Origin of the sequence: Tumebacillus lacus (assembly GCF_026410385.1) — a bacterium.
GTDB classification, from domain to species: domain Bacteria; phylum Bacillota; class Bacilli; order Tumebacillales; family Tumebacillaceae; genus Tumebacillus; species Tumebacillus lacus.
Genome location: NZ_JAPMLT010000013.1, coordinates 1 through 57,671 on the forward strand (window position 1 = coordinate 1; position 57,671 = coordinate 57,671).

Genomic DNA, 57,671 nt, shown 5'->3' on the forward strand with positions numbered 1-57,671 from the left:
GGGAGAGTTGACTTGATTCTCCCGTTTTTCCTTTTCTGAATTCGCTATGAACGCTCGGCCATATTATCCGTCAACCTTTGGACATTAGACGCAGTCAGTTTTCGGACAATATAGGGCGGTAATAACAACAAGTATAGCGAGATACATGAAAGGTATATGATAGGTCAAATCACCAAAGAGGAGTTTTTGGAATGGTATCGAAATCCAAATAACTACAGACCGGAAAGCCCTTCAGCAAACCGAAGTCATAAATATGAATAATATGGAGGTGGCTAATGCCTACAGAAAAGGCGGATATTTTTACACTGGCTAGGTTTGGGAACTTGGAAACATTCAGGAGAACGCTTGATATTAGCGAAATAAATAAAAAGAGTGAGGGTGGTTCTAGCCTACTGCACTATGCTATCTCAGCTAGTAAGTTTGATATTGCGTCATTCCTTATTAATAATGGGATTGACTTAAACCTCACAAATTCTGATGAACAGACAGCACTCCATCTAATTTGTGTTAACCAAAGCATCTATGTTGCAAAAGAACTGTTGCAAAATAAGGTCGATATTAATATAAGGGATAGATTTGGTAATAACGCAATGTGGACGGCTGTATTTAATTGCAAGGGCATGAACTATGAAATGGTAGAATTATTGATGACCTTTAATCCCGATGTTATGACCAAGAATAATGCGGGTAGGTCACCCTTGGACTTTGCTATGCAAGTCGGCAATGAGAAATTGATAGATATTTTGCTAAAAAAATAACGTTATTACCAGCAACCTTGATTGGCTTCGCGCCTTTCAAGGTTTCTTCTTTTCGTGGGGACTATCCAGTACCGAACGAACTCATCATTCAGCCATGAATACGTACAACGTCGCAAATCCACCGCAGACAGGGTGACTTTGAACGGGTGACGGACGTACTGGAAAAGATGCGGGCAGCAGTGTTTCAGGCTCTGGCAAAGCGGGGATCGAACGGTGAGTTCATCGTCGCGGCAAATGACTGTAAAGGGCCTTTTAATTGTGCTTAATCTGGAGGTTCGTTGTTGCAGGAGAATCTCGCGGGGCGGTCGAAATGGAACATGATGGATATCAAGCGGTAACAATGGGGGTACGGGGATGTTTGAGTCGTGGGGGAATGTGTCGTTGGCTGCCAGTTTGGGGTCAATGACGGTGGCGTTGTTGTTTTTGGTGTTGTCGTTGAAGTGGGGGAAGATGATCAAGGGCGGGCTTTGGATGTTGGCTTTGGCTCTGGTGTTTCTCGGTGGGGCGGTGTTGGATAAGGACAATCTGTTGACTGGGAAGCGGCCGGTGCAGGCGGCGGTGCAGACGCAACCGGTGGCGGTAGAAGAGCCGCCGAAGGAGGAGGCTCCGGCGGACCCCGCACCTCCGGCTCCGGCCCCGGCTGCGCCGGCAGCAGCCGAGCCGGTGACCACTCCGGCACCTGCTCCTGTTGCGCAACAGCCTGCGCCGCAACCGGCTCCACAACAGCAGGAAGCGCCGCAACAAGCGATCGCGTCTGACAACATTACAGGGGATGAACCTCTCCAAAAAAATGAGAACGGCGTGTTCCGCGTCCGCAGAGGGCAGATGGGTGTGCTGGGCGAGTTTACAATTTACAATGGATATGGTGATCGGGTCGTGTATTATCCGGAGCGCGGGATCGGCTATTCGTTCAGCAAGGTGGTCGTAAACGGCCTCACCAAGGAAACGCGGGATCTCGCCAACCCGACCTACTCGGGCCCGATCAAGGAGCTCCGGGATGCGGAGGTGTCCGTGCCGCTGCTGGATCAGGTGCTGACCTTTTTGCCCGGCGAAGAGCATACGTTCCCGGTGCATCTGCAGGTCGCGCCGGAAGCACGCCTTGGCAAATATATGGCCTACGTGACGGTGAAACGGAAGCGGTCGGGTGATTTGGCGTTCGTTGAGAAGGAGATGCAGTTTGAGTTTGAGATCGTGGAATAACAGATAGAAGAAGAGACCTCGGAGAAGTTTCCGAGGTCTTTTTTTTCCTCTTTAGTTCAGCACCGGGAGCATTTCGACCATGTCGTCGTGGGCGTTGGTGATCAGTTTGAGGCCGAATTGCGCTTGGAGGACTTCCATGACGCCGGCGGAGACGAACTCCGGCGGTTTCGGGCCGATGCGGACGTCTTTGATGCCGAGGGAGAAGAGGCCGAGCAGGATGGCGACCGCTTTTTGTTCGAACCAGGACAGGACGATCGAGACCGGGAGATCGGCGACTTCGCAGCCGAGCGCGTCGGCGAGGCCCATCGCGATCTTGACGGTGGAGACGGAGTTGTTGCATTGACCGAGGTCGATGTAACGCGGGATGGTGCCGTCGATGGTGCCGAAGTCGATGTCGTTAAAGCGAAATTTGCCGCAGGAGGTGGTCAGGATGACGGTGTCTTGCGGCAGGGACGATGCCAACTCGCGGTAGTAGTTGCCGCCCGGACCCGGTGCGTCGCAGCCTGCGATGACGAAGAAGCGGCGGATCTTGCCGTCTTTTACCGCTTGCAGGATCTCGGGAGCGAGGCCGAGCACGGTCTCGTGGTGAAAGCCGGTGGTCAGGGTCAGTTCGGACGGGATGTCGACCGGAGCCAAGGACAGCGCTTTTTCGATCACCGGCGAGAAGTCGAGGTCGGTGATTTTCGCGACGCCTTCCAAACCGGCAGTCTCGTAGGTGAACATGCGGTCCGCATACGTGCCGCGAATCGGCATGACGCAGTTGGTGGTCGCGAGGATCGCACCCGGGAATTCTTCGAACAGGCGGCGTTGGTCAAACCAGGCTTTGCCGACGTTGCCTTTGAGGTGCGCGTATTTTTTCAACTGCGGATAGCCGTGAGCCGGGAGCATCTCGGAGTGGGTGTAGATGTTGATGCCTTTGCCTTCGGTCTGCTCCAGCAACGCTTCCAGTGCGTACAGGTTGTGACCGGTGACAAGGATGGAGCGGCCTTCGATTTTATTTTGCGAGACGGTGATCGGTTGCGGGATGCCAAGGTGCGTGGTGTGCGCTTTGTCGAGCAGTTCCATCACACGGATTGCAGCCGAGCCGACTTTCATCGCCATGTCGAGGTGTTCTTGCAGGTTGAAGTTGGAGTTGGTCAAGGTCAGGTAGAGCGCTTCGTGAGTGATCGCGTCGACTTCCGGGTCGATGTAGCCCAGTTGGCGAGCGTGCGTTGCGTAGGCTGCGATGCCTTTGAGCGCGAAGATGATGGTGTCTTGCAGGCTGGCGATCTCCTCATTTTTGCCGCAGACCCCGATGGTCTTGCAGCCGCCGTGCGGCGTTTGTTCGCATTGATGACAGAACATGTGTGATGCCTCCCTTTTTTCGTGCGATTTGATGTCTTCAGTATAGGAGGCAGGGAGGCACTTTCGATATCGGGAGATTCCCTGAATCGGGGAGGGGGTTTCCCTGAATGTGAAAAAAGCCCCTAGAAGGGGCTTTCCAACTCGCGCAACAACAAGGGCAACCGCCGTTCCAATGCGGCACGGTCGCCGATGCGCAGGACGGTCTCTTCGCTGATCTCGCCTTGGAGGAGTTTATAGTGTCCTTTGGCGAGAGACAGCAGGTGCAGATATGACTCGCCGAGAATCGCGCGACGCAGCTGCGCATCGCCGCCCGCATACCCGGCCAGATAGCCTTCCGCTGCGGCGGCGAGCACCGGGCGGTGCAGGTGAAAGTTGTGCTTCTGATAGCGCGGCGCGTCGTGGAGGAGCGGGAAGTAGACGCGGTAGAGATTGACCAGATGGCCCGCGAAGACAAGACCGCTGTAGAGATACGGGAAGGGGTCGATCACACCGACCCGGCCGTCGTGGAAGATCAGGTTTTCCGGTGAGACGTCGCGATTGGTCAGCGTGATCGGGTGCTGGTCGATGTTGCGCCGGGAGAGGACAGCGTGCAGGGTGGCAGAAACGCGCTCCCGGTCAAAGACGAGCGGAGAGCGCAGGAGGACTTCGAGTTCTTCGAGATGTTCCGCGTGCTCTTCGCGCAGGTTGTCGCGAGCGTCGCCTGTCAGCTTTCCTTGCAGGTAGGTGCCATTCCAAGTGATCGGGCCGAAGCCGGTCAGGTCGGTCGGGATCTCGTGCAGAGCGCGGAAAAAGTCACCGAGTTGCCGTCCGATCTCAAACGCCGACGCTTCCGTCCATTCGGAGAGGGGCAGGTGACGCCCGAGATAGGACTCGACGGTGTACGTCAGCTCCGGCGAGACGCGGAAGTGGTAGTCTGCCGGGCAGATGCCAGGGCGGGCTTGATTGGCCGTTTGATAGAAGAGACCGACAGTTGCATAGTCACCAGTCAGTGTCTGCTCGTCATAGACAAAGGGCTTGCCGTATGAAACTTTCTTTGGAAATCGCACGACCAGCTGTCGGTTGTCTTGCAGGGTCGCCAAATACGCTTCGTGCCACGCGCCTTCACCTAAAAAGCGCACGGCATCAGGCCCTGCAAGCGCGGGAAATCCGCACTCTCGCAAGGCCGATTGGACATGATCATAGCGTGACAATCAATGAAACCTCCTGAGGGACAGATCGAGTAACTGATCGGTGCATGCGGGGCGGGGAAAGCGGGCGGAACGCCAGCGGCAGCGATGAGTGCAGACAGGATGATCTTCTGGGTGCTGCTCATATGCTGCGCCTCCTGTAAGTAATTGGTTTTCTTATATCGAAAATCCTCCCATTGTATCTTGCCACTCTTTGGATGCATAATAAAAGCAGAGAGTCGAACGGTCAATTGATTGACTAGGAGAGGAGGAGTCCGAATTTGCGCATCGAACCTTGGAAGCGAAATCTGTGGGTGCTGTGGGGTGCGGTGCTGATCGCCTCTTCCAGCTACACGCTCAGCGTGCCTTTTTTGCCGCTGTATCTGATGGAATTGGGCGTGCCGGAAACTCAATTGGAACTCTGGGCGGCGGTGTCGTTTTCGATCACGTTCCTCATCGGGGCTTTGCTCGCGCCGTACTGGGGAGCACGAGCGGATCGGGAGGGTCGTCGCCGGATGATCATCCGAGCCGGGCTGTCGCTTGCGGTGGTGTATTTTCTCGGTGGTCTCGTCCAAAACGAGTGGATGCTGCTCGGCGTGCGCGTCCTGCACGGGATCGCGTCCGGCTTTATCCCAGGGGCGTTTGCGCTCGTCTCGACGAACATGCCGGAGGAAAAGATGGGCTACTCGCTCGGCTTGCTTCAGACGGCAGGAGCGACGGGCGGCATCCTCGGTCCGCTGTTCGGCGGCATGTTGTCGCATGCGTTCGGGATACGGCTGGCGTTTTTCTGCGCCGGATGGATCATCCTCTTGGCGACGTTGCTCGTGTGGAAGTTTGTGACGGAAGAAAAGAAAGGCACGGGCAAGGCAAAAGGAAACATCTGGGCGGACGTGCGAAGGGCTTGGACGCATCGGCAGTTGCTCTATGTGCTGTCGATCACCTTGGTCGTGCAGATGTCGGTGATGGCGATCGAACCGCTGCTCACCTTGTACATCGCCGACCTGCAAGGGGCGGAGGGAGCCGCGCTCGCCGCCGGGTTCGTGTTTTCGGTCGGCGGGGTGGCGACGATCCTCGCGGCGCCGGTCTTTGGCCGGATCGGGCAGAAGATCGGGTACCGCCGCATTTTGTTTCCGGCGTTGTTTCTCGCCGGGGTGCTGACGGCGGCGCAGATGTGGACGGACGGGATCTGGACGCTGACCGTCGTGCGGTTTGTCACCGGGCTGTCCATCGCGGGGGTGATGCTGGCGGTCAACGCATCGATTGTGGAACACACCGACGCACAGTTTCGCGGGCGAGCATTCGGGCTGTCGACCAGCGCCAATCACCTCGGCCTGATGATCGGTCCGCTGTTTGGCGGAGTGCTCGGCGGGGTGTTGCCGATCCAGGGTGTCTTTTTGATCACCGGCGTCGTGCTCTGCGGATGGGCCGTCTTTGCGGCAGTGCGAACGCGGACTAAATATGTGCCTGTCCTCGGACACTCGTCCACACCGAATCCCAACCTTCCTTCATAAGATAGAACAAACAGATGAAGTGAGAGGTGGAAGAACAAGATGAAGAAAAAGCGTGTCACCGCAAAGCGTGCATCGCGCGCTGCGAAACGGGTGCACAAAATCGACGGGCATCAAGTCTTTGCGCCTTTCGGTGGGCTTGGCGGATTTGGCGGCATCGGCGCGGGCGTGGGCGTGGGTGTCGGGGTCGGGGTCGGGGTCGGAGCCGGCATCGGAACAGGTTTCGGATTTGGCGGCCCGTTCGGGTTTGGCGGCCCGTTTGGGTTTGGCGGTGTCGGAGTCGGAGTCGGCGCGGGTATCGGCTATGGAATCGGAACCGGATTTGGATTCGGAGCCCCGCTCGGCTTCGGATACCGCCGTCCGTACGGAAGATTTCTCTTCTAACAGGCACGGACAGAATGCAATGGCAAGCAGATCACTCAGCCTCTGTAAAGAGGTTGGGTGATTTTGTTTTTATTAACTGTTTGTATTTGTAACGTTGTTGACCAGGTGTATTCATCTAACTTATAATTATTTATAAAGTCACTGGTTTGGGAGGGGGTGAAATTTTGTCAGTTCAGTTCTTGGATAATAAGTTATATAAAGAGATAAAGAAAATGCAATTAAATGCCGGCCTGCGATTTTTGGATCAGTATACGGTGCAAGTGATCTGCGATATCTTTTCGCGGCTCGATCTGTTTACAGACGGAGAGCGGCCGCACAGCATCGGCGAGGTGATCGCCTCCAAAGGGTATCAGGCAGAAGCGTCGACCAGACCGCTGGAGTTGATGTGCAAATGGCTGACATCGGCCGGTGTGCTGCGCGAGGAACTGCGAGGCGAGGTGCCTTGCTACGCGCCGGTGACCGAGATGCCAAGGCCCGATCTGGACAAGCTCGAGCAGCACATCATCGCACGCGGGTTCCCGGCGGGGACCAAGCTGTTGCGGATGGCGACGCAGCTTGCGGAGGCGGTATTTCGCGGCCAGAATGTCGGCGATCAGTTGTATGCGCCGGCGACGGTGCCCGACTGGCAGGCGTATTTCAGCCATCCGGGGATGCATATGCCGTCCAAGATCGCTGCACAGTATGTGACCGACCGACTGCGGAGGGGTGGCCGTCCGGTGCGGTTTCTGGAAGTCGGGGCCGGTTCGGCGTCGGGCACGCGGGCGCTGTACGAACTGCTCCGGGAACGGGGGGAACTCGATCTGGTCGAGCAGTTTGTCGTGACCGATGTGACAGACGGATTTGTGGAAGGGTCGCGGACGATCCTGCAGGGTCTCTATGGAGAGCAGAAGCAGTTTGTCTTTCGCAAATTGGATCTCAACGCGCCGATCCTCTCGGAGACTTTTGCGCCGGAGTCTGTCGATGTGATCCTTGGGGTGAACTGTCTGCACTATATCCGCGATGAGGGCGAGCAAGTGCCTCAACTCAAATCCTTGCTGCGCGAGGGCGGTCTGTTGATCTCCGCCGGGTTCCGCCGCAAGACGATGGACAAGCCGTTCCATATCGAGTTGCTCGGCAGTTTCTTCCGCGAGTACTGGGATGTGGTGATAGAGCCGGAGGTGCGCCCGGAGTTTGGCATCATGCCGCCGGGTCATTTTGCAAAGGGGCTCCAACACTTCGGATTCGCCGAGGTGGAGATCTGGCCGCAGCCGGACATGTGGGAACAGGAGTTGCCGCTGGATTTTTATTGCGGAGTTGTTGTTGGAAAAAACTAAAAATACAAAAAATAAAACGGGTAAAGGGGAAATTTAAAATGACGCAAGTAATGGCTCTGGAAGAACAGGTAAAAGCAATGATCATCGAACGTCTCGGGCTTGAGGTCGACGCGAGCACGGTGGATGTCGACGCCCCGATCTTTTCTTCGTTTGACGCAGAGGGCGAGGGCCTTGGTCTCGACTCGATCGACGCGCTGGAATTGGTCGTCGCGCTGAACGAGACGTTCGACATCCAAGTGGGTGACGAGGACATGGCGGTGTTCCGCTCGATTCAGACGATCGCCGACTTTATCCGCGAGAAAAAAGGCGAGTAAGGGCGATGGCGGCGTACAAGCATCGCGTTGTCTTGACGGGGCTTGGTGTTGTCGCTCCGAACGGAAACAACCGGGAGGCGTTTTACGAGGCCTTACGTGAGGGACGGTCAGGGCTTGGCGACGTGTCGCTGCTCGACATGTCTCTCTATCGGACGCAGATCGCCGGGGAAGTGGAATTGCAATTCTCCGAAGAGGTGGCGGCGACCGAACATAACTTTGACCGCACCGTGTCGCTGGCGTTCCAAGCGCTTGATGAAGCGCTGCTGGACGCCGGTCTGACGCGTGACGATATTGAGGGGATGGGCAACCGGGCGGGGCTGGCATTTGCCACTTCGCTCGGGGGCAACTCCCGGATGATGGAGCATATCAAACAGGAGTTGGCAGGCGAGGCTCCAGCGCCGGAGTGGTTGTCTGATCTGAATTTCTTTACGAATTTTGTGGCGCGCAAGGCGGGGATTCAAGGCCCGGTGTCCACGACCGCTTCGGCGTGTGCAGCCGGTTCCGCCTCGGCGGGGGTGGCGCTCGATATGATCCGCTTCGGCCGCGCCGATCTGATGGTGCTGGGCGGGGCTGATCCGTTGACCGACCTCTCCATTGGCGGTTTTCACTCGCTGAAGTCGCTGTCTCCAAACGGCTCGAAGCCGTTTGACCGCAACCGCGACGGGCTGGTGATCGGCGAGGGCTCGGCGATGTTCGTGCTGGAGCGGCTCGATCATGCGTTGGCGCGCGGGGCGCACATCTATGCGGAGATCCTCGGCTACGGCATCTCCAACGACGCCTATCACATCACGTCGCCGGACCCGGAGGGCGGCGGCGCGATCCGGGCGATGCGGATGGCGTTGGAAGATGCGGGCATTGAACCTGGCGATGTCGATTACATCAACGCGCATGGCACGTCGACGCTGGTCAATGACAAGATGGAGCTCGGCGCGATCACGGAGGTGTTCGGCGAGCATGCGTACTCTGTTGCGATCTCGTCGACAAAATCGATGACCGGGCATTGCCTTGGGGCTGCCGGCTCGATTGAACTGGCGACGGCGATGCTGGCGATCGACCGCAATTTCCTGCCGCCGACGGCGACACTGGACGACCCGGAAGAGGCGTTTGAAGGTTACAACCTGATCAAAAAGCAAGGGGAGGACGCACAAGTGCAAGTGGTGATGTCCAACTCGTTTGCTTTTGCCGGGAACGCGGCGTGTCTGATTCTCGCACGTCACGACAGGGGGAGATAGGATGCGGGAGTTGGATGCGGACGTGATCGTAATCGGTTCCGGGATCGGCGGCCTGTCGTTTGGCGGCTCGATTGCCAATAAAGGCTATAAGGTGCTGGTCTTTGAGGCGAGCCATGTGCCGGGCGGCTACTGCCAGTCGTTCGGACGCAAGGGCTACCGATTTATTACGTCGGTGCATAAGATCGGCGGGCACATCCCAAAGGAGATCATCAACCGTTACATGCGGACGGTCGGCGATGAGGAGCCGATTGACTGGTATGACTTTGACGAGTATCTGCGCGTGGGGCCGGAGTTTCGTGTCAACTCCGGCTCGCATGATTTGGAGCAGATCCTCATCGAGGCGTTCCCCCATGAGAAAGCCAACATCGTACGTTTTTTCACCGACATGGATGTGTTTTTGAGCGAATTTTTGTATCTTCAGCGCTATAAGAATAACTTTTCCAATTTCAATCCGCGCCACATCCGCAATTTTATGAAATTTACGCGGATCACAATGGAGCAGATGCTTGACCTGTATTTTGAAGATCCCAATCTGCGCGCCTGCGTGTACGCACTCGCCGATGGACGCCCCGGGCATTTTGCTTTGGAGATGGTCGTGACGCTGAAGTTTGGCGAAGGACCGGTGTCTGTGCCGGTCGGCGGGGTGGAAGTACTGCTGGAGCGCTTCTTGAAGATCATCGAGAAAAACGGAGGTCGCCTGCTCATGCGGTCGCCGGTGGAAAAGATCCTCGTCGAGGAAGGGCGAGCGGTCGGGGTCGAGGTGAACGGGCAAACGTATTACTCCCGCTATGTCGTCTCGAATGCGGACATCCGCACGACCTATGCCGATCTGATCGGGGAAGAGCATCTGCCTGCTCCCTTTCTCAACAAACTGCTCAAAAAGTGGCGTCCGAGTTCGTCCTGCTTTGGCATCTGGCTCGGACTGGATTCCCCCATTGAGACGTTTGGATGGAGCGGGGAGAATGTGAACTATTTCCGTTCGTTTGACCGACTGTTTGAGCTGAAGGCCGATCTGATCAAGAACGGCGGGACGTTGCCAAGCGATACGGGGTGCTTTATCGGAACGTCGGCGTCGAAAGATCCGCTGCTGACTCCGGCCGGGATGTCGCAGGTGACGATCGGGGTGCCGATCGCCAGCGATTATGAGAACGGCTGGGGTGTGGACGAGAACGGCAAGCGAGGGAAGCGGTACCGCGAGACGAAACAGCGCGTGGCCGACCGGTTGCTCGACGTGGCGGAGGACCTGTTGCCAGGTCTGCGCGATCACGTCTCGGTGATGGAGATCGGCACGCCGCTGACGTATGAGCGGTACTCGCGCAATCGAGGCGGGGCGTATCTCGGCTTCAGCGTGGTGCCCGATTTTTCGATGGACAAGGACCGCCCGGAGTCGCTGGGCAAACTGCCCGGTCTGTTTATCTCCAGCAACTGGAGCACGACAGGCGGCGGTGTGATCAACATCATGATGGAAGCGATGAAAGGTGTCGACACGCTGCTTCGGATGGACGGGCGTGACGACTTCTATGAGTTTGATGAACAGCAAGTGTTGCCAAAGCTCGAATCGGCGATGAAAGTCGCGGTTCCGCAGTAAGGCAGGAGGATGCAGCCGATGTATGATGTGATCGTGTTGGGCTCGGGGTTGACCGGGCTTGCGGCAGCGGCGTTGCTGGCTCGGGATGGTCAGCGCGTGCTGCTGATCGGCGATGGGCAGGAAGCGGAGGCGGAGGCGTGCTTTCCGCTGTATCACAATGATGCCGAGCAAGGGGTGCTGGCGATGCTGCTCGACCGATTGGGCGCGGACGTGACGCGCACGCCGTTGCCGGTGATCGACCGCATCCTGTTGCCGGGATCGGGTGTGGAACTGCGGCGTCCGCGTGTGTTTGCCGCGTATCGCGAGGAGTTGGAGCAGCGCTACCCGGAGGCGAGAGACGCGCTGGCGAAATACTTCGATGTCGTCGAAGGGCTCGGACGCGAGTGGCTGGGCGTGCTGGCGGGCGACCTGCGGATGGTGCCGCAGGATGTGCCGTATTGCATGCGCTATTTTTCGCTGACCTATGCCAAGTTTGTGCAGAAGACGTGCGGAGAGTACCCGCAGCTGGCCGCCGTGCTGTCGGCAGGATTGCCAACTGCCGATACGGCGTTGACGGTGATGGCGGGCTATCTGTATGGGCAGGTGTTCGATGCGTGTGTGCTCGATGGCGGATTGCCGGCTGTCAGGCGAGCGCTCGATGAGGTGCTGGAGAGGTACGGCTGCGAGCGGGTCACGACGCGGGAGCCTGTCGAGCTGTTGCCGGCAGCGGAGGGGCTCGGCGTGCGGTTCGCAGACGGGAGCGTCTGCCGGGCTGGCTGCCTGCTCGATACGCGCGGTGACGGGGAGGAGCCGGGTCCGGCCGATGCCAGGCTGTCGTTTTTCTCGGTGTTGATCGTGTTGCAGGAACCGATGACCCGGTTGCCGGGGGCGGAGGTGTGGCACGTGTTGCCTGAGAGGGATGTCAGCGGGATGCTCAGCGCTTTGGAAACGGGCGATCTGCCGGACGAGGTGCCGCTCGTGCTGTGGAACCCGGATGCCAGAGCGGGGCTCGCGGAAAAAAGGCGGTTGCGGATCGATGTGCCGGTCGCCGCGTTGGGGTCGGAGGCTGCGTACGATGAGCTGCTCGGGAAGGTGATGGCACAGGCGGAATCATGCCTGCCCGGGCTCGGTGCACGCATCGCGTCAGTCACAGCGGTGACACCGGAGGAGCACGGACGGCAGACTGGCTGGGACGGCGGCAGCGGCACCCGCTGGGCGTTTTCGGTGAAGCGGGTGATGAAGGACCCGCTGAACATGGAAACGCAGCGGACACAGCTGTATGACACGAAACAATGGGGATTTGCTTGGTTTTCGGCGGCGTATGTCGCGGCCCGGCAGATCCGGCTGCAAGGGAACAGGCCGCTGGCCGAATCTTGAGAGGAAGGGATGTGCCCGCGTGCAATTGCAATTGGCGTTACGCAACCTGACGCGCCGCAAGAGCCGGACGATTCTCACCGCGATCACGATCATGCTCGGGGTGATGATGATGTTGCTGTCGATCGGCTACAACAATGGGATCGACAAGCAGATGACCGATCTGGTCACGCGCAATCTGACGGGCGATCTGCTCGTTCAGCCGCAGGATGCGAAGTTCTACGACGTGTTCAAACCGGCGAAAGCAAACGGTCCGGTGATCCCGTCGCTGGCAGACACCCGCAGCAAACTGGGTGCGGTCGAAGGCGTGGAGCAGGTCGCTCCGCGCAACCGTGTCGGCGGACTGATGCGCACGTCAGAGAGCGATGTCGGGCTGATCATGATCGGGGTGCTCGCAGATGCGGAGGCCGCATTTAACAAGCATCTGCAGGTGATCGAAGGCGAGAGTCTGTCCGCCTCGGCTCCGCAAGGCGTGTTGATCTCCGACACGATCGCAAAGGAGCAAAAATTGAAGGTCGGCGATACGGCCGTCTGGACGTCCAGTGACAAAAACGGCGCGATGCAGGAGAAGCAGCTGACGATTCGCGGCATCTATGAAGGCGATGCATACACGTCAAACCAACTCTTCGCCGGGATCGGTCTGTCGCAGCAAGTGCTGGGGCTGAAAGCGGACGAGGCGCAGGAACTGGCTGTGATCCTCAAAGAGAACAGCGATACAGAAGCGGCCAAGACGGCTGTGGCAGACGCCGCGAAGAGCGGGTCTCTGCCTGTGCAGGTCTTTACGTGGCAAGAAAAAGGCGGCTTTTTCTCCGGCATCGTCTTGGGCAATGGGGTGTCGTTTGGCGTAATGGTCGGAATTTTATTTGTCGCGATCATCTTTGGCCTGATGAACTCGGTGGTGATGACGATCAAGGAGCGCACCGGCGAGATCGGCGCGATGATGGCGATGGGCACGCCGGGAGGGCAGATCCTGCGTCAACTGATGCTGGAGCAAACTTGGCTGACCGGGATCGCTGCTCTCATCGGCATCGGCCTCTCCTACGGCCTGATCTCGTGGCTCGGTCAAGTCGGCATTCCGGCGCCCGCACCGGCCATCGAGTTTGCATTTGGCGGCAAGGCGCTGTATCTGACGATCAGTTGGGTACATCTCGCACTCACGTTTGTGACTGCGCTGGCGGTGGCTTTGCTGGCGACGTTGTTCTCGGGGTATAGCATCGTACGGATGAAGCCGGTCGATGCGCTGCGGGAACTTTCCTGAGGAGGAGTAGGATTTGAGATCGATCATAGGGATGGCCTTTCGCAACATCTTCCGTCAGAAGCGTCGCACGTTCTTGCTGGGGATCTCCATCGTGCTGGGCACGTTTGTGTTGATCCTCGGCCTGTCGTTTGTTGACGGGATACAAAAGCAACTGTTTGAAAATATGCTGGTGCAACAGACGGGGCACTTTGTCGTCCATCACGAGTCGCATCCGGTCGACTCGTCGCCGATGGCGAAACCGGACACCGATCTCGACCACGCGTTGAGCGATGATGCGGCTTTGGAAAAAGAGATCGCCGGGATGCCGGGCATCGAACGGGTGATCAAGCAGACGACGTTCGCCGGCTCGCTGGCGAACGAATCAGGGGTCTCGGCGGTGACGGTGATCGGTCAGTCGGGGATGAACGGTGAGCCGTTGGCCGACATCGTGAACGCGACGGCCGCGTCTTCCGATCCAAAAAGTGAAGGGCTGTATCTGCCGAAGTCGCTGAGCGAGGAACTGGACTTGTCTGTCGGCGATGAGGTGACGCTGTTTGTCCGCAACGACGCGGGCGAGATGCGGCAGGAATTATTTGCTGTCAAAGGGGTTTTCGACTCGGTGGCTCCGTGGCTGAGCAGCAACGCGTACATCTCGCTGGAGCGGGCTCAGCAAATGCTCGGCAGCGAAGGCAAGAGCATGGAGTGGCTGGTCTACGGTGAAAAGAGCGCGGACCTGGCAGCGCTGGAAGCGGCGCTCGACTCCAAAACGGCGGCGAAAAGCGGCTGGCAGGTCGCGACGGCTGAGGAAGCGGGCGGGTTTTACGCGGGGGCGACGCTGGGGTTTAAGGCGTTGCTGATCGTGAATCTCTCGTTGATTTTCATCGTCGTGGCGATGGGGATGACCAACCTGATGCTGATGGCATCGCTGGAGCGCACCAAAGAGATCGGCACTCTGCTGGCTCTGGGCACTCCGCGTGCAAAAGTGGCATGGCTGCTGATCTTGGAAGCGTTGATCATCGCTCTGCTGGCGACGGCTGTCTCGGCGGTGCTCGGGGTGGCGACCGTTTCGTGGCTGGGGTCTGTCGGCATTGATCTGCAGGTGGAAGCGATGAAATACAGCATCGGCGGGACGAAAGTGTACCCGGTGCTGTCGGTGACCAATCTGCTGCTGACGCTCGGTGTCGTGACGGTCGTGATCTTCCTCGCGGCGCTGTATCCGGCGGTGAAAGCGTGCCGCTGGTCGCCGATCCGCGCGTTGCGCGGGCAGTATTAGGAGGGGTGACAGGTGTATCGACCGTTTGTGATCGAGATCGTCCCGCGCTTTAGTGACACCGATGCGTATGGGGTGGTCCACCACAGCAATTATTACAAGTGGATCGAGGAAGCCCGCTTTGCGTTTACCCGCGAGGTGTTGCAGTTTGAGATGCAGGACTTCGAAGAGCGGGGCTTGCGTATTTTCGTGCTGGAGAGCTCCTGCAAGCATAAAGTTCCGGTGCGCTACGGTGACCGCCTGCGGGTCGAGTTGTTGATCACGATCAGCAAGGTGGCGAAGTGGGTGTTCCACTATCGCGTCGTCAACGCGGTGACCGGGCACCTGCATGCAGAAGCGATGACGTCGCACGCCTATGTGACGCCGGACGGCAAGATGCTGCTCAACCACCCGCAGTGGCTCTGGGAGCGGGTCGAGCGGGCGTTGGAGGAAGATCCGGGCAAGTATGTGAAGGACGTGCAGCGGTGAGGGGAGAGACATCAATGGCGAAGGCAGTCTTGAAAGTGGAAGATGTGAGAAAGGAATTTGTGCTCGGCTCTCATCGGCAGACGGTGCTCAAAGGGGTGAACATCGAGGTGCTTTCAGGTGAGTTCGTCGCGCTGGCCGGTCCGTCCGGATCGGGCAAGTCTACGCTGCTCAACCTGATCGGCTGCCTCGACGTGCCGGACGGCGGCTCCATCGAGATCGACGGGGTGGAGGTCGGCCGGCTCAGCGCGAAGGAGCAAGCGCGCATCCGGCGGGAAAAGATCGGCTTTGTGTTCCAAAATTTCAATCTGCTGCCGGTCTTGACGGCTGCTGAAAACGTCGAGTACCCGCTGACTCTGCTCAAAGTGAGCGCAGCGGAACGCAAAGAGCGAGTGCGCAAAGCGCTCGATGTGGTCGGTCTCACGGAGCACATGCACAAGCGCCCGACGGAGATGAGCGGCGGGCAGCAGCAACGCGTCGCGATCGCCAGAGCACTGGTGACGGAACCGACGGTGATCCTCGCCGATGAGCCGACGTCGCATCTTGATCAGGAAAACAGCGAGATTGTCGTGCGCCTGATGCAGCGGCTCTCCCGGGAGGAAGGCGTGACGTTTCTGTTCACGACGCATGATCCGGGCGTGATGGCGGAGGCGAGTCGGGTGATTCGGCTGCGCGACGGGCTGATCGACGCTGGAGCAGCGTCCGAAGCGGCGGCTGCCTCTGCCGTAGACGGGAACTAGGAGGCGGGATCGATGAGCACACCGCGTTATACCTTTCCCCGCCTGATTCAGTTCGGGCAGCCGACGGAACCTGTCTGGCTGAGCGGGGTGCGCAACAAATTGGCGGCGGACGGACTGATGCTCAGTTCGCCGCTGCTGCTGTTGCTCTGTCAAGGGCTGGATTTTTATTATCGCAGCGCGCGTTCCTTGCAGGCGCAGGAGGGACTGCTCGCCATCTCCGGCAAGAGCACGATGCTGTGGGCCAATCTGTCCGCGACGCTCGGGTTTTATTTGGAGGACTACCGGATGCGGAACCTCGATCATTTACGAGAAGAGATCAACCGCAATGTGATGATGCGGGTGTCGCCGCCGATGATCGAAATGGACGGGGTGCTGATGCTGGCAGCCGGGCTGGCCGACGAAAAAGAGTCGGTGATGCTGATTCATCCTGAAAAGAATGAATATTTTAAAGTTTCCTACGAAGAACTGGGGAAGCGGGGGATCGAGACATCCCGTTTGCCAGGCAGCGAAGGGCAGACCGGGGTGCGATGGCTGATGATCAATTCGCCGTCGTTTGCCAAGCCGGTCTTTCCGCCGCTGCATCAGGCGGTGCGGTCGGCGCTGGAAGTGTGGGCGCATCGCACGTTGCACATGCCGGATCTGCCGGAGACGTTCCGTCTGACGGGGCGGCAGGCGTATGCGGTATGGGCAGAGGATCTGCGCGAACTGGCGACGGGCAAGGCGGGCTGGCAGCGGCAGGTGGAGCAGGTGCTGGCGATGTCGAGAGCGGATTTCGGCCCGGCATGGGGGCGCGATCTGTGGGCGGCCGCGTTGCGGGAAGCACAGTCGTTGATCGGGACAAGCCTGGAACCGGTGATTGCGAGCTATGAGCGGTCTGCGGACATGTGGGTGGAGTGGACGGCCCGACTGGCGGCGGTGGAGCAGGACGCACCGGAGCGGTTGGCCGAGGCGGCCGATCTGTTTGACGATCTCGCGTCGCGGGAACTGGAAGCGGCGGGGCTGCTGACCCTGATGCTGACCGGTGAAGAGTTGCGCGAGACGGTGTGAATGGAGGAGAGGGGGCAAGGGTGGATGGTGTTGCTGGAGGATTTTCAACATCGGCTCAGCGTGACGTGCCGAGCGGGAAACATCCGCGATGTGCTGGCTTATAAAGGCCACTCGATGTCGGAGGCGATGGTGTTTGGCGTCGCCAACTCGCTGTCGTTTTATTATGTGTTGCCTGACGAGACTTTGGAGCGGTCGGAGTACGTGCTGATCTCGGGCAATTCACACCTCGGTCTCGAAGATGTGGCGAGCAATCTGTCGCTCAGCTACGAGACGTGGCTGCCGGAAAGCGAAGAGCAGAAGTGGAAGCATGTCCGCGAACTGCTGGAGGCGGGGCATCCGGTGTTTATGGACGCGGTGCTCTCGATGTACATGCACCATCTGCGGGCGACGCCGCTGTTTGGAATGGGCGGCAGTGCGGCGGAGCGAGAGGGGTTTGTCTCGAACTGGGACGACATGTTCTCCCGGCTGCAGATTCCGGCGGGGACGCATCTGGCGGTGGTGATCGGGCTGGATGAGGAGAAGGGCGAAGCGTATATCATCGAAAATAATTTGAGCGGCATCCAGACGGTGCCGATCCGCGTGCTGGCAGAGGCGAGCAATCCGAAGATGGATGTGACGCTGCATCCTCAGGGGCGATATTCCATCTACAACATCCCGCAAGAGCTGCCCGCGCTGGCTCAGACGATCTCGCGAGCGATCCCGATGACGATGCAAAGCTTCCTTGGTGGTGACTTCCCGTGGCGGGGTATCGGCGCGCTGGATCGGCTGGCTCGCGATCTGCGGCATTGGCCGGAGATGTTGCCGATGGAGTTCGTGGAGAACTCCATGCACATGATCTATTACGTGTCGGAAGTGGCGAGCGGCGGCGGACTGTATCGCCGTCTGTACAGCCGCTATTTGAAAGAAGCGGCCGCGATCTGCGGTGATGACCGGCTTGCGGCCGTGTCGAAAGAGTATCAAGTGTTGGCGAAGCAGTGGCGCACGTTTACGAAGGGGCTGTCAGACGGAGCGGGGAGAGCGGCGGAGACTTTGCGCTCGGAGTCGCTCAACGATCTGATCGGCGAGATCGCCGCACAGGAGCGCAAAGCGGCGGAGACGCTCGCGGAGTGGCTGCCGGGCGGGGAGTTGGCACGATGAAGCGGTTGGACGATTTTATCGAAGTGAACCGGCTCGGTTCGCATTGCGGGTCGTCCGCGTTGCGGGTGATCATGCAGGGCAACGGGTATGACTTGTCGGAGGATATGTGCCTCGGGCTCGGGAGCGGCCTCGGTTTTATTTATCAGCGTTATCTGACGGTGGACTATTACTTTTTCACCGGCCGCAACGAGAGCTTGCAGGAAAATCTGGCGGGGGTGCTCGGCGCTCGTCTGGAAGCAGGCCGCACAGATGACCCGGAGGTGGGCTGGTTGCAGGCGAAAGAGCTGGTCGACGCGGGCATTCCGGTGATGCTCGATCTCGACATGATGTACCTGCCCTATCTCGTGGAGCATGCCAAACTGGACAGGCCGTTTCATTTCGGCCTGCACAATGCGATCCTCGTCGGCTATGACCAGAGCAGAGGGACGGCTCTGTTGCTCGACTATCTCTGGCGGGAACCGAAGGAAGTGCCGATGGAGCAACTGACCGCCGCCCGCAACTCGCAGACGGCGCCGATCAAGCCGGAAAACGCGTGGAAGGCGCTGATCATGCCGATGGAAAAGCGCGACCTGCACACGGCCGTTCGCGAGGCGATCGACTTGAACGTCCATCGGATGCGCTATCCGTTTGCGTTTAAGATGGGTCTGCCGGGACTGAAGATGTTTGCCCGGGAAATCAGGAAGTGGCCGGAGCAGATGACGCCGGATGAACTCATGAACAACGCCTACATGGCAGCCGAGTTGTTTGAGCGGATCGGCACGGGCGGGGGGAATTTCCGTCGGATGTATGCGCGGTTTTTGAAAGAGGTGTACTGGCTGACGGGACAGGAGATGTATCAGGATTGTTCTGCGGCGTATATGGAGTTGTTCCGCAGATGGCGTCGCGTCGGCAAGCTGTTCGAGGAGGCGGCTGCTGATCCCCGTCAAGGGATCTTTGCAGACGATCCGGCTGTGGATGAGGAACTGCGTGAATTGGTCGATCTGGAGTATGCGGCGATCGATCGCTTGGAGTTGGCTGTTCGCTCTTACTAGATCAAGGGGGTAATCAGGGAATGTTGGGTATGCAGGAAATCATGCGGGCCTTGCCGCACCGCCATCCGTTTCTGATGGTGGATCGCATTGTGGAAGCGGTACCGAACGAGCGATCCGCCGGGTACAAGCACATTTCGGTCAACGAACCGTGGGCTGCCGGACATTTTCCGGACGAGCCGGTGTTTCCCGGCGTGCTGATCATCGAGACGATGGCGCAGATCGGCGGGTTTGTCTTTTGGACGGAGGAAGGCGGCACGAACCAACTGCGCGGCTATCTGAGCGGCGTGGACAAGGTCAAATTTTTGCGTCCGGTGCTGCCGGGTGACACGCTGCATGTCGAGGCCAAATTTGTCGCGCGCGTCGGGCAACTCGCACAGGTGAAATGCGAGGCAAAGGTCGGCGGTGAACTGGTGGCGTCTGCGGTGGTCTCCTATGCGTTCAAAGGGGCCGGAGCGTGACGATGTGCGGGACGAATTTGATAAAAAAGGGGGATCAGTCATGAAACGAGTGGTCGTGACGGGCATGGGTATACTCTCCAGCGCCGGGGTTGGCGTGGAGCAATTTTGGAACGCGCTGCTGACAGCCGGGCGGGGGATCGCGGAACCTGTGCGAAAGGTGGAGATCCCGCAGGTGTTGAAACCGGGGCTGGCGCGGCGGATGGACCGGTTTTCTTACATGACGCTGGCGGCGGGGAAAATGGCGCTGGAGGACAGCGGCATTTTGGCAGCGGAGCCGGATCTGAACCGGGTCGGCACGGTGTTCACCACCGCATATGGCGCGCTGGCGAGCAATGTGGAATTTGCCCGCAAGCTGCTGACGGCGGGGCCCAATCTGACGTCGCCGACGGTGTTTGCGTCGACGGTGGCGAACGCGTGCATCGGGCATACGTGCATGAACCTCGGCCTGAAAGGGGCAAGCACGATGTTGATGGGCTCGTCGGCGGTCGGATATGGATTTGATGTTCTTCGTGCCGGCCGAGCCGATGCACTGTTGGCGGGCGGGATCGAAGAGTATCACGAGAGCGTGGAAACGTCGTTCCGGCAGAAGGGGTTCCTCGAAGCTGGTCTAGAGCCGGGCGTGGTCGTGTGCCGCCCGCTGGATAAAAACCGCCAAGGCGTCGCGTTGCGCGAAGGGGCGGCTGTGCTGGTGATGGAGACGCTGGAGCACGCAGAGGCGCGCGGGGCGAACATCCTCGGCGAAGTGCGCGGCTATGGCGGCGGATTTTCGGCGATCTCGCCGGAGCGGGCTGTCGAGCCGATCGACAGCAAATCGTTTGCGGATGCAATGCTGACGGCGTTGGCCGATGCACAGATTACGCCGGAGCAGATCGACGCGGTGGTGATGGCGGCAGGCGGCTCTCGCGGCGGTGACTATGCGGAGGCGATGGCGCTGCATGATGTGTTTGGCGAGCGGGGCCGCACGATCCCGGTGACGACCAGCAAAGGTCTGACCGGCGAAGCGATGGGAGCGACTGCGTCGATGGGCATCGCGACGGCGATCCTTGCGGTGGCGCATCAGACGTTGCCGCCGACGGCGGGCTATGCCGAGGCGGATGAGCGGCTGCAATTGAATGTGGTCGCTGGCACGCAGCTGTCCGGCGAGTACCGCTATGTGCTGGTCAACGGCTTTGACATCGGCGGGAACATCGCGTCGTTGGTCTTGGCAGCAAAGGAGGGGCAGGTATGAAGCTGACAGGGAAAGTTGCGTTGGTCACCGGCGGGTCTCGAGGCATCGGCCGTGCCATCGCCGAGCGATTTGCCAAGGAAGGCGCGACGGTCGCGTTGACCTACGTGCATGGCGAAGCGGCTGCGGCAGATGCGGTGGCGGCGATCACGGCAGCGGGAGGCACTGCCCGCGCCTATCAGGTGGACATCGCTGACGAGGAGCAGGTGCGGATGCTGATGAAGGCGGTCGCTGATGATTTTGGCCGCATCGACATCCTCGTGAACAACGCTGGGGTGACGGCAGACTCCTATCTGATGATGATGAGCAAGACCAACTGGGACAAGGTACTCGACACCAATCTTGGCGGCATTTTCAACGCCTGCAAGCAAGTTCTGCCGCTGATGCTCCGTCAAAAGGGCGGCAGTATCGTCAATGTCACCTCCGTATCCGGTCTCGTCGGCACGCCAGGGCAGACCAACTACTCGGCAGCGAAACACGGGATCATCGGCCTGACCAAATCTCTGGCGCGGGAGATCTCCGGCAAAAACATCCGGGTCAATGCGATTGCCCCCGGATACATCGAGACCGACATGCTGAGCAAAGTGCCGGAGAAGATGCGAGACGAGTATGTGACGCGCGTCCCGGCCAAACGGTTCGGCCAGCCGGATGAGGTGGCAAAAGCGGCAGCGTTCCTCGCGTCGGATGAAGCGAGCTATATCATCGGACAGACCCTCGTCGTGGACGGCGGGCTGCTCAGCTAAGGAGGGCTCGTGATGCAACAGGCAGGAAAGACGACGTTGATCACCGGTGCTGCGGGCGGTCTTGGCGCGGCCTGCGCCCGGTTGTTTGCGGCGCAAGGGGGCAATGTGGTTCTGTTCGACCGCTCGTTGGATGTGAGGCAGGTCGCGGAGGAACTGGGTGATTGTGCCGTCGCGTTCGTTGGCGATGTGATGAAGGTGGAAGATCTGGAGAGCTGCGTCCAAGCGGGCATCGAGCGATTCGGCCGCATCGACAACCTGATCGCGTGCTCCGGTATCGTCCGTTCCGGCACGGTGACGGAGACGGCGTTGGAGGACTGGCAGCATGTGATCGATGTGAATCTCACCGGCGTCTTTCTCAGTTGTCAGGCGGTGTTGCCTGTGATGGTGGAGCAAAAATACGGCCGCATCGTCACTGTATCCTCGCATTTCGGACTGGTCGGCGCGACGAAACTGGCCGCGTACTGCGCAGCGAAGGGCGGCGTGATCCAACTGACCAAGTCGATCGCGCTCGACTACGGGCGGGTCGGCATCCGCGCCAACTGTCTCGCGCCCGGCATGATGCAGACGAACATGCTCAACGAGATCATGAGTCAAGTCGGGATGTCGACCGACTGGGTGGCGATGATGCGCGGACTGCCGACCGGCATCCCGAAGCCGGAGCAGGTGGCGCAGTCGGCGCTTTATCTCGTCTCGGATGCGACCGAGTCGATGACCGGCTCCGTGTTGACGGTCGACGGCGGCTACACGGCGCGCTAAGGGGGAGAGCTTGTGCCAGAACAAGGGCAAGGGAAAGGGAAAGGGAAAGGAAAGGTCACGCGTCAGGATGCAGCGGCGGTCTGGCATTGTTGGAATCAGATGGAAGTCTATCTCCAGCAGATGTTTACGGTGATCGACGATGCGGAAGGTGTGGAGATGACCGATCAGGACGGAAAAGTTTATCTCGACGCGAACTCCTCGCTGTGGAATGTGAACATCGGGCATCGCAATCAAAAGGTGATCCATGCGATCACCGAGCAATTTCAACGGCTCGATCATGCGTCGTTATTTTTGTCCACGAACTCGCCAGCCGTCCATCTCGCAAAGAAGTTGAAAGAGATGACCGGGGATCGGTACGGGCACGTCTTCTATACAAACAGCGGCTCGGAGGCGACCGACACGGCGATCAAGATCGCCCGGCAGTATTTCTACAATCGAGGGGAGACGGAGCGGTACAAAGTGATCTCGCTGCATCGCGGGTATCATGGCAGCACACTCGGGGCGATAAGCGCCTGCGGGATTCCCTATGACAAGCGGGCGTTTGGGCCGTTGATGCCCGGTTTTTTCCAAGCGGTGGTGCCAGATCCTTTCGATGCGCCGGAGGGCATGACGGCCGATGAGTGGGCAGAGGTTTGCCTGGAGGAGTTGCGGCTGTTGATCGAGCAGGAAGGCCCGGAGACGGTCAGCGCGTTCATCGCCGAACCGGTGCAGGGCTCGGAAGGCGTGTGCGTGATCCCGGACTCGTACTGGCGCGGGGTGCGCGAACTGTGCGACCGCACGGGCATCTTGTGGATCAGCGATGAGATCGCGACCGGATTTGGCCGCACGGGGCGGATGTTTGCGGCCGAGCACAGCGGGATCTGGCCCGATCTGATGCTGCTCGCCAAAGGGATCACATCAGGCTATCTGCCGCTTGGGGCGGTGTTGGTGCCGAAGATTGTCTTTGACGAATTTCTCGGCTCGGTTAAATTGGAGCGCGAGTTTGTCCACGGCTTCACGACCAGCGGGCATCCGGTGGCGTGTGCTGCTGCTCTGGCAAACATCGAAGTGATCGAGGAAGAGGGACTTGTCGCCAACTCGGCAGCGGCAGGGTCGTATTTGTTGGAAGGGATGCTCGCATTGAAAGAGAGGTTCCCGAGCATCGTCGATGTGCAGGGGAAAGGGCTGCTGCTCGGCATCCGGCTGGCGAAGTGGACAGGCAAATCGCCGATGACGGCAGAGTGGCCGCCTGCGATGCTGGCGATGAATTTTCTGGCCAAGCGCGGGCTGATCACGCACGCGGCCGGAACCCATGCGGTGGTGCTGGCTCCGTCGCTGACGTTTACCGCCGAACACTGCGACCGCGTGTTGCAGGCGTTCGCACAGGTGTTGACCACGCTGGAGAAGATCTGGGGGCGAGAGAAATATGTCTCAACTTGATGTTATCGTGATCGGCGGCGGCATCGCCGGGCTGGCGAGCGGCGCACGGCTCGCGGATGAAGGGTATCGGGTGCGGGTGTTGGAGCAAAGTGAGAGCGTCGGTGGCTATGCGGGGTGTTTTGAGCGCGGTGGCTACCGGTTCGACACCGGTGCTCATCATATCGGGGGCTTAGCGGAAGGAGATGTGCTCGACCGTCTGCTCACGCGGCTCGGCGTGCGGGAGGAGATCGAAGCGATCCCGTCGCCGCCGTTGCAGGCGACGTTTGGAGGCGAGACGGTGCCTGTGCCGTTCTCGATGGAGGAGTTGCTCCGCGTCTTGACCGAAGCCGCGCCCGGTGATCGGACGGCTCTGCTGGGGATCACAGAGGAGATCCGTGCTTTTTCGCGGGCATTGATCTCGAGCGATGGCAACGCGATCTATGAGTTCTTTAAAAAATGGAGCTCGGTCACGTGGGGCGCGTACCTGGCTGACCGGATCACCTCTTTGCAGGCGCTCGGCATCCTGTCTGCGCTTGGTCCCGGATATGGCGGCATCACAGCAAACGGTTCCGCTTTGGCGATGGCGAGTCTGTTGGCGACGTATCATGAGGGCGCCTTTTATATCAAAGGCGGGACTCATCGCCTTCCCGACCTGTTAGCCGCCGCAATTGAACAGCGCGGCGGCGAGGTTTGGACCGAGGCGTCGGCGGAGCAGATCCTCGTCGAGGACAAGCGCGTCACCGGAGTCGTGTGCCGCCGCGGGGAGGACGTGGTGGAGATGCGAGCACCTGTCGTGCTCGTCGCGTCTTCGCTCCGGTCGGCGTATCAGATGATCGATCCGGCTGCGATCGGCGACCGTTTCAAACAGCGGCTCGGGCAGATGAAAGTCGGGCCATCCGCGTTTCGTTTGTATCTGTCTGCGAAGGAAGGGTACAAGCCTGTGGGCAACGATCTGCTCTATTTCCCGGGGTGGGATGCCCGCCAATGGGATGACGATGTCTTCTACAGCACGTTCCGCCACAGCGACGAGCGGATGCCTGCGACGCTGGTCTGCTTCCCTTCGATGGTCGACCGGTCGCTCGCCCCGCCGGATGCACATGTGATGTTCATGACGATCCTCACGCACGAGACGGAGCAGACGGCAACGCCGGAGTTGCAAGAGCGGATGCTTCAGATCGCCGAGCGGATGGCGCCTGGCATTCGCGGTGCAGCTCTGCATTACGAAATCGCCGTGCCGCAGACGTTCCATCGCCGCACGCGCAACGACCGCGGCTCGGTATTCGGCTGGGAACGCTCACCGGAGCAGAGCCTGCGCACCAACGCGCTGGCACCGAAAGGCGCGCTGTCAGGCCTGTATGTCGCCGGACAATGGGGCCCGAACAACGGCATCTACGGCGGGGCACTGACCGCTGAAGCAGCGGCGGTCGCGATTCTCAGCGAGCGAGCCAAACTCGCTCTGTAAGTCGCTTTGTAACTCGCTCTGTACTGTTCCTGCCACTCTCGACATATATGGTATCCGAAAGACGATACGATTTACGGGAGGGGACGCACATGAGCGAACAACAGAAGCGCGGTCTCGGTTGGTATTCCCGATTTGTCTACCCGTTGCTCGTCTTGATCTTCGCCTTTGTCTTTGCCTATTTTGAACGCCTGCGCCTAGATGTGGGCAACCAGCAGATCCCGCGCGAACAGTATATCGCCGATCATCAAGCGATCGCCCAAGACTTTTACATCTGGGGCGGCGCGATCTTGATCGTCGGCATCATCTGGGCGATCTGTGTGGCGCGGGACAAGAAAAAGTATCCGGAAAAGTACAAACGCTATTTATAAATAGCGGGATTCGAGCAGGGCGTACGCTTTTTGCAACGCTTTGAACCACTGCGGGTCGCCGCCTTTGTCCGGGTGGTGGCGCGCAGCGAGGGAGCGGTAGGCGGCGCGGATGTCGGCCCATCTCGCGCTGGCGGTCATTCCCAGCACTTCGTAGGCCAGATGCTCCGACTCTTTGCGGTCATCCCATGGCGTGGAGGCGCGGCGGACTTCGGTCAATTTCATCGCCGACCGCAGATCGTCCAGCCGCTGTGCTCGGGTGTCCGACGTCATCTGCGCCCAGAGCCGGACGACGTTCGGGTCTTCGATGTCGAGGAGGATCAACAGCGGCGTGTACTGCGGCGCACCCTGCAACACCTGCGGGGTGAGCCGCGCTCCTTTGAGCAGGAGCCGGATCGTCCGCATGTCCTCCGGCGGCATCGCCTTCCACCATTTGGCGGCACGCTCCCACGCGACATCGGCGGTCAGCGCGTCGAACTGCCCCCGGGCGTTTTGCAGTCCGTCGTGGAGTGCCGCCAGCTCCGTTTCGGACAAGGCGGCGAGGTCGAGCGATTGCAGGCGGCGGATGATCTCGTCAAGGCCGGACAGCATGGCTGACACCCCTTTCCAAAATTGGTCTCTTTGCGATGATCTTAGCATTTTCGTCACGCAAACTACAAATTTGCCAATGAAAGAGTCTTGCGTCGGCAAGTCTTTTTTTTTATGTTAAGAAGAGACGTTTTTGCTAGAGAGAAGGTCGAGAGATGAATCGATGGTTAAAAGGGTTGGCGATTGCGGCGACACTGATCATGTTTCTGGTGATGATCGCCGGATCTCTGGTGACAAAGACAGAATCGGGCATGGGTTGCGGCAGTGATTGGCCGCTCTGCAACGGCAAGTTTGTACCGGAATATACGCTTGAATCGATGATCGAATACAGTCACCGCCTCGTGACCGGCGTCGCCGGGATCGTCGTGCTGGTGTTTGCGGTCGCCTCGTGGTGGACGCACCGGGGCAACAAAGAGGTGCTCGCGACCGCGTGGTTTGCCGGGTTTTTTATCATTTTGGAATCGATCCTCGGCGCGTCGGCCGTCATCTGGCCGCAGTCGTCGTCGGTGCTGGCGTTGCACTTTGGTTTCTCGCTGCTGGCCTACTCCGGGGTGTTCCTGCTGACGGCGTTTATCCTCCAGCGGGACCGGACGAAGAAAATGGTCAAGGCGGCCGTTTCGAAGGGGCTGCGCATCTACGTGTGGCTGTTGGCTCTCTACGCATACGGCGTCGTCTATCTCGGCGCGTATGTGCGCCACACTGACTCGTCGCTGGCATGCTACTCCTGGCCGACCTGCCGACCGGGCGAGCTGATCCCGCCGCTCACCGGCGGCATGGAGATCCAGATGGCGCACCGGTTGGCGGCGATGCTGTTCTTCTTCCTCGTGGCCGGGTTGTGGTTTAAAGTGCTGGAGTTGAAAGAGACGCGACGCGATCTCTTCATCGGCACCACGACGGTGTTGGTGCTCGTCGTGCTTCAGATCTTCAGCGGGGCGCTGGTGGTGTGGTCGGAACTGCATCTGTACTACACGATCCTGCATTCGGCGATCATCACGATCCTGTTCGGGGTGTTGTGCTATCTGTGCGTGCAGGTGTTGAAGAAGCCGGAATCGAATAGGAAATAAGAAAACCAGACAGGCTCATACGGGAGCCTGTCTTTTTCATAGCAGGAGAGGCAAAGGGGGACGGAGGCAGTGCCGAGGATCGAGCGGGAGTTTTTGATTCGAGCGCCGATCGAGGTCTGTTTTGATCTGGCTCGGAGTATCGACATACATATGGATTCCACGGCGCAGACCCGGGAGCGTGCTGTCGGCGGCCGCACGTCCGGGCTGATCGAGCTCGGGGAGTCGGTGACGTGGGAAGCGGTGCACTTTGGGATACGCCAGCGGTTGACCGCCCGGATCACGGAGATGGAGCGACCCTTTCGATTTGTGGATGAGATGGTCAGCGGCGCGTTTCATTCGTTCTATCATGTCCATGAGTTTTACGAGGTGGAGGAGGGTACGCGGATGGTCGATATTTTTGAATATCGATCACCGTACGGGTGGCTCGGCGTGCTCGCCGACCGGCTGTTTCTAACCGCGTATATGGACCGCTTTTTAACGCAGCGCAACCTGCATATCAAACGTGTGGCGGAGGCGAAGGAATGAGTCAGATGATGGAGCCGATCCGGACAGAAGAGCGGATCGGCGCGGTCGATATGATGCGCGGGTTTTTCATTTTGTGGATCTTGGTGGTGAACATGCTGTTGTACGGCGCTCCCTATGAACTCTCGGGACAGTGGGAGTGGGCGTGGAGCGGCGATGTGTACGCGGAGATGTTCATCGAGGTCTTTGCGGCGGGGAAGAGCATCACGATGCTGTCGTTCCTGTTTGGCTTTGGGATGATCATCATGAAAGAGCGGGCGGATGCGCGGGGGACGGCTTTTTTCCCGGTCTATGCCCGGCGGATGCTGGCGTTGCTGCTGTTTGGAGCGACGCATGCGTTTTTGATCTGGTACGGGGACATCTTGCTGTTCTACGGGATGCTCGGGATCGTGATGTTGCTGTTCTTTTCCGGTCGCACGGCTCAGACTTTGCTGATCTGGGCGCTGGTGCTCACGGGGCTGACCGTGGTGGTGCTGTTGCTGTTCACGGTGATCTGGTTGGCGATGATGGCGCTGGCGGGCGGTGAGCTGGAGGACAGTCTCAACCAGACGTCCGATCAGGTTCAGCTGTTGATCTCGGCTTACAGCGGCGGGTCGTGGAGTGAGATCTTCGCGGCACGCTACGAGGAATGGGTGACGTCTTTCGGCACGGCGATGATCTATCTGCCGGAACTGCTGGTGATGATGCTGCTCGGCGCATGGACGGCGAAGAAAGGAATTTTGCACAACGCCGCGGAGCATCTCGGCTTTTTCCGCAAGGTGCGGCTGTGGAGCTTGTTGGTCGGCGGGGTGTTGACGCTGTTGCCGGTCCTGTTGTATGTCCTGGCCGATGCGGGGGAACAGGGTGTGTTGCTCGCCCGGTTCTGGTCGACGATGATCGGCTCGCCGCTGATCGGACTGGTCTACGGCACGACGCTGGTGTTGCTGTGGCAGCGCGGTGTGTTCCGGCGGGGACTGCGCGTGCTGGCACGGGTGGGGCGGATGGCGTTCTCCGTGTACATCCTGCAATCGCTGCTGGCGACGACGCTGTTTTACTCGTATGGATTTGGGCTGTACGGCTCGATTGGACCGGCGAAAGGGCTGTTGATCACGCTGGCGTTTTACGCGGTGCTGATCCCGTTTGCCGTCTGGTGGACGGGGCGGTTTCGTTATGGTCCGCTGGAGTGGCTGTGGCGGACGATGACGTACGGGAAGAGACCGTAGAGCATAGACGAGCATGACCTCCTTGATTCTTGGGGAGGTCTTTTTTTATAAAAAGTTGGTCTGATCGAGTTGCTAGACTCATATGAATCCCTGGTAAAGGACGAGAACGTGACTGGACAGGGAGGTTGCCGATATGAGTCAGTGGATGCGATTGGCACAGATGGTGGCTTTGGTTTTGGTATTGGTGCTGTCTTGTTTCTCTTCGGCGTTTGCAGGGGCGAGCGGGCAGTTTGTGAGGGTCGGGCTCAATGACCGGCTGTTGCAGTTCCCGGATGCGAAGGCGGAGATGATCAACGGCAGCACGTATTTGCCGATCCGGTATTTGGCACAGGAGGCCGGGTGGGGGTTGGAGTGGGATGCGTTGACGAATGAAGTGACGGTGAGTGAAAAAAACAGGGGTATTTCCTTGGAAATAAATCGGACGAGTCCCCTGCTGACATATTTGAAAGACGATCGGACGATGGTGCCGTTTCGCTGGGTGAGCGAGAAGTTTGGCTATGAGGTGTCGTATCTGGAAGATGGCCCGGTGGCGAGGGCGAAGGATGCGAGCGCGGAGTTGAGCGATGAGCAATTTTATGAAAAATACAGAGCGGTGATCGAGGAAGAGAAGGCACGGCAGGAGCCTGCACCGCCGCCGTTGCGGGAGGAGCCGGCGAAGGTCGCGTATCTGACGTTCGATGACGGGCCGAACGGGTATACGGAGGAGATCCTCGATATCTTGCAGAGCAGAGGTGTGGAGGGGACGTTCTTTATGCTGTCGGGACAGGTGCAGGCGCATGCGGACATTGTGAAGCGCATTCATGCGGAGGGGCACTCGATGGGACTGCACGGGGTGACGCACGATGCTGACCGAGTCTATGCGTCGCCGCAAGCGGTGGTGAACGAGATGAACGCGGCCCAGGAGGCGGTGGCGGCCGTGACGGGGGTGCGGACGAAGTTGATTCGCGTGCCGTACGGGAGCAAGCCCTATATGAAGCAGGGCTACCGCGATGCGGTGGTGAGCGCGGGATACAAGATGTGGGACTGGAACGTGGACAGCATGGACTCCCGAGCGGCGTCCGTCCCGGCGGATCGCATCATCGCGCAGGTGAAGCAGCAGGTGTCAGGCAAAGACCGCGCCGTCGTGCTGTTCCACGACAAAAAGACGACCGTGCAGGCGTTGCCCGTGCTGGTGGACTGGCTGCTGGCGAGCGGGTACGAACTGATCGGACTGGAAGAGCATTTCACGCCGCATAACTTTTGGGGCGATACGAGGTAAAAAGGGAAAGGACCCCTTGCACAGGCGAGAGGTCCTTTTGTCATTTTGCGAGGGCTTACAGATCCGACGTGATGCCGACGTGCGAGGTGATGCCGCCGTCGATGACGTAGGAGGAGCCGTTGATGTAGCCGCCGTGCGGGCCGACGAGGTGGCGGACGAGGGCGGCGATCTCTTCCGGTTTGGCGATGCGTTTGACCGGGCTTTTGGCGAGGACGCGCTGCATGTAGTCGCTGATCTTGTCGGTCTGCACACCGAGCGCGGTGTCGACGTAGCCAGGGCAGATCGCGTTGCAGGTGATGCCGTGCTCGCCCCATTCAGCGGCGATCGTCTTGGTGTAGCCGATCATGCCGTGCTTGGACGCCACGTAGGTCGAGGAGTGAGCCGAGCCGTACAAGCCTTGGATCGAGGCGATGTTGACGATGCGGCCGAAGCCCTGCTCTTTCATCTTCGGCAGCAGGTTGCGGGTGAAGAGAAAGACGCTTTTTAAATTGGTGTTCATGATCCACTCCCACTCGTCGTCGCTGACTTGGTCGACGCGGTGGAACGGGCCGCCGACACCGGCGTTGTTGACGAGGATGGTGATCGGGCCGAATTCCTTTTCAACGGTGGAGATGGCATTCTCCACGTCTTCGCGCAGACCGACGTCGCATTTCAGGGCGAGGGCTTGGTAGCCGGCATCGCGGATCTGCTGGGCGACCGCTTCCGCTTCGTCGAGCAGTACGTCGAGCACGCCGACGGCGACGCCTTCCGAAGCGAGCATTTTGGCTGTGGCCGCGCCGATGCCGCGACCGGCGCCGGAGATGAGGGCGACATGTTTGTCCATATGTATGAGTCCTCCTACAGAACGCCCTTGGGGGGCAGGATCTTCACTTCGTCGATGCGGACGTGCAGCGGACGGCGGGCGATGTCGAGCACCGTCTCCGCGACGTCCTCGGGCTTGAGCATGTCGGCCGGGTCAAATCCTTCGCGGCCGTCCCAGATCTCCGTCCAGACCGCACCGGGCGAGACGGTGGAGATGCGGATGTTGTGGTGCTTGCCCTCTTCGTTGAGGATGTCGGAAAAGCCGCGCACCGCATATTTGGAAGCGCCGTATGCGCCGTTTTCTTGAATCGGGATGTAGCCGGAGACGGAGGCGATGTTGATGATGCGACCGCCGCCTTGGGTCTGCATGCGCTTAAACGCTTCTTTGGTGCAGAGGAAAAGGCCGGTCAGGTTGGTCTTCATGATCCATTCCCATTCCTCCAGCGTGGTGTCGACGACCGATTTGAACACGCCGACGCCGGCGTTGTTGACCAGCACGTCGACCCGGCCGTACGCTTCATCAGCGGCAAGGAACAGGTCACGGACGGAAGACTCGTCGGTGATCTCCAGACGGACTTCGCGGACTTCACCCGGCTTTGCGGCCTCCTGTGCGGACGGCTGCGGTCCTTTGCGCGAGGTGACCCAGACGGCCGCCCCTTCGCGGGCCATGTACTCTGCCATCGTCTTGCCGAGGCCGCGTGCGCCGCCGGTGATGATGACGATTTTGCCTGTCATAGAGCCTTGCATGGTGTCAGCTCCCTTCTGTGTGTCTGTCTAGTATTGTACCTCAAAGGGGAGGGGAAGGGAAAATCTTGGTTGACGATTGGAAAATAACGGGTTATGATTTCAGTGTGATAAGTGTACTGTTTGATATAGTACACATAGTACGGTTTTATGTGAAAGGGGGAGCGGGATTTGTGGTATGACGTCGACCCGAGGTCGAGCGTGCCGATCTATCAGCAGTTGGTGCAAAACGCAAAGGGTGCGGTGGCCAAGGGCGTGTTGATGCCGGGGGATAAGTTGCCTTCGGTGCGGGAGTTGGCCGCCCTGATCACGATCAATCACAACACGATCGCCAAAGCGTATCAGGAACTCGAGCGCGAAGGCGTGATCGAGACTCTGCGCGGGCGCGGCACATTTGTCGCAGCCCGGCCGGAGTCGGAGGCGATCTGGAAGGGAGAGGAGCGGAGGAAGATGATCCGGGAGATGATGAACCAGATTCTCGTCGAGGCGTTTTATATGAAGATGGAGGAAGATGAGCTGGTCGAGCTGCTGGAAGAGACGGTGCGCGACTGGTATCAGGAGAGGAGGGATGGGAAGTGAGTCGAGGGAGTCAGGATGGAGAGGGACTGGCAGAATCGGTGAAAAGACAAAGCAGTGGGGGTCCGAATCGGCAGTGCGATGAGAGTACGAGCGGGCGGAGCAGGGCCTTGCATGCGGCCGGTTTGGATGGCGTGGCTGATCGTGTTGGGCTCGCGATTGAAACGTTTGGATTGCGCAAGGAGTTCGACGGGGATGTGGCAGTCGACAGCGTGAGCCTTTCGGTGCCGGAGGGGAGTATCTTTGGGCTGATGGGGCCGAATGGGGCGGGGAAAAGCACGTTGATCGGTATGCTGCTCGGGATGTTGCAGCCGACGGCGGGCAGCGGGGCGATCCTGGGGCGGTCGATCACCGATCCGAGCGGTGCCGTGCGAGCGCAGGTCGGGTATGTGACGGACGCGCAGCATCTCTATCCGTATTACCGCATCGCGCAGGTGTTGGAACTCTGCTCACGTGTCTATCCGCATTGGGATGCCAAGCGGTGTGCCGCTCTCATGAAGGCGTTCGGACTGCCGCAGCAAAAATGGGTCTGGTCGCTGTCCAAAGGGATGCGCACGCAGTTGGCGCTGGTGATCGCGCTGTCGGTCAAGCCTCGAGTCCTGATTCTCGATGAACCGACTTCCGGGCTCGACCCGGTGATGAAGCAAGCGTTCAAGCAGTTGATCTTGGAGGAGGCTGCGACCGGCGACACGACCGTCTTTTTCTCGACCCACCATCTGCACGATCTGGAACGGATGGCCGATCACGTCGCGGTGATGATGGAGGGACGCGTTCTCTTTTCCAAAGGGCTCGACGAAGTGAAGGAAAATGCGCGGAAGATCCAAGCCGTATTTCCAGACGGACTGCCGGAGGAGATCAGGACGATGCGGGAGGTCTTGAAGGTAGAAGGGCAAGGGCGCGTGTATGCGATCACCGTCAGCGATCATTTCCACGAGGTGTTTGCGCGGGTGAAAGCGATGCAGCCGATCTATATCGAATCGGTCGACCTCGGCCTCGAAGAACTGTTCATCCACACGGTGGGAAAGGAGGGCTACTCCCTTGAACTCTTTGCAGAATCTGTTTCCGCTCAATAGGGCGTTGCTGTGGAAGGAATGGATGCCGTTTCGCGGCTGGTACGTCGCTGCGTTTGTCTTGTGGTCGCTGTCGGTGATCCTGTACCCGCTGGGGCTGTCGATCTATCATTTGTTCATATGGTGGGGAGATAGGTCGATCGTCTATTACTGGTCACAGGATCTCGCGCAGATGATGGAACATAATGAGGGCTCCTCCGTCGTCCTCGTCGGGATGCTCCTCACCGTCGTGCTCGGAGTGCTTCCGCTGGCTTCGGAGCGGTCGCCGAACACGATGCCGTTCCTCACCGCGATGCCCGTCTCCAGACGCGAGGTGCTGGCGGCGAAGTATCTGGTCAATGCGGCATTTTTGGTCGGATCGATGACGGTGATGTTTCTGATGATGGTGGCGTATTTGCTGGTGTTCCCGGATGTGCAGTATCAGGCATGGAAGATCTTGCCGTTCTTTGTTTTGACGACGAGTGTGTTTCTGCTGATGTACACGATCACGTTTTTCCTCGCCACAGTCGCGGGCAATCTGCTGTCAGCGATTCTATTGGCGGTGACAGCTCTATACGCACCGTGGGTGTGGTTTTACAATTCCGGGATGTCTCATGACATCTTCAATGGCTGGTGGACCGACTATGCGGTGCAGGCAGTGATCTTGCCGTGTTACAACGGGTTTGGCTGTGAATCGTATACGGCGGTTCATGCGCCTTATCTCAGTTCGCTCGGGTTGCTGGCGGTGACGATCGCTCTCTATGTGTGGTCGGTCCGCCTGTTCGAGCAAAATCAGATGGAGCACAACGGCCGTCTGCTGATGTTCACGAGCCTGACTAGGTGGTTGCTGCGCTTCGCTCCGGTGTTGATCGGGCTGGCGGCGGGCGTCGGCATCGCGGGAGACAGCCATTCGTTCCTTTTGGGGGTCCTGTCGTTCGTCGGCATCATGGTGGGGGTCTATGCCGGGATCGGCGGATTGCAACGCTTTTTGCGGCGTGCGGGCATACGAGTGAAATCATGACGGAAAAGGCCGCGATCTGCGGTCTTCTTTTTTTGGAAAGGGATTCCGTCGGCAAGCGCGAATACATGTTCCATCGAATTTGGGGGTGGGAGTATGTCTTCTTTTCGTTTTTTGCATGCGGCCGATCTGCATCTGGACAGCCCGTTCCGGGGGTTGGCCGGGCAGTTGCCGGAGCGGATCGCGCGGGAGGTGCGGCGGTCGACGTTTGCGGCGTATGAGCGGCTGGTCGAACTGGCGATCTCGGAGCGCGTCGACTTTGTGATCGTGGCGGGGGATGTATACGATCTGGCCGACCGGTCGCTGACGGCACAGGTCGCGTTTTTGCGCGGCTTGGAGAAGCTTGCGGAGCACGGCATCCGGGCGTATGTGTCGCACGGCAACCACGACCCGCTGGACGGAGCGCAGGCGCGGTTGAAATGGCCGGAGACGGTGCACATCTTTTCCGGGGAAACGGTGGAGTCGGTTCCTTTTGTGCGGGAGGGTGTGGAACTGGCCCGCGTGTACGGGCGGAGTTATCCGACGGCGAAATTTAAAGAGCGGATCCACCGCGATTATGTGCGGGAGGTGGATGTGCCGTTTGCCATCGGGGTGCTGCACACCAACCTCGACGGCGACAGCGGGCACGAAGCGTATGCGCCGTCCTCGCGGGCGGAGCTGGCAGCGGGCGGAATGGACTACTGGGCGCTCGGTCATATACACAAGCGGGCTGTGATTCAAGAGCGGCCGCACATCGTCTATCCGGGCAACCTGCAAGGGCGCAGTCGTAAGGAGACCGGAGCGAAAGGCTGCTACCTCGTTGAAGTGTCGCAAGGCAAGGTGGACGGGTGTGTCTTTCACGAGTTGGCTCCGATCCGCTGGGAGAAGGTCGAGGTCGATCTGACCGGCGTGACGGAGGAGGCGGACGCGCTGGAGCGGGCGGAGGAACAGATCTTGCTCGCACGGGAAAACGGTGGGCTGCGGCCGCTGCTCGTGGCTGTGGAAGTCACCGGCCACACGGAGTTGCACCGCAGCTTGAAGCGGGTCGAGGGCCGGGACGAATGGACACAAGCTCTGCAAGAGATCGCGGATGACCTGCGCCCGTGGGTGTGGATCGAGTCGGTCGAGGTGCGCACGCGGGAGGAGATCGACCGCGACGCATGGCGGGAGAGCGACCCGTTTCTCGGCGATTTTCTGCGACTCGTCGAGGAGATGCGGGAGAGCCCGGAGTTGCGCAGCGAGTTGGAAGAGCTGCTCGGCACGGTGTACAAGCACCCGAAATGGAAAAAGCATCTCGGGACTCCGGGGGATGAGCGGCTGACGGAACTGCTCGAAGAGGCGGAAGATCTGGTGCTGGCACTGTTTGCAGAGAGGAGGGACGCGCTGTGAGGATCGAGCGGGTGCAGGTGTACGGATTTGGCGAATGGCAGGATGTCGAGTGGCAGTTTGAGCCAGGACTGAACGTGATCTTGGGTCGCAATGAAGCGGGCAAGACGACGGTGATGGCGTTTGTGCGGGCGGTGCTGTTCGGATTTGAGCGGCGGTCTGCGCAGGCGTTGCATCTGCGCTATGAGCCGCGCGGCGGCGGAGGCTACGGCGGAGCGGTGACGCTCGTCGATGCGGCCGGGGCGCGGTATCGCATCGAGCGCACGGGGACGTCGCGGTCGGCGGGCGATGTGCGCGTATATCTGCCGGACGGGACGACGGGCGGCGAAGAGCAGGTGCACCTGTTGCTCGGCAAGATGAACGACAAGGTGTTTAAAAATATCTTCGCTTTCGGCCTGACCGAACTGCAACAACTGGAGACCCTGCAGACGGAAGAGGTGAACGGATTTCTCTACCGGGCCGGGACGGGATCGGGATTGTCCATTTTGCAGGTGCAGAAAAAGCTCGAAGGGCTGGAGGAGTCGTATTTCAAAAAAGGCGGCAAGAGCAAGCAGTTAAAATTGCTCACCACCGGCAAAAGTCTCGAACGCGAGCAAGACACGATCCTTGACTTGCAGCGGGAAAACGAGACGTACAACCGCTGCGTCCGCGACCTGCAGGCGGTGGAGGGTCGAATCGACGAGCAGACCCGGCTCGTCGAAGCGGGCGAGGAGCGGGTGAAGCGGCAGGACGTCCTTCTCCAGCAGGAGGAGACCTACGAGGCATGGAGGGAACAGGAGCGGCGGTTGCAGGCGTTGCCTGTGATCGCGGAGTTTCCGCAGGACGGTGTGGCGCGGCTGGAGCAGTTGCTGGAGCGGCGTCGCGAGGTGGAAGCGGAGATCGAAGGGCTGACGGCGAGGGAGCGGAAGGAGTCGGCGGTGCTCGACGGGCTGGTCGTGCGCGAAGACGTGCTGGCGGCACAGGAGCAGATCCTGCGGCTGCGGGATCAGGTGCCGCTGGTGCGGGACCGGGTGCAGTCGCTGCGGGAACAGAGCGTGCGGATCGAGGCGTTGGACGGAGCGTTGGCCCAATTTCGGCGGGTGACCGGACTGGATTGGGAGGAGGAGCGGATCGCCGCGTTCGATTTCTCCTTTGCGCACAAGCAGGCGCTGCAAGAGCAGGCGGAGCAAGAGCGCTCCTTGCGTGAAGCGGGCAACGGATGGGCGTTGCGCGAACGGGAGCTGCGGGAAAAAGCGGAGGACCTGCAAAAGCGGGAAGGCGAACTGCTGGAGCGGCAGGAGGCGTTGCCCAAAGTCATGTCCGACGAGGAGCGGGTACAGGCGGAGGACGCGCTGAACTGGCTCCGGGAGCAGTTGCCGCGGGCGGAGTCGCTGCGACAAAGTCAGGAGCATCTGGCGGAGCAGATCTCCCGGGATGAGGAACTGCTCGGCGGGACAGGGCGTACGGCGGCGAAATCAACGTTTCGAATGGGGCAGTCCGGGCGGTCGGATGCGAAACCATCGTTTGCGATGGAAAAATGGGTGCTGGCCGCGTTGGCTGTTTTGTTGCCGCTGATCCTGCTGGTGCTGGGGTCTTTGCTGCCGGCTCTGATCGTCTTTCTCGTGCTCGGTGCGCTGGCGGCTTTGAAATGGCGGACCCCTGCGCCTGGAAAAGCGTCGTCAGGGGACAGAGCCAGCATGCTGCGCGAGACGCTCGCGGGCAACCGCGCTCACTTCGAACGCCTGCGCCGTGAACAAGATGACCTGCAAGCGCAGGCCGCACGCCTGCTCGCACCGCACGGGCTCGCGTTCGTCCGAGAGAGTCTGCGCACACTCGAAGAGCGTCTGCGCCGCGATGACGAGCGGCGGCAAGATCGCCAGCGATGGGAAGAGCAATGGCGAGACTTGATCCGCGACCAAGACGTGCAGGACCTCGCCGTCGCACGGCTGAACCGCGACAAGGACGCGCACCGGCGAGAACGGGATGCGTGGCAAGCGAGCTGGACTTCGTGGCTGTCGGAGCGAGGGTTGCCCACCGAGTGGACACCTTCTCTGACTGAGCAGACGTTGCCGGAGATCGAAAAAGCGCGGGATGCGGTGCGCCAAAAGCGGGAAGGAGCCAAATTGGCCGCCGGATGGCGCGATTTTGTGGACAACCTCGAACGGGAAGCGCGCACGCTCGCCGAACGGCTTGGGGATAAAGCGGCGTTCTCCACAGATCTGTCCGCCATTATCCACAAACTCAGCAGTTGTCTACAGGACGAGGAACGGAAAGCGTCGCAAAGGGCTCATCTGACCGACAAGTTATCCACAGTTCGCGACGCGTTGCAGGAAAAACAGAACCTGTTGCGTGCGCACCTCGACGCGCAGGCACAGTTGTTCCGCTCAGCGGATGCAGCCGACGAAGAGACGTTTCGCCGCCGGGCTGCTCAGTTTGCCGAGCGCACACGCCGGCTCGACGAGCGGGACCGGCTCCACGCGATCCTGCTCCGTTCGGCGGGCGGTGAGGCGGCATGGGTGAAATTCTGCGCCGAGATGGAAGCGGCCGACGCCGATCAGCGGCGGGAAGCTTTGACTGCGGAAAAGGTGCGGCTCGCGGAGCTTCGAGCCGTGTTGCAGGGATTGCAAGAGGAGAAAGGCAGCCTCAAGCAAAAATTGAGCTCCCTCGAAACGAGTGAACGACTCTCCGAGGCCCGGCAGAACCACCGTCAATTGACCGCGAGGCTGGAGCGGGAGGCGGACGAATGGTCGGTCTACGCGGTGGCCCGGCACCTGCTCCAGCGGACGATGGGCATCTACGAAAGAGAAAAGCAACCCGCCGTGATCAAGCGGGCGGCCGACTATTTCCGCCGCCTGACGGAAGGCCGCTACACCGGCGTCTACGTCCCGCTCGGCGACAAGCGGATCGAAGTCGAGCGGCAGGACGGGCACCGCTTCGAACCGGCGTATCTCAGCCGGGGCACGGTGGAACAGCTCTACCTCGCGATGCGATTCGCCCTCGTCCACGAGTACCGGCAGAGCGTCGCCCTGCCGCTCGTGCTCGACGACATCTTTGTCAACTTTGACCCGGAGCGCACCAAGGCGGCTCTGCGCACCTTGGTCGAGATCGCCGGGGAGCAGCAGATTCTCTTTTTCACCTGCCATCCGCATATATCCGGCTGCCTGCGGGAGATGCGGGCGGAGCATCATCTTTTGTCGTTCGAGTCTTCCGAGCATGCCAAAACCCCCTACTCTGTATAGAGCAGGGGGTATTTTTTAGCCTTTAAACGCAGCCAGGCCGTCATCGACCATCACGACGCTGCCGTTGATCCCGTCCGCATCGGAAGAGGCGAGGAAGGCGACGACGTTGGCGACCTGCTCCGGCTCCAGCAGGTGGCGGCGCATGTGGTGACGCTTCATGTTCTCCTCCAGACCCATGTCTTTGTACCCTTGGATGATCGGCGTGTTGACGCCGCCCGGTGCCACCGCGACGACGCGGATGCCGTACGGAGCCAGTTCCAGCGCGGCCGACTGAGTCATCATCTTCACCGCGCCCTTGGCGGCGTGGTAGGAAAATACGCCCGGGCTCGCCAGATAGCTGTAGACGGATGCGGTATTGATGATCGTGCCTTTGATCTGCAGGTCCCGCATCTTGCGTCCCGCTGCGAGGATGCCGTAGTAGACGCCGTGCTGGTTGACCTGGACGACGCACTCGTAGTCTTTTGGTTCATGATCGAGCAACGGCGCGAAATGGCCGATCCCCGCGTTGTTAAACATCACGTCCAGCCGCCCGTACGTGTCGACCGCGACGTTGACCGCCGTCTCCACCTGAGCAAAATCGGATACATCGGTGCGGACAAATGTCGCCTCGCCGCCTGCCGCCTCAATCAAATTCACCGTCTCGCGCCCGGTGTCTTCGTTGTACTCGGCGATGACCACCCGCGCCCCTTCACGGGCAAATTTCAAAGCGGTTGCCCGTCCGATACCGCTGCCGCCGCCGGTGATGACCGCGACCGTTCCTTGCAAATTCATCGAGATCCCTCGCTTTCTCAGTCGAATAAACTGTCAATTCCAGTATCTGCTTCATAAGGTGAGTCAGTCAATACTCATTCTTTAAAATGGTATAAGTACAATGTAACAAAATGTCTTCTTTTGTCGTAAAAAAATTTAATGAATATTGCGTTTTTAGGTTTATTTTCCTATTCTTATCCGTTATAATACGGGAAAGGCGTCTCGGGGAGGCCTTTTGGGGTAGGGCAGATTTCCTACTAGGAGGAGACTGCTGATGATGATGAACAACAAAATGTTTGATGCGATTGTGGTGGGCGCTCGTTGCGCCGGGTCGAACACGGCGACCCGTTTGGCTCAGGCCGGTTTTGAAGTGTTGCTGGTCGACCGCTCGTTTTTCCCGAGCGACGTGATCTCCACTCACACGATTTTCAACAATACGGTGCATTGCCTGCGTGAGATCGGCGTGCTGGACAAATTGCTGGAGACCGACACTCCGGCGATGACGCACTGCCGTTTGCAGCATGACGATGTGGTCATCGAGGGCGTCATGCCCTCCTATCAGGGCGAGAGCAACAGCTACTGCTTCCGCCGCACCCATTTTGACAAGATCCTGCTCGACCATGCGATCAGCCATGACAACGTCACGGCGGTCGAAGGATTCCGCGTCACCGAGCTGATCCGCGAAGGCGACAAGATCGTCGGCATCCGCGGACGCGACCGCGAAAACAACGTCAGCGAGTATTACGGCAAGATCGTGATCGGCGCGGACGGCCGCACCTCGACGATTCGTCGCGAGGCGGGCGCGGTGCAGAAGACGGCGACCCCGACCGAGTGGGCGACTTACTACGGCTACTTCGAAGGCGTGCACAACTTCGACCACATCCAGTTTGAGATCTCCACCAACAGCGAGTACCGCGCCTACGTCTTCCCGACATCCGACAAGCAACACGTCATCGTCGCGAACGTGCCGCTGAAAGACACGCGTTGGATGAACGGCTTCAAGACCGAGCCGGAGCAGGCGATCCGCGAACTGTACGCCGAGTATTTCCCGCGTCAGGCGGAGCGCATCGCCGACAGCGTGCTGGTCGAACCGATGAAGGGCATCATCGCCTATGACAACTACTGGTACGAAGGCATGGGAGACGGGTTTGCGTTGGTCGGCGACGCTGTCTGCTTCAAAGACCCGGGCCTTGGCCAAGGCATGCACGACGCCGTCTTCGGCGCGAAGATCCTCGCCGAAGTCCTGATCAAACACCGCGACCGCGGCTGGGACAAGTCCTGGAGCGAGATGGCAGCCGAGTATCAGTCGACCCTCGAGGACGAATTTATGGCGCGCTACGAGGTGGCCTGCAGCCTGACCAAGGTGACCAGCCACACGCCGGAAGAGCTGGAGATGTACCGTCAGATCAAAGGCGATGAGGTGGCCAAGGAAAAGTACCTCGGCTTCTACAACTACACCGCCGATCACAACGACCTGACGCTGGCTTTGACCCGAGAGAACAATCAAGAGCACCAAGCTGTTTCCTAGAACGGTATGAGAATGCTATCCTGACGGCAGAGTCCTCGCGGCTCTGCCGTTTTTTGTGCAGGAAGTGGCAGGAGCTTTGTAGAACAGATACAGGTACGAGGGAGAGGATAGGAGGTTTCCCATGCGTGACTTCCAGCAGAAAGACATGGACATCGCGAAGAACATTCGCATGATCGAATGGTTAAAAGCGGAGTTGCTCGACAGCGTGTCGGGACTCTATCGCGGCTTTTTGAAGGGCAGCGAAACGGTGCTGCTCGACTCGATTTCCAACATCGTCGTCTTTGCGTACGTGCTCGCACGGCGCTGCGGCATCCAATTTCATGAACTCGACCGATCGGTGCTGTCGAAAGTGGAAAAGAGCATCGAACTCGGACATCAGGCGGAAGAGTGGTACGGAGACCTGTCCGGACTGCGCGACCATATCAAGCGCAAGAAGTGAGCAGACTGGTACCTTGTACGGGCAAAACCCTTCGCGGGAGACGCCTGTCAGGGTTTTTTCTGCATAGGACTCACTGATTTGTCAACACTTTCAATGCCGAAATAGACTAAAATCATGGTATAACTGATAGAAACGGAGGGTTTACTCATGAAGGTAGTATTCCTGCAAGACGTCAAAGGGCAAGGCAAAAAAGGTGAAGTCAAGGAAGTGTCCGCGGGCTACGCGCAAAACTTCCTTTTTAAAAAAGGTGTCGCTGTCGAGGCGACCGCTGAAAACGTAAACAAACTCAAGCAAGCGGAAGCGGGCGAAGCGCGCAAAGCGGCTGCCGTGCTGGCCGAAGCAAAAGAGCTGGCAGCGGTGATCAAAGAGACGACCGTCATCGTCAAGACCAAGTCGGGCGAAGGCGGCCGCGTGTTTGGCGCCGTCTCCTCCAAGCAGATCGCCGATGCGTTGAAAGAGCAAAAGAAGCTCAACATCGACAAACGAAAAATTCTCCTGGACGACGCGATCAAATCGCTCGGTACGACCGTGGTGCCGGTAAAACTCCACCCGGAAGTGACCACCGAACTGCGCGTGCAGGTAGTATCGGAGTAATCACACATGCTGAAGAAACTGCTTAAGAAACTGAACAAAATACCTGGCAGTAAGCTGCACGAAAAGTTGGAAAACGAAGAGGCGGTCCGCCGTCAGGTCACCGCATTGTTTGGCGTTCTGAGCAGTCTTTATGGACCAGACAAACTGGTGTTGCGGGCGGGCAAGCTGGAGGCACTCTCCCTGATGCGCTCCTCCTCGGTCGAGGACCGCATCATGGCTTTGCAGCGCATCGTCTTTGAAAACCCGGCGATCGAAGAGCGTCCGACCCCGGACCGCATCCCGGAGATTCTCAACGAGGTGGAAGAGCAGATTGCCAACACGCTTGCCAGAAAGAGCGTCGAGGAAGAGCTGGAACGCCGCGTGAACGACCGCATGCAGGAAAAGCATGAAGACTATATCAAAGAGATCCGCGGGCAACTGGTCAAGGAAAATGCCGGACCGGAAAACGCCCAGACTCTGAAAAAGTACGCCAAACTGGAAAAGCTCGACACGATCAAGCTGTCCAAATCGACCTATGAACTGGTGCGTCCGACCGAGATGGACCAGATCGTCGGGCAAGAGCAGTCCAAACGTGCGCTGCTCTCCAAACTGGCCAGCCCGTACCCGCAGCACATCCTGATCTACGGCCCGCCCGGCGTCGGCAAGACGACGGCAGCCCGGATCGCGCTGCAGGAAGCGGTCAAGCTCGGCTCGTCCCCGTTTGCCAAGGAAGCGCCGTTTGTCGAAGTCGACGGCACGACCCTGCGCTGGGACCCGCGCGACATCACCAACCCGCTGCTCGGGTCGGTGCATGATCCGATCTATCAAGGTGCGCGCCGCGATCTCGCGGACACCGCCGTGCCGGAGCCAAAGCCGGGACTGGTCACCGACGCGCACGGAGGTATTTTATTTATTGACGAGATCGGCGAACTCGATCCGGTGTTGCAGAACAAACTTTTGAAAGTGCTGGAGGACAAGCGCGTCTCCTTCGAATCGCCGTATTACGATCCGGACGATGCGAACGTTCCGAAGTACATTCAAAAGCTGTTCAACGAGGGAGCACCGGCCGACTTCATCCTGATCGGCGCGACCACGCGTGACCCGTCGGAGATCAATCCAGCACTGCGTTCCCGCTGTGCGGAGATCTTCTTTGAGCCGCTGGTGCCCGATCAGGTGGAGACGATCGTCAACGGCGCGGCCGACCGCCTCGGCGTGCAGATCGAAGGGGAAGTGGCGAAGACCATCTCGCAATACACCATCGAAGGCCGCAAAGCGGTCAACCTGCTGGCCGACGCGCACGGCCTCGCCGTGTACAAGACGCAAGGAGAGCTGGAAAACGTCACGATTGGGCAGGACGATATCGAAGAAGTCCTGCGCATGAACCGCCTCGTGCCGTATGTCAAAGAAAAGACGGAAGAGGTCAGCGAGCTGACCGGCAAGATCCACGGTCTTGCGGTCGCCGGATTTATGGGCTCGGTGCTGGAGATCGAAGCGGTGGCGTACCCGGCTGCAGAGGCGGGTAAAGGCCGTCTGCGCTTTAACGACACGGCAGGCTCGATGTGGAAAGACTCGATCTTTAACGCATCGGCCGTGCTGCGCCGGATCACGGGCAAAGACATCGCCGACTACGACATCCACGTCAACGCGGTGGGCGGCGGCAAGATCGACGGCCCGTCCGCAGGCGTGGCGATCACGCTGGCGATCTACAGCGCTCTGACGGAAAAGCCGATTCCGCAAAACCTCGCCATCACCGGCGAGATCTCGATCCAAGGCCGGGTGAAGCCGGTCGGCGGCGTGTTCGAAAAGATCTTCGGCGCGCGTCAAGCCGGCATCACCAAAGTCCTCGTTCCGCACGACAACCGCCGCGACGTCCCGGCCAATTTGGAAGACGTCGAGGTGCATTGCGTGCAGACGATCGATGAAGTGCTGAACATCGTGTTTGAATCGCAACAGGCGTTCGTTGCCAGCTAATAGAGGGGGTCAAGATCTTGATAGAGGAACAGGTAGAGCAACGGGTCCCGCCGCAGAATATTGAGGCGGAGCAAGCCGTCCTCGGCGCGATCTTGATCGAGGCGGATGCACTGACCACGGTCAGCGAACTGTTGCAGACGGAAGACTTTTACCGCAAGACGCATCAGATGATTTTTGAAGCGATCTTGAAAACGGCAAACAACGGCGATCCGGTCGACTTGGTCACGGTGACGGCCGCGTTGCAAAATGAAGGGCAGATCGATGATGTGGGCGGGGTCGCGTACCTCGCTCATCTTGCGAACGCTGTCCCGACGGCTGCCAACGTCGAGTATTACGCGACGCTGGTGCGGGAAAAATCGGTCCTGCGCCGACTGATCAACACGGCGACCAAGATCGCGTCTACCGGCTATGAGACGGGCGTGGACGTCGAGGACATGCTCGGCGACGCGGAGAAGCGGATCTTGGAGATCTCGCAGCAGGGCGCGCTTGGCAAGGGCTTTACCCCGATCAAGGACGTGCTGCTCGGGACGTTTGAGCGGATCGAGTTTTTGTTTAACAACAAAGGCAACGTCACCGGCATTCCGTCCGGCTATCCGGACTTGGATAAAATGACGAACGGATTTAACCGCTCCGACCTGATCATCCTCGCGGCCCGTCCGGCCGTTGGCAAGACGGCGTTTGCGTTGAACATCGCACAGAACATCGCGGTCCGTGCGCGGGAGACCGTCGCGATCTTTTCGCTTGAGATGGGTGCCGAGCAGTTGGTGCAACGGATGCTCTGTGCGGAGGCAAACATCGATGCAGGGAAGATGCGGAGCGGTTTTCTCGACGAGGATGACTGGCCGAAGTTGACGATGGCGGTCGGTACGCTTTCTGAAGCGCCGATCTATATCGATGACACGCCGGGCATCACCGTGCAGGATATCCGTGCGAAGTGCCGCCGTCTGAAGGCGGAGCACGGGATCGGCTTGATCATGATCGACTATCTGCAACTGATTCAAGGACGCGGCAAAGGGGACAACCGACAGCAGGAGGTCTCCGAGATCTCGCGTACGCTGAAGTTGATCGCCCGTGAATTGAACGTGCCGGTCATCGCATTGTCGCAGCTGTCTCGTTCTGTTGAGTCGCGTCAGGACAAGCGACCGATGATGTCCGACCTTCGTGAGTCCGGCTCCATCGAGCAGGACGCCGATATCGTTTCGTTCCTGTACCGTGACGACTACTACAACCCGGAGTCGGAGCGCAAAAACATCGTCGAATTTATCATCGCGAAACAGCGTTCCGGTCCGACGGGCACCGTAGAGCTCGTCTTTCTGAAAAACTTCAACAAATTCGTCTCCTTGGAGAGAGCGCCCGGAGCTTAAGGATCATGAGTGAAGACCTGAAAGACACCGCCTGGGAACTCGGCATGGAACTGCCCAGCCGAAAACTGACCCACGGCAAGAAAAAGAAACAAAAAGATAAACCACAAGCAAAAAAGATCCAAATCGAAGCATCACCGACCACAACCGAACGCGTCCAACAACCGGACGTGACTGCGAGATCAAAAGAACTCGCTCAACAACCTGAAGCGACTGCGAGATCAACCGAACTCGCTCAACAACCGGACGTGACTGCGAGATCAAAAGAACTCGCTCAACAACCGGACGTGACTGCGAGATCAACGGAACTCACTCAGCAAACGGACTTGACTGCGAGATCAATAGAACTCACTCAGCAAACGGACTTGACTGCGAGATCATTTGAACTCGCTAAGCAGCCGGAAGCATCTTTGAGATCAACCGAACGCGTGCAGCAGTCTGATCTGGCCCCTTCTGAGGCATTGGGGTTGCGTGCCGTTCCGGCGGGGGCGGAGGTGCCTGTGGTCTCTTTGCCTGTGTCTGAGGCGAGCACCGAGGAACCGGACACGGTCGTCGAAGAAGACGAAGCCCGCCCTTTTTACAGCCGTTGGCAGTGGGCGTTGCTGATGTTCTTCACCCCGGCGGTGATCCTGCTCACGCTGGCCTACGGACGGCTCGGCTACGTCCATGATGTGCCGGACCACGTGCGCTCGGAGGTGCCTGCCTACCAACAGGGCGAGGCCTTCCTCGTGCTCAAACCGTGGTGGTTCGGCCCGCCGATCTTCACCCTCGATGACTACAAAGTTCCGTCGTCCGACTATCCCTTGTCCCGGGCCGACTATTTTGCCCGCTACAAGATCGAACTGGGCGACTACGCCCGCATCGTCGACGGCCCGCGCGTCCTCTGGACGTTCCGGCAGGATCTGCTCAACTAAACGGATATACAAAAAAGCACCCTCGACAAGGGTGCTTTTTCGATGTCTGCTCTTGCAACCGCTTACTCTTTCGCAGCGGCCGCTTCCTGCTCAAACGAGCCGACCGCGACATGTTTATGCGCATCCGGCGTCAGATCTTCATCCACAAAATCAACCGGACGTTGAGTCGCTTTGTTGACCGTGATGTTGATCAGGTCCGGACGCGAATAGTGACCGGCCGTATCACAGATCATTTTCGCAAACGAGATCAGCTGCAGGTTGATGTCTTGGTAGAAGATACCCGCCTCATGCTCATCCGGCACTTGCATCAACGGAATCCCGTTCGGTGCAAACACCTGCGCATACCCGCCGCCCGTATGGAACAGCTGATGGTCGCGCTCGGTCACGTTGACGATATCGACGACCTCTTGCGTGATGACCGTCGCCGCATTGACGACGAAAGACTGGGTGCGGATCGCGTACGACTGCGCCATCGCAGCGTTCGCTTGCAGACCCAGCGAGAAATCCAACTCCAGGCAGAACGACGGCCATGCCGCAAAGTGAACCTGCTCGCCTTGCGCGCAGAACGCACCGTCCAGACCCGGCATCGTGTGCTCCCAGCAGAGATGTCCGCCGAGGACGCCCACGTTGTCCGTTTTGACGACCGTCAGGCACGCGCCGTCGCCTTGACCCCAGACCATGCGCTCAGCGCCGGTCGGCTTGATCTTGCGTCGTACGAGCGGGATGCGCCCTTTGTCGTCGATAAACAGCAGGGAATTATACAGCGTGCCCCCGTCTTTTTCATTGATGCCCATCACGACGTGAATGTTGTTGTCTCGAGCTGCCCGGCACAATTTCTGCGTTTCCCGGCTCTTGATCGTCAAGCTGTTCTCCACCAGGCGCGCCGTCAGCGGCATCGAGTCCGGCACCGCACGGAGCCAGACCCAGAAGGGGTAACCCGGCAACCAAGACTCGCCGAAATAGACCACTTTCGCACCATTTTTGGCTGCGTCTGCAATCAGTTCGCAGGCCTTTTCCAGAGAGGCTTGAAGATCAAGGTAAACAGGGGGGGCAGTGACGATTGCTATGCGATACGGGGCCGTTGCCATGTGTACTCCTCCTCAAAAAACCATGTTCAAATTAGCAGTATTGAAACGAACCTATAAACAGAATTATCTCATATAAACACTCTTGGGTAAATATGCCCAAATAGTTATTTTGCCAGCATTTCAAGTAACATTCATTCTCTCCGCAAATACGCTTTCCTCCCGGCATTTCAATTTTAGGGGTAAGACCAAAGTCATTTCGCAGATCAAAAAGCGAACATAAAACTCATATTTTAAACCCAATGTTCGGTTTTTTATTGACAGGAAGCGGAAAACTTGCTACACTTCTTTTGCTTGGCTAACCTTGCCTACGGGCGGGTATGTTAACAGTTGGAGGTGTTGCTGCATGGCAACGGTAGTCGTCGTCGGCACCCAATGGGGCGACGAAGGAAAAGGTAAAATTACCGACTTTCTGGCAGAAAAAGCTGGCGTAGTGGCTCGTTATCAAGGCGGGAACAACGCTGGGCATACGATCTGGATCAAAGGTATCGAATATAAATTGCATCTGATTCCGTCCGGTATTTTCTATCCGGAGAAAATCTGCGTCGTCGGCAACGGCATGGTCGTCAACCCGGCTGCGCTGGTGAAAGAGCTGGAGTACCTGAAAGACAAGGGTGTCTCCACCGAAGGGCTTCGCATCTCCGACCGCGCGCACCTCGTGCTGCCGTATCACCTCAAGCTCGACGAGCTCGAAGAGGAGAGCAAAGGCGATGCGAAGATCGGCACCACCAAAAAGGGCATCGGCCCGGCGTACATGGACAAGGCTGCCCGCATCGGCATCCGCATGATCGACCTGATCGACGAGGAAGAGTTTGCTGCGGCACTCAAGCGCAACCTCGCGCTGAAAAACGATCTGCTCGTCAAACTGTACGGCGCAGAACCGTTTGACTTTGACGCGATCCTCACCGAGTACATGGGCTACGCAGAGACTCTGCGCCCGTACATCACCGACACCTCGGTCGTGCTCAACGACGAGATCGACCGCGGCACCGACATCCTCTTCGAAGGCGCACAAGCTTCGATGCTGGACATCGACCAAGGCACCTACCCGTACGTCACCTCCTCCAACCCGGCGGCAGGCGGCGTCACCATCGGCGCCGGCGTCGGCCCGACCAAGATCGACAAGGTCGTCGGCGTTGTCAAAGCGTACAGCACCCGCGTCGGCGACGGTCCGTTCCCGACCGAGCTGCTCGACGAGACCGGCGACTTCATCCGTGAAGCGGGCCGCGAGTACGGCACCACCACGGGTCGTCCGCGCCGTTGCGGCTGGTTTGACGCGCTGGTCGTCCGCCACGCGCGCCGCGTATCGGGTCTGAGCGGCATGGCGCTGACCCGCCTCGACATCCTCACCGGGATGCCGGAGCTGAAAGTCTGCGTCGCCTACACCCTGAACGGCGAGACGGTGCGTGAGTTCCCGACCTCGCTCAAGGCGTTGGCACAATGCCAGCCGGTCTACGAAACGCTGCCGGGCTGGACCGAAGACATCTCCGGCGTCCGCAACTTCGACGAACTCCCGGAAAACGCCAAAGCGTACATCCGCAAAATCGAAGAGGTCACCAACGTACCGCTGGCGATCCTCTCCGTCGGCCCGGGCCGTGAGCAAACCATCCCGGTCGTCGAACTGTACGAGAGCAAGTAATCGCAAACAACACATCAAAAAGCCCGCTGTCCTCACGACAGCGGGCTTTTTCTGATGAAGGTCTTTCTTTACGTCTAATGATGCCCCCCGCACTTCTCGATCACTTTCAGGGCGCGTTCGACCTCGTTTTTCCCTACGATGGCGACCAGTTGGAAGTTGCGTCCCGTCACCATCTGCATGTCGCCGTCGCTCATCCCGGACACCACCGGGCTCGCCCCGAGCAGGATACCGGAGCCGCGCGAAGAGAGATCGTTCTCGCCGCCGACGATCGTCGCGTGCGAGGAGATCTCACCTGTGATCGGGTTGGAGATCACATCGTTGCCGTCGCCGGTGCCGGTGACCGAGTTGAACTGATCGATCTTCAGATTCTCTTGGGAGAGATTCATCGACTCTTTCAATTCCTTCGCCGCCTTCTCCGCATCGGACGCCGACTTGAAATAGGCGAGGATCGCCTGCTCATTTTGCCCCACCGCTTGGGTGCTCGCTTCTTTGTTGTTCAACTGCAAGATCCCTCCTTTTCCTGTGACTTAGTGTGTCTCGCAGGAGAGTGCGTGATACAATAACGAGTAAAGGAGTGATGACCATGACCTACGAACAGAAGATCCTCGTCGTCGACGACGAGCTTCCGATTGCTGATATATTGAAATTTTCGCTCGAAAAAGAAGGCTACCACGTCGTGCTCGCCCACGACGGCGAAGAAGCGGTGGACAAAGCGACCGCCGAAAAGCCCGACCTGATCCTGCTCGACATCATGCTCCCCAAAAAAGACGGCTACGCAGTCTGCCGCGAGATCCGCACCTTCTCGCAGACGCCGATCATCATGCTCACCGCCCGCGACACCGAGATCGACAAAGTGCTCGGCCTTGAGATCGGCGCGGACGACTACGTGACCAAGCCGTTCTCCACCCGCGAGCTGCTGGCCCGCGTCAAAGCCAACCTGCGCCGCCAAGTGCCGGAGCAAAAAGGCGAGCAAAAGCCCAAATACACCGTCGGCCAACTGGTCGTCGACACCGCTACCTACGAAGTCACCAAGCGGGACAAAACGCTCGACCTCACCCACCGCGAGTTTGAACTGCTCGTCTACCTGATCAAACATCGCGGCACCGTGCTCACCCGCGAGCAACTGCTCCAGGAAGTGTGGGGTTACGACTATTTTGGCGACGTTCGCACCGTCGACGTCACGATCCGCCGCCTGCGCGAGAAGATCGAGGACGACCCGAGCTCGCCGGAGTACATCATGACCCGACGCGGCGTCGGCTACACCTTGAAGAGGTAGCGGACGTTGCTGAAAAGTATTCAGTGGAAACTCGTCATGCTCTACCTGCTCGTCATCCTCGTCGCGATGCAGGTGATCGGTTTTTATTTTATTCAGAAGGTCAACGCCCACTTCCTCAATTCCTTCCAAGAAAAGATCACCGGCCAAGTGCAGGTGCTCACCGACGTCCTGCCGCCGTACCTCGCGCAGACGGGGGAGAAGAAAGACCAGCAAGGCGATCTGACCTACCTCGCCGAATCGTTTGCCAACGTCGCCGGTGCGGAGATCAACATCGTCAACGCCAACTCCGTGCTCGTCGCCACCTCGGGCAACATGGCGTTCCTGCACCAAAAGTCGGTGCAGTCGGAAGTCACCCGGGCCCTGCTCGGCGCGACCGTCGAGACGATCAAGGAAGACCCGAAGAGCGGACAGCGATATCTCTACCTCGCCTTGCCGGTCAAGCAGGGCAACCAGACGCTCGGGGTGGTCTATTGCAGCGCCACGCTGTCGTCCGTCTACCAGACGATCCGCGACATCACCGTGATCTTTTACACGGGCACCGCGCTCGCTCTGCTCCTCACCGCCGTGCTGATCATCTTCCTCTCGCGCACGATCACCAACCCCATCGTCGAGATCACCAAAAAAGCGGCGGCGATGGCCCGCGGTGATTTTGATCAGGAAGTCGAAGTACGGGGGGACGACGAGATCGGGCAGCTCGCCGTGATGTTCAACACGCTGCGGCACCGCCTCCGTCATGCCCTCACCGAAAACGAGCAGGAAAAAGAAAAGATCGAAGCGATCCTCCAGACGATGTCGGACGGCGTGATCGCCGTCGACGCCGCGCACCGCATCCTGCTCGTCAACCCGGCGGCGGCCAAGCTGCTCGGCACCGACGAGACCGAGGGGCTGCTGGATCGTCCCATCGAGACGATGATGATCCTCCAGGACGACGACGAAAGCCTGTCGCTCGTCGCCTCCACGCACGAATTTACGCTGGAGAGCTCGTCGGGTCGCATCCTGCACGCCTACTCGACGCCGTTTCGCGGTGACACCGAAGAGGAGCGGGGTGCGGTCATCGTCCTGCGCGACATCACCGATCAGGAGCGGGAGGACCGGGCGAGACGGGACTTTGTCGCCAACGTCTCCCACGAGATCCGCACGCCGCTGACGACCGTCAAAAGCTACATCGAAGCGTTGGAAGACGGCGCCATCGAGTCGCCCGACCATGCCAAGCGGTTTCTCTCCGTCATCTCCGGCGAGACCGACCGCATGGTGCGCCTCGTCACCGACCTGCTCCAACTGTCGCGCCTCGATGCCCAGCGCGAGTCGTGGGCGATCGCCCCGCATTCCTTGCGAGACCTCGTGCAAAAAGCGTCGTTCCGATTTACCATGCAGTTGCAACGGCAAAAAGTCGCCCTGTCCTTCGAGGTGCCGAACAACCTCGTCGTCAACGTCGACCCGGACAAACTGGATCAGGTCTTTGACAACCTGATCTCCAACGCGATCAAATACACCCCGGAAGACGGCCGCATCTCGATCACCGCCGCCCGCGTCTCCGGCAAACACGTGCTCGTCCAGATCACCGACACCGGCGTCGGCATCCCCAAATCGGATCTGCCGCAAATCTTTGACCGATTTTACCGCGTCGACAAAGCCCGCTCCCGACAGGCGGGCGGCACAGGACTTGGGCTGTCAATCGCCCGCGGCATCATTGAAAAACACGGCGGTCAGATCCGCATCGACAGCGAAGAAGGGCAGGGCACAGCCGTCTCCTTCACCTTGCCTGTCGCGACAGGAGGTGCGTAACCGATGCGGGAGAAATTGAAATCCGGTCTGCTCACCCTCCTCGTCCTGCTGTCCCTGACCTTGTCGCTCGGCATCTGGCGCACGACGCCGCAGTTCGAGGCGATCGACGGCCCGCAGTACCTCAGCAATGGCGTCACCGACCCGATCTACCAGCGCACCTTGCAGAGCGTGCTGCACCCGCGTCTGTTGGTCGTCCATTTCGGGGAGCAGCGACACACCGTATTATTTCCCGGGGAAAATGCGTATCAGGACGGCGTCGATCTGCTGCGCGACGCCTCCTTCTTCGACATCCGCATCACCACCGACTACGGCGAAGAAGAGTGGGCCGACATCGTGGGCAGAGGCCCGAGCCTCCAATACGAATTTGACGTCGCCATGTCGGCACCGACCATCGAACAGTCGAAGTTGATCAACTTCACGTCCAACCTCGACCCGTCGATGCAGGCGAAAACGATCTACCTGTTCCGCGCCCCGGAGGACAACGACTGGCGTGCCCTCTTCCACGGCGGGCCGGACAACCGCATGTACATATCCCGCGTCGTCCTGCCGAACGACCGGCCGAGCAAGCTGTTTGCCGATGTACAGGGAGGCGTGTTGTACGACCTGTTCGGGCAGAGCTTGCATAAAAATTTCTACCTGCCTGCCCAGCGGCGTCCGGTCGCGCTGTACACGGCGGAGATCAACGAAGCGCCGAATACCAAGCGGCTGATCGACACCTTCTTTGCCGACAGATCGCTGACCCGCCGCGTGCTCGAACGGGACGGCTCCCAGATCGTCACCGACGGCTCCCGCTCCGTGCGCGTCGGCAAAGCGGACGGTGAGATCATCTACCGCAACATCGCCGCCAACCGTCGCACCGCCCGTCAGGACGGCGACTCCGGCGTCGTGCAGGCGCTGAACTTTGCCAATGAACACGGCGGATTTTCCTCCACCGTCATACTTGCTCATGAACTGCGCAGCTTCCCGTTGAACAACGGCATCGAGGGACGTGTGTTCGATTTCCGTCAGCACATCACCGGCATCCCGGTGATCAGCGACATCTCGACGATCTACGTGCGCATCGTCGATCAGGAAGTCGGCGGCATGAAGCGCTCCCAGTCCACACTCGGCAAACCGTATCGCACCCGCGACGCGGATGTGCTGTCCGGACGCGAGCTGATCGAGCGGGCGACGGCGGACGGCGTGCTGATCGACCGCAACCGCATCACCGACGTCTACCTCGCCTATCTGGCCCGCAACGCGCGCGGAGAGCTCGTCGACCTCTACCCGGTCTACGTCATCGAACAGGCCGGCGAGCGGCGCAGCGCCGTCTTTGACGCGGTCACCGGAGAACAACTGCTGATCGAGGAGGGGAACCTGCGTGGATTGGAGTAAAGCCAAAACCTATCTGATCGTCGCCTTTCTCCTCCTCGACATCCTGCTCGGCTGGCAATACTACGCCGCCCAGCAGCAAGAGGCAGGCTACGTCCAGTCGTTTTCCACCCAACTGCAAGAGCTGCGCAGCCTGCTCGCCGAACGCCGGATCACCCTGCAGGCCGACATCCCTCGCGAGACGCCGGGCATGCGCTTCCTGCAGGTCTCCTCGCCGTCGCAGCCCGTGCCGGTCATCGTGCAGGAGACGCAGCGTCGGCCGCAGCTCGTCGAGGACGACAAAAGCAAAGGCACCGTCGTCTACCGCACCGCCGACGGCGACTTTCAGACCACGGCGGACGGATTTTTCCGCGTCCGCTATCTGCCGCCGGTCAAACTGGACGGGGGAGGCCCGGCCAAGGCCAGCGACAAGATCCTGCAAAAGATCGGGAACACCGTCTGGCGCAGCAGCCTCTACAGCGAAGACCTGATCCTCTCGGACGACGGTCTGCACCGCTTTTACCAGCACCACCAGAAACGACCGGTGTTCTCCGCTTCCCTCGAAGTGGAACTTCAAAATTCGGAGATCATCGGCTATAATCAAAAGGCGCTGGAGATCGGCGGCGAAGACGACATCGAACGCCGCGTCCTGTCAGCGGTGAGCGCCATGCGCTCGATGGTCGAGACCCTCGACCCGAAGACATTCCCCGCTGAAGGGGACGTCATCCGCGACATTCGCCTCGGCTACTACAGCCCCAACTATGACGATGCCGACGTGTGGTATCTCGCGCCCGTCTGGCGCATCGTCACCGACCGTACGGTCTACTATGTCAACGCCTTCACCGGTTCGGTGGAGAACGGGGACACGCAATAGAAGGAGGAACCGCGTTGATTCGCTTTAGCGTACTTTGCAGCGGGAGCACGGGCAACGCGATCTATGTGGAGTCGGAAGAAGCCAAAGTCCTGATCGACGCCGGAGTCAGCGGCAAACAGATCGCCGCCGCGATGGAAGAGATCGGCGTGACGGCAGACGGACTCGACGCGTTGCTCGTCACCCATGAGCACTCCGACCACGTCAAAGGGGTCGGCGTCATGGCCCGCAAATACAAAAACCTCCCCGTCTACGCCACCGCAGGCACCTGGGCGGGCATGGAAAAATACGTCGGCGACATCGCCGTGGAGCAACAACACACCTTTGCCATCCAGGACTCGCTGTCCTTTGGCGACCTGAAGATCGAACCGTTCCCGATCTCCCACGACGCGAGAGAGCCGGTCGGATTCAACTTCTTTCAAAATGAGACCAAACTCACCCTCGCCACCGACCTCGGCTACGTCAGCGACCGCGTCAAAACGGCGATCCAAGGCGCAGACGCCTATATCTTTGAGTCGAACCACGACGTCGAGATGCTCCGTGTCGGTCCGCACCCGTGGACCGTCAAAAAGCGCATCCTCGGCGACAAAGGCCACCTGTCCAATGAGATGGCAGGGGACGCGCTGACCGAAGTGCTCAGCGGCGATTCCAAAGACGTCTACCTCGCGCATCTCTCCCCGGACAACAACATGCCGGAGATCGCCGAGATCACCGTGCGCGGCATCCTGATGCAAAACGGATTTGACGTCGGTCGGGAAGTCGTCCTCCACGACACCTACCGGGACAAGCCAACGCCCTTGAAAGCGATCAAAAGAGTCTAAGTGCATACGAAATAAAAAAAGGGCCCATCTCAGATTCCGTGCGAGATGGGCTTTCAATTTAGAGAAGGGGGAGACAAAAAAAGCAAGCTGGCTTGCAGCTCAGTTGGCATACAGCGAACGATCCGACTCCAGAGAGAGATCCACGTCGAGCTGCCGGGCTTTCTGAATCACCTCTTGGCGGGTGAGCAGCCCCTTTTCCACGAGCAACTCCACCAGCGCCGTGACGACGAGCGTGTTCTTGTAGTCGACTTCCTTCAGATCGGCCAATTGCGCGACCACATCGACCCCGCCCGGCAGTTCCTTCAAACGTTTCATCATGATCCCTCCTGAACCTGTGCGGCGCGTTTCTGTGCCTGCCATGCTTATAGTTTGCTCCTTTTGTGGCAAAATAAACCTGCGGATCGCGAAAAACAATTACTGTGAAGAATTTTCAAACAATTTGCTTGAACGATTTGTGACAGACAGGGCTTCCCAGTTGTGAGGGCTGATTCGTCCTTTGTATAATAGGGATACCAGCACAGATACTCAACATACTCGATATGTTTATCTAAATAGGAGGTCACTGACTATGGGATTCTATGATGATTTTGAAACCAAACCGAAACGCCAAAAGAGCAACATGGCATCTTGGATCGCCGTGGCGGTCGTCTCCGCGCTGATCGGCTCCGGCACGACGGCAGCCCTCGTGCCGACCCTGATCAAGTCCAACGTCATCGAAGTCAACTCCGGCTCCACCGGCGGCGACAACGTCGTCCAGGCAGCGGAACAGATCAACGTCAACGTCCAATCGGGCGTCGTCGAAGCGGTCAACAAGATCAAACCGGCCGTCGTCGGCGTACTCAACCTGCAAAAGACCCAAGACTTCTTTGGCCGCACCAGCGCGGAACAGACGGCGGGCACAGGCTCTGGCGTCATCTATGACAAAGAAGGCTACATCATCACCAACAACCACGTCGTCGAAGGCGCAGACAACGTCGAAGTCGCCATGCCCGACGGCGAGCACGTCAAGGCGAAAGTCATCGGCACCGACCCGCTGACCGACCTCGCCGTCATCAAAGTGGAAGCGGACGATGTCAAAGACATCACCCCGGCTGTGTTTGGCAACTCCGACTCGCTCAACATCGGCGAACCGGCCATCGCCATCGGCAACCCGCTGGGCCTGAAATTTGCCCAATCGGTCACCGTCGGCGTCATCTCCGCCACCAAGCGCGAGATGCCGATCGAAGACCCGCAGACCGGCCAGACCGTCTTTACCGAGACCGTCCTGCAGACCGACGCCGCGATCAACCCGGGCAACTCCGGCGGTGCCCTCGTCAACATCAAGGGCGAGCTCGTCGGCATCAACTCCGCGAAGATCGCCACCACCGGCGTCGAAGGCATCGGCTTTGCGATCCCGATCAACGAAGCACAGCCGATCGTCAAGCAACTCATGGACTCCGGCAAAGTCGAACGCCCGGCCATCGGCATCGGCGGCGTGTCGCTGCAAGGCCTGTCGATGCGCGAACGCCCGGAAGTCCCGGTCGAGGAGGGCATCGTCATCGCAGAGGTGCAGGAGAACGCGAAAAACGCGGGCCTGCAAAAGCTCGACGTCATCACCAAGATCGATGACCAAAAAGTCACCGACCTGATCGACCTGCGCAAAGTCCTGTTCAAGAAAAAGCCGGGCGACAAAGTCACCGTCGAGTTCTACCGCGAGAAAGAAGTGAAAACGGTAGAAGTCACCTTGACCAAACTGAGCGGCGAGTAAGAGGATCTAGAGAAAAGGCGACCCGTCCACCGGGCCGCCTTTTTTTTTATCGTGTGAGCAACTTCTCATTCAACTCCGCCACATTGCTCATTAAGATCGCCCGCGACAGATCGCGCAGCTCCTCCGAGCAGCGAGCGGCTGCGAAGATCTGCGGCTTCATCATCTTCTGCCACACCGGCGGCAACAGATGTTTGTTCCGCACCATCCCGCCCTCCAGATCGTCGGCCACATGCAGCACCACACTGACCCCGGAGCAGATCAGCCGCGTCATGCACATCGGACACGACTCCAGCGACGTATACAGCCGGTAGCCGTCCATCGAAGTGACCCCCGGATGCTTGACTTCGAACCGATCCATCACCACCATCTCGCCATGCGCACCGCTCCGAAACAGCGGCACCCCGTCAGCCCGGCAAAACACCTCGTTAAACCCCTGTTCGACGAGTGAGCCATCTGGACCCACCAACACGCACCCGATCCCGAAATTGCCCTTCTCCACGGCCTCCAGCGCCAACAGCAGGGTCAGCCGCGCCACTTCATCATCCGGATACCGCTCCAGATCCGGCCGATACGACGCCAGCCTCGATTTGATCTCTTCCAACTTCAAATCCCCTTACCTCCTCTGCATAGATTTGTACAAAACCGGGAGAGACTGCTAGTAT

General features: G+C 59.3%; 55 protein-coding genes and 1 pseudogene. 46 read left to right on the top strand and 10 right to left on the bottom strand.

The window, feature by feature from the left end; translation table 11 throughout:
- Positions 1–135 precede the first annotated feature (135 nt).
- The 3 genes and pseudogenes from OS242_RS17660 to OS242_RS17670 form a co-directional block, all read left to right on the top strand.
- A pseudogene (locus OS242_RS17660) lies at positions 136–261 on the top strand (GH-E family nuclease); the annotation flags it as partial.
- A 14-nt stretch (positions 262–275) separates the two neighbouring features.
- Positions 276–758, top strand: a complete 483-nt coding sequence (locus OS242_RS17665; RefSeq protein ID WP_267153025.1) for an ankyrin repeat domain-containing protein — start codon at positions 276–278, stop codon at positions 756–758.
- 354 nt (positions 759–1,112) lie between these two features.
- Entirely contained in the window at positions 1,113–1,958 is an 846-nt protein-coding gene (locus OS242_RS17670; protein ID WP_267153026.1) for a hypothetical protein, read from the top strand.
- A 51-nt stretch (positions 1,959–2,009) separates the two neighbouring features.
- Here the strand turns inward: OS242_RS17670 and hcp are convergent, their stop codons facing one another.
- Together hcp and OS242_RS17680 are read right to left on the bottom strand one after the other, a co-directional pair.
- Positions 2,010–3,302, bottom strand: coding sequence for a hydroxylamine reductase (gene hcp, locus OS242_RS17675; RefSeq protein ID WP_267153027.1), 1,293 nt, complete (start codon positions 3,300–3,302; stop codon positions 2,010–2,012).
- Positions 3,303–3,424: 122 nt separating this feature from the next.
- Positions 3,425–4,492, bottom strand: coding sequence for a phosphotransferase (locus OS242_RS17680; RefSeq protein ID WP_267153028.1), 1,068 nt, complete (start codon positions 4,490–4,492; stop codon positions 3,425–3,427).
- Between the two features lie 257 nt (positions 4,493–4,749).
- Between OS242_RS17680 and OS242_RS17685 the strand changes: the two genes are divergently transcribed.
- The 21 genes from OS242_RS17685 to OS242_RS17785 all read left to right on the top strand — a co-directional run bounded on the left by OS242_RS17685 (position 4,750) and on the right by OS242_RS17785 (position 25,497).
- Positions 4,750–5,979, top strand: a complete 1,230-nt coding sequence (locus OS242_RS17685) for an MFS transporter (RefSeq protein ID WP_267153029.1) — start codon at positions 4,750–4,752, stop codon at positions 5,977–5,979.
- 39 nt (positions 5,980–6,018) lie between these two features.
- A complete protein-coding gene (locus OS242_RS17690) occupies positions 6,019–6,360 on the top strand; it encodes a hypothetical protein (RefSeq protein WP_267153030.1) in 342 nt (113 codons plus the stop codon).
- 212 nt (positions 6,361–6,572) lie between these two features.
- Complete coding sequence (locus OS242_RS17695) at positions 6,573–7,673, top strand: class I SAM-dependent methyltransferase (RefSeq protein ID WP_267153031.1); 1,101 nt, start codon at positions 6,573–6,575, stop codon at positions 7,671–7,673.
- 38 nt (positions 7,674–7,711) lie between these two features.
- On the top strand, positions 7,712–7,987 hold the full coding sequence (locus OS242_RS17700; RefSeq protein ID WP_267153032.1) for an acyl carrier protein: 276 nt from the start codon (positions 7,712–7,714) through the stop codon (positions 7,985–7,987).
- Positions 7,988–7,992: 5 nt separating this feature from the next.
- Positions 7,993–9,219 carry a beta-ketoacyl-[acyl-carrier-protein] synthase family protein gene (locus tag OS242_RS17705; protein ID WP_267153033.1) on the top strand — a complete coding sequence of 409 codons (1,227 nt, stop codon included), beginning with the start codon at positions 7,993–7,995 and terminating at the stop codon, positions 9,217–9,219.
- Position 9,220: 1 nt separating this feature from the next.
- Positions 9,221–10,807 carry a phytoene desaturase family protein gene (locus OS242_RS17710; protein WP_267153034.1) on the top strand — a complete coding sequence of 529 codons (1,587 nt, stop codon included), beginning with the start codon at positions 9,221–9,223 and terminating at the stop codon, positions 10,805–10,807.
- Positions 10,808–10,825: 18 nt separating this feature from the next.
- Entirely contained in the window at positions 10,826–12,163 is a 1,338-nt protein-coding gene (locus OS242_RS17715; RefSeq protein WP_267153035.1) for an FAD-binding protein, read from the top strand.
- A 19-nt stretch (positions 12,164–12,182) separates the two neighbouring features.
- Entirely contained in the window at positions 12,183–13,418 is a 1,236-nt protein-coding gene (locus OS242_RS17720; protein WP_267153036.1) for an ABC transporter permease, read from the top strand.
- Positions 13,419–13,431: 13 nt separating this feature from the next.
- Entirely contained in the window at positions 13,432–14,670 is a 1,239-nt protein-coding gene (locus OS242_RS17725; RefSeq protein ID WP_267153037.1) for an ABC transporter permease, read from the top strand.
- Between the two features lie 12 nt (positions 14,671–14,682).
- Positions 14,683–15,135: an acyl-CoA thioesterase gene (locus OS242_RS17730; RefSeq protein ID WP_267153038.1), complete on the top strand. Its 453-nt coding sequence runs from the start codon at positions 14,683–14,685 to the stop codon at positions 15,133–15,135.
- 14 nt (positions 15,136–15,149) lie between these two features.
- On the top strand, positions 15,150–15,872 hold the full coding sequence (locus tag OS242_RS17735) for an ABC transporter ATP-binding protein (protein WP_267153039.1): 723 nt from the start codon (positions 15,150–15,152) through the stop codon (positions 15,870–15,872).
- Positions 15,873–15,884: 12 nt separating this feature from the next.
- Entirely contained in the window at positions 15,885–16,919 is a 1,035-nt protein-coding gene (locus tag OS242_RS17740; protein WP_267153040.1) for a DUF4872 domain-containing protein, read from the top strand.
- A gap of 24 nt (positions 16,920–16,943) precedes the next feature.
- A complete protein-coding gene (locus tag OS242_RS17745) occupies positions 16,944–18,056 on the top strand; it encodes a BtrH N-terminal domain-containing protein (RefSeq protein WP_267153041.1) in 1,113 nt (370 codons plus the stop codon).
- Entirely contained in the window at positions 18,053–19,087 is a 1,035-nt protein-coding gene (locus tag OS242_RS17750) for a BtrH N-terminal domain-containing protein (protein WP_267153042.1), read from the top strand. The genes OS242_RS17745 and OS242_RS17750 overlap by 4 nt, the downstream gene beginning before the upstream one ends.
- A 20-nt stretch (positions 19,088–19,107) precedes the next feature.
- The gene (gene fabZ, locus OS242_RS17755; RefSeq protein WP_267153043.1) at positions 19,108–19,545 is read left to right on the top strand and encodes a 3-hydroxyacyl-ACP dehydratase FabZ; all 438 of its coding nucleotides are present in this window, start codon (positions 19,108–19,110) and stop codon (positions 19,543–19,545) included.
- A 40-nt stretch (positions 19,546–19,585) separates the two neighbouring features.
- Positions 19,586–20,773 (top strand): beta-ketoacyl-[acyl-carrier-protein] synthase family protein, encoded by a 1,188-nt coding sequence (locus OS242_RS17760; RefSeq protein ID WP_267153044.1) that lies wholly within the window; start codon positions 19,586–19,588, stop codon positions 20,771–20,773.
- On the top strand, positions 20,770–21,513 hold the full coding sequence (fabG, locus tag OS242_RS17765; RefSeq protein WP_267153045.1) for a 3-oxoacyl-[acyl-carrier-protein] reductase: 744 nt from the start codon (positions 20,770–20,772) through the stop codon (positions 21,511–21,513). Before OS242_RS17760 ends, fabG begins: the two co-directional genes overlap by 4 nt.
- Before the next feature lie 12 nt (positions 21,514–21,525).
- Positions 21,526–22,269 carry an SDR family NAD(P)-dependent oxidoreductase gene (locus tag OS242_RS17770; protein ID WP_267153046.1) on the top strand — a complete coding sequence of 248 codons (744 nt, stop codon included), beginning with the start codon at positions 21,526–21,528 and terminating at the stop codon, positions 22,267–22,269.
- Between the two features lie 12 nt (positions 22,270–22,281).
- Positions 22,282–23,688, top strand: a complete 1,407-nt coding sequence (locus tag OS242_RS17775) for an aminotransferase family protein (protein WP_267153047.1) — start codon at positions 22,282–22,284, stop codon at positions 23,686–23,688.
- Positions 23,675–25,129 (top strand): phytoene desaturase family protein, encoded by a 1,455-nt coding sequence (locus OS242_RS17780; protein ID WP_267153048.1) that lies wholly within the window; start codon positions 23,675–23,677, stop codon positions 25,127–25,129. Before OS242_RS17775 ends, OS242_RS17780 begins: the two co-directional genes overlap by 14 nt.
- A gap of 89 nt (positions 25,130–25,218) precedes the next feature.
- Positions 25,219–25,497, top strand: a complete 279-nt coding sequence (locus OS242_RS17785; RefSeq protein WP_267153049.1) for a hypothetical protein — start codon at positions 25,219–25,221, stop codon at positions 25,495–25,497.
- Here OS242_RS17785 and OS242_RS17790 read toward each other — a convergent pair.
- The gene (locus tag OS242_RS17790; protein ID WP_267153050.1) at positions 25,492–26,085 is read right to left on the bottom strand and encodes a DnaJ domain-containing protein; all 594 of its coding nucleotides are present in this window, start codon (positions 26,083–26,085) and stop codon (positions 25,492–25,494) included. The two genes, OS242_RS17785 and OS242_RS17790, sit on opposite strands and share 6 nt — an antisense overlap.
- Before the next feature lie 152 nt (positions 26,086–26,237).
- Here OS242_RS17790 and OS242_RS17795 point away from each other — a divergent pair, with 152 nt between their 5' ends.
- From OS242_RS17795 to OS242_RS17810, 4 genes are all read left to right on the top strand, one after another.
- Entirely contained in the window at positions 26,238–27,146 is a 909-nt protein-coding gene (locus tag OS242_RS17795; RefSeq protein ID WP_267153051.1) for a COX15/CtaA family protein, read from the top strand.
- A gap of 69 nt (positions 27,147–27,215) precedes the next feature.
- A complete protein-coding gene (locus OS242_RS17800; RefSeq protein WP_267153052.1) occupies positions 27,216–27,671 on the top strand; it encodes an SRPBCC family protein in 456 nt (151 codons plus the stop codon).
- A complete protein-coding gene (locus OS242_RS17805) occupies positions 27,668–28,870 on the top strand; it encodes a DUF418 domain-containing protein (RefSeq protein ID WP_267153053.1) in 1,203 nt (400 codons plus the stop codon). Before OS242_RS17800 ends, OS242_RS17805 begins: the two co-directional genes overlap by 4 nt.
- Positions 28,871–29,003: 133 nt before the next feature.
- Positions 29,004–30,128, top strand: coding sequence for a polysaccharide deacetylase family protein (locus OS242_RS17810; RefSeq protein ID WP_267153054.1), 1,125 nt, complete (start codon positions 29,004–29,006; stop codon positions 30,126–30,128).
- A 55-nt stretch (positions 30,129–30,183) separates the two neighbouring features.
- On the opposite strand, the gene OS242_RS17815 is transcribed toward OS242_RS17810, so the two are convergent.
- On the bottom strand, positions 30,184–30,951 hold the full coding sequence (locus OS242_RS17815; RefSeq protein WP_267153055.1) for an SDR family NAD(P)-dependent oxidoreductase: 768 nt from the start codon (positions 30,949–30,951) through the stop codon (positions 30,184–30,186).
- Between the two features lie 14 nt (positions 30,952–30,965).
- A complete protein-coding gene (locus OS242_RS17820; protein ID WP_267153056.1) occupies positions 30,966–31,676 on the bottom strand; it encodes an SDR family oxidoreductase in 711 nt (236 codons plus the stop codon).
- Between the two features lie 168 nt (positions 31,677–31,844).
- Between OS242_RS17820 and OS242_RS17825 the strand changes: the two genes are divergently transcribed.
- The 5 genes from OS242_RS17825 to OS242_RS17845 all read left to right on the top strand — a co-directional run bounded on the left by OS242_RS17825 (position 31,845) and on the right by OS242_RS17845 (position 38,899).
- Positions 31,845–32,252 carry a GntR family transcriptional regulator gene (locus tag OS242_RS17825; protein WP_267153057.1) on the top strand — a complete coding sequence of 136 codons (408 nt, stop codon included), beginning with the start codon at positions 31,845–31,847 and terminating at the stop codon, positions 32,250–32,252.
- 131 nt (positions 32,253–32,383) lie between these two features.
- Entirely contained in the window at positions 32,384–33,322 is a 939-nt protein-coding gene (locus OS242_RS17830; protein ID WP_267153058.1) for an ABC transporter ATP-binding protein, read from the top strand.
- A complete protein-coding gene (locus OS242_RS17835) occupies positions 33,288–34,319 on the top strand; it encodes an ABC transporter permease (protein ID WP_267153059.1) in 1,032 nt (343 codons plus the stop codon). The genes OS242_RS17830 and OS242_RS17835 overlap by 35 nt, the downstream gene beginning before the upstream one ends.
- Before the next feature lie 93 nt (positions 34,320–34,412).
- Positions 34,413–35,684 carry a DNA repair exonuclease gene (locus OS242_RS17840; RefSeq protein WP_267153060.1) on the top strand — a complete coding sequence of 424 codons (1,272 nt, stop codon included), beginning with the start codon at positions 34,413–34,415 and terminating at the stop codon, positions 35,682–35,684.
- Positions 35,681–38,899: an AAA family ATPase gene (locus OS242_RS17845; protein ID WP_267153061.1), complete on the top strand. Its 3,219-nt coding sequence runs from the start codon at positions 35,681–35,683 to the stop codon at positions 38,897–38,899. The genes OS242_RS17840 and OS242_RS17845 overlap by 4 nt, the downstream gene beginning before the upstream one ends.
- A gap of 15 nt (positions 38,900–38,914) precedes the next feature.
- On the opposite strand, the gene OS242_RS17850 is transcribed toward OS242_RS17845, so the two are convergent.
- Complete coding sequence (locus OS242_RS17850; protein ID WP_267153062.1) at positions 38,915–39,670, bottom strand: SDR family NAD(P)-dependent oxidoreductase; 756 nt, start codon at positions 39,668–39,670, stop codon at positions 38,915–38,917.
- A 253-nt stretch (positions 39,671–39,923) separates the two neighbouring features.
- Here OS242_RS17850 and OS242_RS17855 point away from each other — a divergent pair, with 253 nt between their 5' ends.
- From OS242_RS17855 to OS242_RS17880, 6 genes are all read left to right on the top strand, one after another.
- Complete coding sequence (locus tag OS242_RS17855; protein ID WP_267153063.1) at positions 39,924–41,177, top strand: NAD(P)/FAD-dependent oxidoreductase; 1,254 nt, start codon at positions 39,924–39,926, stop codon at positions 41,175–41,177.
- Positions 41,178–41,298: 121 nt separating this feature from the next.
- On the top strand, positions 41,299–41,616 hold the full coding sequence (locus OS242_RS17860; RefSeq protein WP_267153064.1) for a MazG-like family protein: 318 nt from the start codon (positions 41,299–41,301) through the stop codon (positions 41,614–41,616).
- Between the two features lie 147 nt (positions 41,617–41,763).
- Positions 41,764–42,210, top strand: a complete 447-nt coding sequence (gene rplI, locus OS242_RS17865; protein ID WP_267153065.1) for a 50S ribosomal protein L9 — start codon at positions 41,764–41,766, stop codon at positions 42,208–42,210.
- A 6-nt stretch (positions 42,211–42,216) separates the two neighbouring features.
- A complete protein-coding gene (lonC, locus tag OS242_RS17870; protein ID WP_267153066.1) occupies positions 42,217–44,160 on the top strand; it encodes a Lon family ATP-dependent protease in 1,944 nt (647 codons plus the stop codon).
- Between the two features lie 20 nt (positions 44,161–44,180).
- Positions 44,181–45,524, top strand: a complete 1,344-nt coding sequence (gene dnaB, locus OS242_RS17875) for a replicative DNA helicase (protein ID WP_267153140.1) — start codon at positions 44,181–44,183, stop codon at positions 45,522–45,524.
- Positions 45,525–45,529: 5 nt separating this feature from the next.
- On the top strand, positions 45,530–46,435 hold the full coding sequence (locus tag OS242_RS17880) for a hypothetical protein (protein ID WP_267153067.1): 906 nt from the start codon (positions 45,530–45,532) through the stop codon (positions 46,433–46,435).
- A 62-nt stretch (positions 46,436–46,497) separates the two neighbouring features.
- Here the strand turns inward: OS242_RS17880 and OS242_RS17885 are convergent, their stop codons facing one another.
- Positions 46,498–47,523 (bottom strand): carbon-nitrogen hydrolase family protein, encoded by a 1,026-nt coding sequence (locus OS242_RS17885; protein ID WP_267153068.1) that lies wholly within the window; start codon positions 47,521–47,523, stop codon positions 46,498–46,500.
- A 343-nt stretch (positions 47,524–47,866) separates the two neighbouring features.
- Between OS242_RS17885 and OS242_RS17890 the strand changes: the two genes are divergently transcribed.
- Entirely contained in the window at positions 47,867–49,159 is a 1,293-nt protein-coding gene (locus OS242_RS17890) for an adenylosuccinate synthase (protein WP_267153069.1), read from the top strand.
- A 74-nt stretch (positions 49,160–49,233) separates the two neighbouring features.
- On the opposite strand, the gene OS242_RS17895 is transcribed toward OS242_RS17890, so the two are convergent.
- Complete coding sequence (locus tag OS242_RS17895; protein ID WP_267153070.1) at positions 49,234–49,659, bottom strand: hypothetical protein; 426 nt, start codon at positions 49,657–49,659, stop codon at positions 49,234–49,236.
- A gap of 83 nt (positions 49,660–49,742) precedes the next feature.
- Between OS242_RS17895 and yycF the strand changes: the two genes are divergently transcribed.
- Genes yycF through OS242_RS17920 form a run of 5 tightly spaced genes read left to right on the top strand, consistent with a single transcriptional unit; the run spans position 49,743 to position 55,262 of the window.
- Positions 49,743–50,435: a response regulator YycF gene (gene yycF / locus OS242_RS17900; protein ID WP_267153071.1), complete on the top strand. Its 693-nt coding sequence runs from the start codon at positions 49,743–49,745 to the stop codon at positions 50,433–50,435.
- A gap of 6 nt (positions 50,436–50,441) precedes the next feature.
- Complete coding sequence (locus OS242_RS17905; RefSeq protein ID WP_267153072.1) at positions 50,442–52,220, top strand: ATP-binding protein; 1,779 nt, start codon at positions 50,442–50,444, stop codon at positions 52,218–52,220.
- Between the two features lie 3 nt (positions 52,221–52,223).
- Positions 52,224–53,594 carry a two-component system activity regulator YycH gene (yycH, locus tag OS242_RS17910; RefSeq protein ID WP_267153073.1) on the top strand — a complete coding sequence of 457 codons (1,371 nt, stop codon included), beginning with the start codon at positions 52,224–52,226 and terminating at the stop codon, positions 53,592–53,594.
- Complete coding sequence (gene yycI, locus OS242_RS17915; protein ID WP_267153074.1) at positions 53,581–54,444, top strand: two-component system regulatory protein YycI; 864 nt, start codon at positions 53,581–53,583, stop codon at positions 54,442–54,444. The genes yycH and yycI overlap by 14 nt, the downstream gene beginning before the upstream one ends.
- Positions 54,445–54,461: 17 nt before the next feature.
- Positions 54,462–55,262 carry an MBL fold metallo-hydrolase gene (locus tag OS242_RS17920; RefSeq protein WP_267153141.1) on the top strand — a complete coding sequence of 267 codons (801 nt, stop codon included), beginning with the start codon at positions 54,462–54,464 and terminating at the stop codon, positions 55,260–55,262.
- A 99-nt stretch (positions 55,263–55,361) separates the two neighbouring features.
- Here OS242_RS17920 and OS242_RS17925 read toward each other — a convergent pair whose 3' ends face one another.
- Positions 55,362–55,577 (bottom strand): hypothetical protein, encoded by a 216-nt coding sequence (locus OS242_RS17925; RefSeq protein ID WP_267153075.1) that lies wholly within the window; start codon positions 55,575–55,577, stop codon positions 55,362–55,364.
- 253 nt (positions 55,578–55,830) lie between these two features.
- Here OS242_RS17925 and OS242_RS17930 point away from each other — a divergent pair, with 253 nt between their 5' ends.
- On the top strand, positions 55,831–57,009 hold the full coding sequence (locus tag OS242_RS17930; RefSeq protein WP_267153076.1) for a S1C family serine protease: 1,179 nt from the start codon (positions 55,831–55,833) through the stop codon (positions 57,007–57,009).
- A 46-nt stretch (positions 57,010–57,055) separates the two neighbouring features.
- On the opposite strand, the gene OS242_RS17935 is transcribed toward OS242_RS17930, so the two are convergent.
- Positions 57,056–57,616: a nucleoside deaminase gene (locus tag OS242_RS17935; RefSeq protein ID WP_267153077.1), complete on the bottom strand. Its 561-nt coding sequence runs from the start codon at positions 57,614–57,616 to the stop codon at positions 57,056–57,058.
- Between the last annotated feature and the right edge of the window lie 55 nt (positions 57,617–57,671).

Coding starts and splice junctions, on each gene's coding strand:
- OS242_RS17750 (WP_267153042.1), top strand. CDS start 18,053: ATGAAGCGGTTGGACGATTTTATCGAAGTGAACCGGCTCGGTTCGCAT.
- OS242_RS17925 (WP_267153075.1), bottom strand. CDS start 55,577: ATGAAACGTTTGAAGGAACTGCCGGGCGGGGTCGATGTGGTCGCGCAA.
- OS242_RS17700 (WP_267153032.1), top strand. CDS start 7,712: ATGACGCAAGTAATGGCTCTGGAAGAACAGGTAAAAGCAATGATCATC.
- OS242_RS17665 (WP_267153025.1), top strand. CDS start 276: ATGCCTACAGAAAAGGCGGATATTTTTACACTGGCTAGGTTTGGGAAC.
- rplI (WP_267153065.1), top strand. CDS start 41,764: ATGAAGGTAGTATTCCTGCAAGACGTCAAAGGGCAAGGCAAAAAAGGT.
- fabG (WP_267153045.1), top strand. CDS start 20,770: ATGAAGCTGACAGGGAAAGTTGCGTTGGTCACCGGCGGGTCTCGAGGC.
- OS242_RS17820 (WP_267153056.1), bottom strand. CDS start 31,676: ATGCAAGGCTCTATGACAGGCAAAATCGTCATCATCACCGGCGGCGCA.
- OS242_RS17780 (WP_267153048.1), top strand. CDS start 23,675: ATGTCTCAACTTGATGTTATCGTGATCGGCGGCGGCATCGCCGGGCTG.
- OS242_RS17855 (WP_267153063.1), top strand. CDS start 39,924: ATGATGATGAACAACAAAATGTTTGATGCGATTGTGGTGGGCGCTCGT.
- OS242_RS17770 (WP_267153046.1), top strand. CDS start 21,526: ATGCAACAGGCAGGAAAGACGACGTTGATCACCGGTGCTGCGGGCGGT.
- yycH (WP_267153073.1), top strand. CDS start 52,224: ATGCGGGAGAAATTGAAATCCGGTCTGCTCACCCTCCTCGTCCTGCTG.
- OS242_RS17890 (WP_267153069.1), top strand. CDS start 47,867: ATGGCAACGGTAGTCGTCGTCGGCACCCAATGGGGCGACGAAGGAAAA.
- OS242_RS17690 (WP_267153030.1), top strand. CDS start 6,019: ATGAAGAAAAAGCGTGTCACCGCAAAGCGTGCATCGCGCGCTGCGAAA.
- OS242_RS17850 (WP_267153062.1), bottom strand. CDS start 39,670: ATGAATTTGCAAGGAACGGTCGCGGTCATCACCGGCGGCGGCAGCGGT.
- OS242_RS17695 (WP_267153031.1), top strand. CDS start 6,573: ATGCAATTAAATGCCGGCCTGCGATTTTTGGATCAGTATACGGTGCAA.
- OS242_RS17815 (WP_267153055.1), bottom strand. CDS start 30,951: ATGGACAAACATGTCGCCCTCATCTCCGGCGCCGGTCGCGGCATCGGC.
- OS242_RS17810 (WP_267153054.1), top strand. CDS start 29,004: ATGAGTCAGTGGATGCGATTGGCACAGATGGTGGCTTTGGTTTTGGTA.
- OS242_RS17670 (WP_267153026.1), top strand. CDS start 1,113: ATGTTTGAGTCGTGGGGGAATGTGTCGTTGGCTGCCAGTTTGGGGTCA.
- OS242_RS17880 (WP_267153067.1), top strand. CDS start 45,530: ATGAGTGAAGACCTGAAAGACACCGCCTGGGAACTCGGCATGGAACTG.
- OS242_RS17885 (WP_267153068.1), bottom strand. CDS start 47,523: ATGGCAACGGCCCCGTATCGCATAGCAATCGTCACTGCCCCCCCTGTT.
- OS242_RS17705 (WP_267153033.1), top strand. CDS start 7,993: ATGGCGGCGTACAAGCATCGCGTTGTCTTGACGGGGCTTGGTGTTGTC.
- hcp (WP_267153027.1), bottom strand. CDS start 3,302: ATGTTCTGTCATCAATGCGAACAAACGCCGCACGGCGGCTGCAAGACC.
- fabZ (WP_267153043.1), top strand. CDS start 19,108: ATGTTGGGTATGCAGGAAATCATGCGGGCCTTGCCGCACCGCCATCCG.
- OS242_RS17790 (WP_267153050.1), bottom strand. CDS start 26,085: ATGCTGTCCGGCCTTGACGAGATCATCCGCCGCCTGCAATCGCTCGAC.
- lonC (WP_267153066.1), top strand. CDS start 42,217: ATGCTGAAGAAACTGCTTAAGAAACTGAACAAAATACCTGGCAGTAAG.
- OS242_RS17710 (WP_267153034.1), top strand. CDS start 9,221: ATGCGGGAGTTGGATGCGGACGTGATCGTAATCGGTTCCGGGATCGGC.
- OS242_RS17715 (WP_267153035.1), top strand. CDS start 10,826: ATGTATGATGTGATCGTGTTGGGCTCGGGGTTGACCGGGCTTGCGGCA.
- OS242_RS17805 (WP_267153053.1), top strand. CDS start 27,668: ATGAGTCAGATGATGGAGCCGATCCGGACAGAAGAGCGGATCGGCGCG.
- OS242_RS17795 (WP_267153051.1), top strand. CDS start 26,238: ATGAATCGATGGTTAAAAGGGTTGGCGATTGCGGCGACACTGATCATG.
- OS242_RS17740 (WP_267153040.1), top strand. CDS start 15,885: ATGAGCACACCGCGTTATACCTTTCCCCGCCTGATTCAGTTCGGGCAG.
- OS242_RS17930 (WP_267153076.1), top strand. CDS start 55,831: ATGGGATTCTATGATGATTTTGAAACCAAACCGAAACGCCAAAAGAGC.
- OS242_RS17735 (WP_267153039.1), top strand. CDS start 15,150: ATGGCGAAGGCAGTCTTGAAAGTGGAAGATGTGAGAAAGGAATTTGTG.
- OS242_RS17760 (WP_267153044.1), top strand. CDS start 19,586: ATGAAACGAGTGGTCGTGACGGGCATGGGTATACTCTCCAGCGCCGGG.
- OS242_RS17860 (WP_267153064.1), top strand. CDS start 41,299: ATGCGTGACTTCCAGCAGAAAGACATGGACATCGCGAAGAACATTCGC.
- yycF (WP_267153071.1), top strand. CDS start 49,743: ATGACCTACGAACAGAAGATCCTCGTCGTCGACGACGAGCTTCCGATT.
- OS242_RS17745 (WP_267153041.1), top strand. CDS start 16,944: ATGGTGTTGCTGGAGGATTTTCAACATCGGCTCAGCGTGACGTGCCGA.
- OS242_RS17840 (WP_267153060.1), top strand. CDS start 34,413: ATGTCTTCTTTTCGTTTTTTGCATGCGGCCGATCTGCATCTGGACAGC.
- OS242_RS17785 (WP_267153049.1), top strand. CDS start 25,219: ATGAGCGAACAACAGAAGCGCGGTCTCGGTTGGTATTCCCGATTTGTC.